The sequence below is a fragment of the Exiguobacterium sp. Leaf196 genome (genome assembly GCF_001423965.1).
Taxonomy (GTDB): domain Bacteria; phylum Bacillota; class Bacilli; order Exiguobacteriales; family Exiguobacteriaceae; genus Exiguobacterium_A.
On sequence record NZ_LMPV01000002.1, the window covers coordinates 1 to 41,586 of the forward strand.

The 41,586-nt window shown below is 47.7% G+C and carries 43 protein-coding genes and 2 tRNA genes; 44 read left to right on the plus strand and 1 reads right to left on the minus strand.

Features of this window, described 5'->3' with window-relative positions; genetic code table 11:
• Nucleotides 1-132: 132 nt before the first annotated feature.
• From ASG02_RS05800 to rsmI, 9 genes are read left to right on the plus strand one after another with little or no spacing between them, the layout of a single operon-like run.
• On the plus strand, nt 133-1,551 hold the full coding sequence (locus ASG02_RS05800) for an aminotransferase class I/II-fold pyridoxal phosphate-dependent enzyme (protein ID WP_056061976.1): 1,419 nt from the start codon (nt 133-135) through the stop codon (nt 1,549-1,551).
• A complete protein-coding gene (gene tmk / locus ASG02_RS05805) occupies nt 1,548-2,186 on the plus strand; it encodes a dTMP kinase (RefSeq protein ID WP_056061979.1) in 639 nt (212 codons plus the stop codon). The genes ASG02_RS05800 and tmk overlap by 4 nt, the downstream gene beginning before the upstream one ends.
• Nucleotides 2,183-2,512 (plus strand): cyclic-di-AMP receptor, encoded by a 330-nt coding sequence (locus ASG02_RS05810; RefSeq protein ID WP_023466519.1) that lies wholly within the window; start codon nt 2,183-2,185, stop codon nt 2,510-2,512. Before tmk ends, ASG02_RS05810 begins: the two co-directional genes overlap by 4 nt.
• The gene (locus ASG02_RS05815) at nt 2,512-3,504 is read left to right on the plus strand and encodes a DNA polymerase (RefSeq protein WP_035413204.1); all 993 of its coding nucleotides are present in this window, start codon (nt 2,512-2,514) and stop codon (nt 3,502-3,504) included. The genes ASG02_RS05810 and ASG02_RS05815 overlap by 1 nt, the downstream gene beginning before the upstream one ends.
• Before the next feature lie 6 nt (nt 3,505-3,510).
• Nucleotides 3,511-4,341, plus strand: coding sequence for a stage 0 sporulation family protein (locus ASG02_RS05820; RefSeq protein ID WP_029343044.1), 831 nt, complete (start codon nt 3,511-3,513; stop codon nt 4,339-4,341).
• Nucleotides 4,342-4,349: 8 nt separating this feature from the next.
• Nucleotides 4,350-4,700 carry a DNA replication initiation control protein YabA gene (gene yabA / locus ASG02_RS05825; protein ID WP_119182633.1) on the plus strand — a complete coding sequence of 117 codons (351 nt, stop codon included), beginning with the start codon at nt 4,350-4,352 and terminating at the stop codon, nt 4,698-4,700.
• A gap of 51 nt (nt 4,701-4,751) precedes the next feature.
• A complete protein-coding gene (locus tag ASG02_RS05830; protein WP_056061982.1) occupies nt 4,752-5,489 on the plus strand; it encodes a tRNA1(Val) (adenine(37)-N6)-methyltransferase in 738 nt (245 codons plus the stop codon).
• Nucleotides 5,482-5,736: a GIY-YIG nuclease family protein gene (locus ASG02_RS05835; RefSeq protein ID WP_035413209.1), complete on the plus strand. Its 255-nt coding sequence runs from the start codon at nt 5,482-5,484 to the stop codon at nt 5,734-5,736. The genes ASG02_RS05830 and ASG02_RS05835 overlap by 8 nt, the downstream gene beginning before the upstream one ends.
• Entirely contained in the window at nt 5,733-6,590 is an 858-nt protein-coding gene (rsmI, locus tag ASG02_RS05840; RefSeq protein ID WP_056061986.1) for a 16S rRNA (cytidine(1402)-2'-O)-methyltransferase, read from the plus strand. Before ASG02_RS05835 ends, rsmI begins: the two co-directional genes overlap by 4 nt.
• A 35-nt stretch (nt 6,591-6,625) precedes the next feature.
• Here the strand turns inward: rsmI and ASG02_RS05845 are convergent, their stop codons facing one another.
• Nucleotides 6,626-6,922 (minus strand): AbrB/MazE/SpoVT family DNA-binding domain-containing protein, encoded by a 297-nt coding sequence (locus tag ASG02_RS05845; protein ID WP_023466531.1) that lies wholly within the window; start codon nt 6,920-6,922, stop codon nt 6,626-6,628.
• 324 nt (nt 6,923-7,246) lie between these two features.
• On the opposite strand from ASG02_RS05845, the gene metG reads away from it, so the two are divergent.
• From metG to lysS, 35 genes are all read left to right on the plus strand, one after another.
• Nucleotides 7,247-9,226: a methionine--tRNA ligase gene (gene metG, locus ASG02_RS05850; protein ID WP_255344378.1), complete on the plus strand. Its 1,980-nt coding sequence runs from the start codon at nt 7,247-7,249 to the stop codon at nt 9,224-9,226.
• A 60-nt stretch (nt 9,227-9,286) separates the two neighbouring features.
• On the plus strand, nt 9,287-10,054 hold the full coding sequence (locus ASG02_RS05855; protein ID WP_035413217.1) for a TatD family hydrolase: 768 nt from the start codon (nt 9,287-9,289) through the stop codon (nt 10,052-10,054).
• Nucleotides 10,051-11,322, plus strand: coding sequence for a 3D domain-containing protein (locus ASG02_RS15920; protein ID WP_056061989.1), 1,272 nt, complete (start codon nt 10,051-10,053; stop codon nt 11,320-11,322). The genes ASG02_RS05855 and ASG02_RS15920 overlap by 4 nt, the downstream gene beginning before the upstream one ends.
• A 66-nt stretch (nt 11,323-11,388) precedes the next feature.
• Complete coding sequence (rnmV, locus tag ASG02_RS05865; RefSeq protein ID WP_035413223.1) at nt 11,389-11,946, plus strand: ribonuclease M5; 558 nt, start codon at nt 11,389-11,391, stop codon at nt 11,944-11,946.
• On the plus strand, nt 11,943-12,821 hold the full coding sequence (gene rsmA / locus ASG02_RS05870; RefSeq protein ID WP_035413227.1) for a 16S rRNA (adenine(1518)-N(6)/adenine(1519)-N(6))-dimethyltransferase RsmA: 879 nt from the start codon (nt 11,943-11,945) through the stop codon (nt 12,819-12,821). The genes rnmV and rsmA overlap by 4 nt, the downstream gene beginning before the upstream one ends.
• Before the next feature lie 84 nt (nt 12,822-12,905).
• A complete protein-coding gene (locus ASG02_RS05875; protein ID WP_012368950.1) occupies nt 12,906-13,145 on the plus strand; it encodes a Veg family protein in 240 nt (79 codons plus the stop codon).
• A 95-nt stretch (nt 13,146-13,240) separates the two neighbouring features.
• Nucleotides 13,241-14,101: a 4-(cytidine 5'-diphospho)-2-C-methyl-D-erythritol kinase gene (gene ispE, locus ASG02_RS05880; RefSeq protein WP_035413228.1), complete on the plus strand. Its 861-nt coding sequence runs from the start codon at nt 13,241-13,243 to the stop codon at nt 14,099-14,101.
• A 69-nt stretch (nt 14,102-14,170) separates the two neighbouring features.
• On the plus strand, nt 14,171-15,010 hold the full coding sequence (gene purR / locus ASG02_RS05885) for a pur operon repressor (protein ID WP_056061992.1): 840 nt from the start codon (nt 14,171-14,173) through the stop codon (nt 15,008-15,010).
• Nucleotides 15,011-15,168: 158 nt separating this feature from the next.
• Entirely contained in the window at nt 15,169-15,480 is a 312-nt protein-coding gene (gene spoVG, locus ASG02_RS05890) for a septation regulator SpoVG (protein ID WP_056061995.1), read from the plus strand.
• 167 nt (nt 15,481-15,647) lie between these two features.
• A complete protein-coding gene (gene glmU / locus ASG02_RS05895; protein WP_056061998.1) occupies nt 15,648-16,997 on the plus strand; it encodes a bifunctional UDP-N-acetylglucosamine diphosphorylase/glucosamine-1-phosphate N-acetyltransferase GlmU in 1,350 nt (449 codons plus the stop codon).
• A 55-nt stretch (nt 16,998-17,052) separates the two neighbouring features.
• Complete coding sequence (locus ASG02_RS05900; RefSeq protein ID WP_012368955.1) at nt 17,053-18,009, plus strand: ribose-phosphate diphosphokinase; 957 nt, start codon at nt 17,053-17,055, stop codon at nt 18,007-18,009.
• 87 nt (nt 18,010-18,096) lie between these two features.
• Nucleotides 18,097-18,654 carry an aminoacyl-tRNA hydrolase gene (gene pth / locus ASG02_RS05905; protein WP_035413235.1) on the plus strand — a complete coding sequence of 186 codons (558 nt, stop codon included), beginning with the start codon at nt 18,097-18,099 and terminating at the stop codon, nt 18,652-18,654.
• A gap of 57 nt (nt 18,655-18,711) precedes the next feature.
• The gene (gene mfd / locus ASG02_RS05910; RefSeq protein ID WP_056062001.1) at nt 18,712-22,227 is read left to right on the plus strand and encodes a transcription-repair coupling factor; all 3,516 of its coding nucleotides are present in this window, start codon (nt 18,712-18,714) and stop codon (nt 22,225-22,227) included.
• Nucleotides 22,224-23,771 carry a polysaccharide biosynthesis protein gene (locus tag ASG02_RS05915; RefSeq protein ID WP_056062004.1) on the plus strand — a complete coding sequence of 516 codons (1,548 nt, stop codon included), beginning with the start codon at nt 22,224-22,226 and terminating at the stop codon, nt 23,769-23,771. Before mfd ends, ASG02_RS05915 begins: the two co-directional genes overlap by 4 nt.
• Nucleotides 23,768-25,198: a nucleoside triphosphate pyrophosphohydrolase gene (mazG, locus tag ASG02_RS05920; protein WP_056062007.1), complete on the plus strand. Its 1,431-nt coding sequence runs from the start codon at nt 23,768-23,770 to the stop codon at nt 25,196-25,198. Before ASG02_RS05915 ends, mazG begins: the two co-directional genes overlap by 4 nt.
• On the plus strand, nt 25,195-25,467 hold the full coding sequence (locus ASG02_RS05925) for an RNA-binding S4 domain-containing protein (protein ID WP_023466556.1): 273 nt from the start codon (nt 25,195-25,197) through the stop codon (nt 25,465-25,467). Before mazG ends, ASG02_RS05925 begins: the two co-directional genes overlap by 4 nt.
• 66 nt (nt 25,468-25,533) lie before the next feature.
• Entirely contained in the window at nt 25,534-25,911 is a 378-nt protein-coding gene (locus ASG02_RS05930; protein WP_035413247.1) for a septum formation initiator family protein, read from the plus strand.
• 83 nt (nt 25,912-25,994) lie between these two features.
• Nucleotides 25,995-26,510, plus strand: coding sequence for a S1 domain-containing RNA-binding protein (locus tag ASG02_RS05935; RefSeq protein ID WP_035413250.1), 516 nt, complete (start codon nt 25,995-25,997; stop codon nt 26,508-26,510).
• Between the two features lie 153 nt (nt 26,511-26,663).
• A tRNA-Met gene (locus tag ASG02_RS05940) sits at nt 26,664-26,740 on the plus strand.
• An 11-nt stretch (nt 26,741-26,751) separates the two neighbouring features.
• A tRNA-Glu gene (locus ASG02_RS05945) sits at nt 26,752-26,823 on the plus strand.
• A gap of 71 nt (nt 26,824-26,894) precedes the next feature.
• Entirely contained in the window at nt 26,895-28,127 is a 1,233-nt protein-coding gene (gene tilS / locus ASG02_RS05950) for a tRNA lysidine(34) synthetase TilS (protein ID WP_056062010.1), read from the plus strand.
• Nucleotides 28,128-28,160: 33 nt separating this feature from the next.
• On the plus strand, nt 28,161-28,706 hold the full coding sequence (hpt, locus tag ASG02_RS05955; protein ID WP_035413256.1) for a hypoxanthine phosphoribosyltransferase: 546 nt from the start codon (nt 28,161-28,163) through the stop codon (nt 28,704-28,706).
• Nucleotides 28,707-28,826: 120 nt separating this feature from the next.
• On the plus strand, nt 28,827-30,830 hold the full coding sequence (ftsH, locus tag ASG02_RS05960) for an ATP-dependent zinc metalloprotease FtsH (protein ID WP_035413259.1): 2,004 nt from the start codon (nt 28,827-28,829) through the stop codon (nt 30,828-30,830).
• Nucleotides 30,831-31,012: 182 nt separating this feature from the next.
• Nucleotides 31,013-31,774 (plus strand): type III pantothenate kinase, encoded by a 762-nt coding sequence (locus ASG02_RS05965; protein ID WP_035413293.1) that lies wholly within the window; start codon nt 31,013-31,015, stop codon nt 31,772-31,774.
• A gap of 12 nt (nt 31,775-31,786) precedes the next feature.
• Nucleotides 31,787-32,710 (plus strand): Hsp33 family molecular chaperone HslO, encoded by a 924-nt coding sequence (gene hslO, locus ASG02_RS05970; protein WP_023466563.1) that lies wholly within the window; start codon nt 31,787-31,789, stop codon nt 32,708-32,710.
• Between the two features lie 12 nt (nt 32,711-32,722).
• A complete protein-coding gene (locus ASG02_RS05975; protein WP_035413262.1) occupies nt 32,723-33,034 on the plus strand; it encodes a hypothetical protein in 312 nt (103 codons plus the stop codon).
• Nucleotides 33,035-33,114: 80 nt separating this feature from the next.
• Nucleotides 33,115-34,059 carry a cysteine synthase A gene (cysK, locus tag ASG02_RS05980; RefSeq protein WP_056062013.1) on the plus strand — a complete coding sequence of 315 codons (945 nt, stop codon included), beginning with the start codon at nt 33,115-33,117 and terminating at the stop codon, nt 34,057-34,059.
• A gap of 87 nt (nt 34,060-34,146) precedes the next feature.
• Nucleotides 34,147-35,532: an anthranilate synthase component I family protein gene (locus ASG02_RS05985; RefSeq protein ID WP_056062015.1), complete on the plus strand. Its 1,386-nt coding sequence runs from the start codon at nt 34,147-34,149 to the stop codon at nt 35,530-35,532.
• On the plus strand, nt 35,529-36,110 hold the full coding sequence (locus ASG02_RS05990; protein WP_035413271.1) for an aminodeoxychorismate/anthranilate synthase component II: 582 nt from the start codon (nt 35,529-35,531) through the stop codon (nt 36,108-36,110). Before ASG02_RS05985 ends, ASG02_RS05990 begins: the two co-directional genes overlap by 4 nt.
• A complete protein-coding gene (locus tag ASG02_RS05995) occupies nt 36,094-36,933 on the plus strand; it encodes an aminotransferase class IV (protein ID WP_035413274.1) in 840 nt (279 codons plus the stop codon). Before ASG02_RS05990 ends, ASG02_RS05995 begins: the two co-directional genes overlap by 17 nt.
• Nucleotides 36,930-37,715 (plus strand): dihydropteroate synthase, encoded by a 786-nt coding sequence (gene folP / locus ASG02_RS06000; RefSeq protein WP_035413278.1) that lies wholly within the window; start codon nt 36,930-36,932, stop codon nt 37,713-37,715. Before ASG02_RS05995 ends, folP begins: the two co-directional genes overlap by 4 nt.
• A 2-nt stretch (nt 37,716-37,717) precedes the next feature.
• Nucleotides 37,718-38,089, plus strand: a complete 372-nt coding sequence (folB, locus tag ASG02_RS06005; protein WP_035413281.1) for a dihydroneopterin aldolase — start codon at nt 37,718-37,720, stop codon at nt 38,087-38,089.
• Nucleotides 38,086-38,601 (plus strand): 2-amino-4-hydroxy-6-hydroxymethyldihydropteridine diphosphokinase, encoded by a 516-nt coding sequence (folK, locus tag ASG02_RS06010; RefSeq protein ID WP_056062018.1) that lies wholly within the window; start codon nt 38,086-38,088, stop codon nt 38,599-38,601. Before folB ends, folK begins: the two co-directional genes overlap by 4 nt.
• Complete coding sequence (gene dusB / locus ASG02_RS06015; protein WP_035413287.1) at nt 38,601-39,593, plus strand: tRNA dihydrouridine synthase DusB; 993 nt, start codon at nt 38,601-38,603, stop codon at nt 39,591-39,593. The genes folK and dusB overlap by 1 nt, the downstream gene beginning before the upstream one ends.
• Nucleotides 39,594-39,754: 161 nt before the next feature.
• Nucleotides 39,755-41,236, plus strand: coding sequence for a lysine--tRNA ligase (gene lysS, locus ASG02_RS06020; protein WP_155960241.1), 1,482 nt, complete (start codon nt 39,755-39,757; stop codon nt 41,234-41,236).
• Nucleotides 41,237-41,586: the final 350 nt, after the last annotated feature.

Sequence of the window (41,586 nt, forward strand, 5' to 3'; positions counted from 1 at the left end):
TAAGCACTTGAACGCCGAAAGTAGTTGGGGGCTTCCCCCTGTGAGGATAGGACGTTGCCAGGCACTTGACCGATCTGCAGATTGCAGGTCGGTCTTTTTGTGTAATTATTTTAAAGGAAAAGGAGCTTTTTCATGAAACACGAACTTCCTATTGTACATGCACTTCAACGTCACTTAGATCGAACGCCCATCTCATGGCATGTTCCTGGACATAAGAATGGAACTCTGACACCTCTTCCTGACTTTTTTAAATGGGACGTCACAGAATTACCTGGTCTAGATGATTTTCATCATCCGGAAGAGGCTATTGCAGACGCAATAGCTTTGCTTCAAAAAGTCTACGATGCAAAAGCGAGTCATTTCCTTGTGAATGGTTCGACTGTTGGGAACTGGGCGATGCTTGCAGCTGTAGCAATAAGAGGAGAGCGTGTTTATGTACAGCGTAATTCGCATAAATCGGTATTTAATGCACTCGAATGGTTAGGAATCGAACCGATCTTTCTTGAACCAGATACCCATAAAGAAACGGGAATCAGTGGTCATGTTTCACGTGAAACATTAAAGGAAGCGTTTACGAAATATCCAGGAGGAGTTGGCGTGTTTATCACTTCACCGACATATTACGGAGAAGTGGCTGATATCACGTCACTCGTTCAGCTCACGACGTCGTACGGACTCCCTTTATTAGTGGATGAAGCACACGGTGCACACTTCGGTAAAGCATTTGGTGTTCGTTCTGCATTTGAATTAGGAGCAACCGCTGTTGTCCAGTCTGCCCATAAAACGCTTCCTGCACTGACGATGGGAGCATGGATGCACGAGCGATTTTCGGAAAAGATGAGAAGAAAGTTACAGCGAGCGCTCCAAGCGTTTCAAACCTCAAGTCCTTCGTATTTGTTACTGGCTTCATTAGACTATGCCCGTTCCTATCGTGAACAATGGACAGTTGAAGGTATGTCAGATATTCAGGTTAGTCACGATGCGTTTATCGAATCACTTCAACGGTTCGATCATATGACCGTCCTTCGCTTCGATGATTGGTCACGGATGACATTAACGTATGAGGGATATTCAGGAGATGCGTTGTTGCACGCGTTACGAGCTGTTCAACTCGATGCGGAATTTGCTCTAGGAGATCACGTCGTCTGTATTTTGCCACTTCGTCCGCTAGCAAAGTCTGAGCAGGATGACTGGGTTCATCGTGTCGAACGCGCTATTCAAATGATGAAATCAGAAGGAATTCCTTTGAAAAGGTATATCGAGCAACCAATTATGGGTAAAATACAGGTATCTGCTTTAGCTTGTGCTTATGAACAGTTAGAACAAGCAACAGGTACGTTCCGTCAGCTGGATGAGTGTATCGGTCATGTTTCACTCGAAACCATTATTCCGTACCCGCCAGGCATTCCGTTGATCGTCAGAGGCGAACGCATTACGGCGGAACAGGTACTACGTTTACGACATTATCAAACCGTAGCCGTTCATTTGCAAGGGGGCGAACAATTGCAACAAGGAGCGTTACGCGTCATAGAGGAAGGGTTTGAAAGATGAAAGGTACGTTCATTACTGTCGAAGGACCGGATGGTGCCGGGAAAACGACACAACTACAATTGCTTAATGATGTGTTAAAAGAAAAGGGCTATAATGTCACGATGACCCGTGAGCCAGGTGGCACACGCGTTGGGAACGAAATTCGTTCATTGATTTTAAATCCTGATTTTGAAGAAATGAAAGAGATGACGGAAATTCTGCTGTATGCAGCGTCTCGTGCCCAGCATGTCGAAGAATTGATTCGCCCGGCGTTAGAGGCAGGCACAATCATCTTATGTGACCGATTCGTTGATGCCTCACTTGCCTATCAAGGATATGGGCTTGGACATCCGATTGATCTCGTGCGTCATATTAATGATTCTGCGACAGGTGGATTAGCGCCAGACCGGACGTATTTATTTGATTTAACGGTAACGGATTCTAAAAAACGAATGATGGACCGGGGAGCACTTGATCGAATCGAGCAACGAGATGATGCGTTTCGTGCCCGTGTCTATGATGGTTTCAAACAGATTGCGGCATCGGACCCAGAACGGGTACAGATTGTACAAGCCAATCGATCGATTGAAGTGATTCATCAGGACTTAGTGGAAGATGTCATTACGTATTTAGAAGAAAAGGAGAGATTCTCGTGAAAATGGTCATTACGATTGTTCAAGATAAAGACAGCTTACGTTTGGCGGAAGCGCTTGTCGAGCATGATTTCCGAGCAACGAAACTAGCAACGACAGGTGGTTTTCTTAAAGAGGGAAACACGACGTTCATGATTGGTGTACAGAGTGAGCGTCTCGATGATCTGTTAAGATTGATCAAAAAGAATTGTTCGAGTCGTGAACAGATGGTCTCTCCAATCTCACCAATGGGTGGTCATGCCGATTCTTATATCCCGTACCCTGTTGAAGTCCAGGTAGGCGGGGCAACGGTCTTCGTCTTGCCAATCGAAGGGTTTCACCAATTCTAATGCAGACGTTTCATGAACTGGAACAGACACAATCGGTCATTTCGACGATTCTTCAAAATTCGTTACGAAACGATCGAATCAATCACGCTTATATCTTCACTGGAGACTATGAGCCGCTTCTACTTGAAGCGGCTCACTTGTTCGCGAAAAGCCTTTTTTGTGAGACCCCGGTCGATGTAGAGCCGTGTGGTGTCTGTCGTAGCTGTCGGCGGATGGAAAGTGGTAACTTGGTCGATTATTATGAAATCGAACCAGATGGCGCGACCATCAAAAAAGAACAGATTCAACAATTGATGCATGATCTCTCACTCCGAGGACTTGAAGGCGATCGTCAGATTTATGTCATTACACAGTCCCATAAGATGACTCCCCAAGCAGCGAACAGTTTGCTGAAGTTCTTTGAGGAACCAGGAGAAGGAAAAGTGGCCTTATTGTTGACGAATCAACCTCAACTCCTTTTACCGACGATTCGATCGCGGGGACAGTTATTAAGTTTTCGTCCAGCGGATCGTCAAATGATTGGCGAGGTTTTATCTGAAAAAACGGGACGGGACCACGAGTTGACGCAACTGGCAGCGCGTGTCTATCCAAAAGTCGAGGATGCAGAAGAAGCATTACTCGAAGACTGGTTTGTAAATGCGCGAGCGTCAGTGTTACAATTGATGGAGGAATTAGCGAATCGTCCGGCTGATTTACCACTGTTCGTACAAGAGAAATGGATGGGACAATTCAAGAACCGTCAGGATGTCCGAATTGGTCTTGAACTCGTCACTTGTTTCTTCGAGGATGTCTTACGCCTGAAACTGAATCCGGCGTGGGAAGGTATGACCTATACGAATAGTAAACCCCAACTTGAACAGATGGGGTCCAAGAGCCAGACGACGATCACCCGCTGGTTACAAGCTGTGCTTGCCGCAGTCCGACGGGTCGAAGCGAATGTTAATCCCCAATTAACAGTTGAGCGTCTCATGTTTGACTTACAGAAAGGGTAGAGCGACATGCTAGAAGTAGTAGGCGTTCGCTTTAAAGAAGCGGGCAAAATTTATTATTTTGCACCTGGACAAGAGTCATTATCACGAGGACAAGCAGTCATCGTTGAGACGGTACGGGGCATTGAATATGGCGAAGTGGTCATCGCCGATAAACAAATGGACGAAGAAGATGTGGTGTTGCCACTGAAATCCATTCTTCGAATTGCTGACGATAAAGATGCAATGATCGTCCGCGAAAATAAAGTCGCAGCGCTTGATGCGCATGCGGTATGTGTCGAAAAAATCCGTGAACATAAACTCGATATGAAATTGGTCGATGTCGAGTACACGTTTGACCGCAATAAGGTCATCTTCTACTTCACGGCAGAAGGACGTGTTGACTTCCGTGAGCTCGTCAAAGATTTAGCGGCTGTTTTCCGGACACGCATCGAACTCCGTCAAATCGGTGTTCGAGATGAAGCGAAGTTACTTGGAGGCATTGGTCCATGTGGTCGTGTCTTATGTTGTTCATCTTTCCTTGGTGAGTTCGAACCGGTCTCGATCAAGATGGCAAAAGATCAAAACCTGTCGTTGAATCCGACGAAGATTTCAGGGGTGTGTGGTCGTTTAATGTGCTGTCTAAAATATGAGAACGATACGTATGAAGAGATGCGCCGTGACTTGCCGGACTATGGAAAACGTTTGACGGTACCTGAAGGCGAAGGACGCGTCGTTGGCTTGAACATCCTCGATCAAGTCGTTCAAATTGAACTGAAGGATCGTTCCCGCGTCTTGACGTATTCGATGGAAGAACTATTATCCGTTGGTGCCGTAAAACCAAAACGACCAAAAGAATAACGGGGTGCATACGCGTGGAGAGAGTCGATAAAAAAGAAATCATTACGCGTGTCGATGCGATTGAGCAACAGATTCATTTGCTAACTGAGCATCTGAGCGTGTTAAAGGATCAGCTGGCTTACATGATGGAAGAGAACCAACATCTGTATCTGGAGAATCATCATCTTCGGGAAAAAGTCGAACGCGATGAACAACAGCCGGTCACGGAAGCGGAAGAAGCGGAAGCAGGCGTTGGTGCGGGCTATGACAATCTCGGACGATTGTACCAGGAAGGGTTCCACATCTGTAACTTGCATTATGGACAAGTGCGAAAAGACGGCGATTGTCTCTTCTGCTTATCCATGTTAACGAAACATTGAGAGGCTGACTTCTACATGAGTCAGTCTTTTTTTCGGAAAGGAAGGCACGACATGTTTGAACTATTACCAGACGAACGACTTGATTATCTCTTAGGACAAGAAGGGAAAATCATTCAAAGTCCATCCGTCTTCTCCTATTCACTCGATGCGGCATTGCTCGCACGATTTGCATGGGTTCCAATTCAACAGGGGCGGATTGCCGATCTTTGCTCTGGGAACGGTGCGATCCCACTCTTTTTATCCTACCGGACGAAAGGGCAGATCACGGGTCTTGAAATTCAGCCGCGACTAGCGGAGATGGCGCGACGTAGCATTAACTTGAATGAACTGAACGACCAGATTGAGATGATTGATGGTGACGTCAAAGAGGCGGGGGCACGTCTTGGATACGGCATCTATGATGCTGTCACCTGTAATCCGCCTTATTTTTTAGCCAACGAGACATCAAACCAAAACCAAAGTGAACATTATACGATCGCAAGGCATGAAGTCCTCTGTACACTTGAAGACTGTATTCGTGGTGCATCTGATTTGTTAAAACAAGGCGGAAAGGCAGCGTTCGTCCATCGACCGGAACGACTGCTCGATATCGTCACTTTGATGCGAACATACCGCTTGGAACCGAAACGGATGCAGTTGATTTATCCGAAGGCAGGGAAGGAAGCGAACATGCTTTTGATCGAGGGGATCAAGGATGCAAAACCTGGACTGAAGGTTCTTTCCCCGTTCATCGTCTATGAAGCGGACAACTCGTATGCGGCTCAGATGAAGGAACTGTTCGATGTCTGAGCATGCAGTCTATATCGTTCGTTGCCAAGATGATACGTATTATACGGGTTACGCAGTAGACGTCACGCAACGCATCGCAACACATAATGCAGGCAAGGGGGCGAAGTATACACGTGCCCGTCTGCCGGTCGTCCTCGTTCATGAGGAAATTTTCGCGACAAAATCAGAAGCGATGAAGCGGGAATACGCGATTAAACAATTGACACGTTCACAGAAAGAGCGTTTGATTCAAGGAGGAACCTCATGAAAGCGACAAGTAGCTATCAACAGCAAGGAGTCGGTCTCTATATTGTCCCGACACCAATCGGCAATTTAGAAGACATGACGTATCGAGCTGTCCGGATCTTACAGGAATCTGATATCGTCGCAGCAGAAGATACCCGGCAGACGATGAAACTGTTTCGGCATTTTTCGATTGAGACGAAGCTGGTCAGTTACCACGAACACAATAAACAAACAAGTGGCGAACGACTACTCGCTGATTTAGAGGCGGGAAAGCAAATTGCCCTCGTCTCCGACGCCGGGATGCCCGGTATTTCGGACCCGGGAAGCGATTTGATCCGCCAAGCGATCGCAGCAGATATTCCTGTCATCGTTCTTCCGGGTGCGAACGCTGCATTGACAGCCCTTGTCGCGTCCGGTCTGTCGACAGAACGCTTTTTGTATTATGGTTTTTTGCCACGAAAGAAAAAAGAACGCCGCGAAGCGTTAGAGCAATTGAAATACGAATCAGGAACACTCATCTTTTATGAAGCACCGCATCGATTGAAAGAGATGTTGCAAGGGATCGAAGAAGTACTTGGTGATCGCCAGGTGACGTTAGCCCGAGAACTAACGAAACGGTATGAAGAGTATATTCGTGGAAGTGTGAGTGAATTACGCGCTTGGGCAGCAGAAGACGTTCGAGGTGAGTTCGTCGTCCTTGTCGAAGGATCAAACGAAGAACGACCGGATACCGTCATTCAAGACAGTGATCCGCTCGAGCAAATCCGTCGGTATATCGAAGAGGGCGAAAAGCCGAATGCAGCGTTGAAGCGTGTCGCAAAAGAACGAGGACTGGATCGTCAGGAACTGTACCTCGCGTTTCACGAAGCAGATTAAAAAAAGAAGCCCCGTTAAGGAGCTTCCTTTTTTGTTTATTCGTTGCTTGCGTAATGACGATCGAGGAAATCTTTTAATTCAACGAGAACGCGTTGTGCGCCATCTGGTGAAAGAATCAATTTACCATCAGCCAATTTGAAGTTATCTTCTGATACTTCACCTGTCACTTGGCAAGTCATGTTTGGTTTATATTTTTTAAGGATGATCTGTTCGTTGTCGACATAGATCTCGAGGGCATCCTTTTCTGCGATTTGAAGTGTACGGCGTAATTCGATTGGAATTACGACACGACCGAGCTCGTCTACTTTACGTACAATACCTGTTGATTTCATTTTGTTGTTCCTCCTTTGATGTCATGGATCTCTTTTTCTTTTGAAAAATCGTCAAAATTCGACATCGTTTCTATAGAATGTAGAATACTAGACTTTCCAAAAGTAGTCAACCAATCTGAATAGCTTGAAATCAAAATGTCATTTATTTCTCAAAAAACCCATATTTGAAACGATTTATTAATATATTTTCCCTTTTTAAAGGAAATGAAACTATAGAGTGTGTTTTTTTGTAATTTGATGTCTGATGTCAAAAAATGTTTCGATTCGACAAAAAGTGAATTTCGACATCAGTCCCGTAACAGCGTATAATAGCCTATAATGAAGATGGAAATAAGAGAACGGAGGAATAACATGGCAAAGACATTTTATATCACGACCCCGATTTATTATCCAAGTGCAAAACTACATATCGGTCACGCGTATACGACGGTGGCTGGAGATGCAATGGCACGGTACAAACGACTTCAAGGATTCGACGTCCGGTATTTGACAGGTAGCGATGAGCACGGTCAAAAGATCCAGGAAAAAGCAGCAGAAGCAGGTATCTCGGAACAGGCATTCGTCGATGGTGTCGTCGAGCAGATTAAAGTCTTATGGGATCGTCTCGACATCTCGTACGATGATTATATCCGGACGACAGAACCACGTCACAAGAAAGTCGTCGAAAAAGTGTTCGAGACACTTCTTGAATCAGGCGATATCTACCTAGGTGAATACGAAGGTTGGTATTCGATTCCGGATGAGACGTACTATACGGAATCACAACTCGTCGACGGAAAGAGCCCCGATAGTGGACACCCAGTCGAACTCGTTCGCGAAGAATGTTACTTCTTCCGGATCAGCAAGTACGCGGACCGTCTGCTTGAGTATTTTGAAGCGAATCCGTCATTTATCTTGCCAGAATCACGTAAACACGAAATGATCAATAACTTCATTAAACCGGGTCTCCAAGACTTAGCGGTCTCACGGACGACATTCAACTGGGGTGTACAAGTCCCATCGAATCCGAAGCACGTCGTCTACGTCTGGATCGATGCGTTGACGAACTATATCTCGTCACTCGGTTATGGTACGGACGATCATGGTAATTTCGATAAGTACTGGCCAGCAGATGTTCATCTCGTCGGAAAAGAAATCGTTCGTTTCCACACGATCATTTGGCCGGCACTCTTGATGGCACTTGATCTCCCATTACCGAAGAAAGTCTTCGCACACGGTTGGTTGTTGATGAAAGACGGAAAAATGTCGAAATCAAAAGGGAACGTCGTTGATCCGATCCCATTGACGGATCGTTACGGTCTTGACGCCCTTCGTTATTACTTGTTACGCGAAGTTCCATTCGGTTCAGATGGTATGTTCACACCTGAAGCATTCGTTGAGCGGATGAACTACGATTTAGCAAACGACCTTGGGAACTTACTCAACCGAACGATCGCGATGGTCACGAAATACTTTGACGGTGAGATCCCAGCCTATACAGGCAATGTGACACCGTTTGATGCGACACTCTCGGATCTTGCAAAAGAAACGGTCACGAAAGTCGAAGCATCGATGGAACACATGGAATTCTCTGTCGTGCTATCGAACATTTGGCAATTAATCAGCCGTGCCAATAAATACATCGATGAGACACAACCGTGGGTTCTTGCAAAAGACGAATCCAAAACGGCGGAACTCGGTTCGGTCATGGTGCATCTCGTCGGCGTCTTACGTCACGTGGCGATCATGTTGCAACCGTTCATGACGCGTTCACCAAAAGAGATCTTCGCGCAACTTGGTCTCTCCGGACAAGCGATGGACTGGGCAGCGCTCGAGAAATTCGCAGACATCACACCAGGAACAAAAGTTGGTACAGCGACACCGATTTTCCCACGTCTCGATGTCAAAGAAGAGGTCGAAGCAATCGTCGACATGATGCATCAAGCTTCTGCAGCACGTGTGGAGGAAGAGGAAGTCGAAGAGGCTGATGAAGACATTCGTCCGGAAACGACGATCGATGTCTTTGATCAGATCGAGTTACGTGTCGGTGAAGTCGTGACGGCTGAAAAGATCAAGAAGGCGAAAAAACTACTGAAGTTACAAGTCGATATGGGCAAAGAAACACGCCAAATCGTCTCTGGTATCGCGCAGTGGTATGAGCCGGAAGATTTAGTCGGACGTAAGGTCATCGTCGTAGCGAACTTAAAACCGGTCACGTTACGTGGCGAACTCTCCCAAGGAATGGTCCTTGCTGCTGAGAAAGCAGGAAAACTTGAACTCGCGACGGTCCCATCAACGATGGCAAACGGCGCAAGCGTAAAATAAAACCGATGCCTGTGGACTTCATGTCACAGGCATTTTTTTAAAGAAGGAGTCGAATAAGATATGTTAATCGATACACACACTCACTTGAATGCAGACCAATTCGCGGAAGACGTTCATGAAACGATCGAGCGGGCACGTGCAAACGGCGTTTCACCGATGATCGTCGTCGGATTTGATCATAAGACAATCGACCGCGCGATGGAACTCGTCGAAGCGTACGATGATCTTTATGCGGTCATCGGATGGCATCCCGTCGACTCGATTGATTTTGATGAGGAAGCCTATCAAAAGGTCGAACGATTGATGGATCATGAAAAAGTCGTTGCGCTTGGAGAAATCGGACTCGACTACCACTGGGATACGTCACCGAAAGACGTCCAACAGGAAGCTTTCCGCAAACAGATCCGTCTCGCGAAGCAGAAGAAAAAACCGATCGTCATCCATAACCGGGAAGCGACAGAAGATACGTTACGAATCCTCGAAGAAGAGGATGCAAAAGAAGTCGGTGGTATTTTGCATAGCTACAGTATGAGTGCTGAATTGTTACCGCGTTGCCTAGCGATGAACTTCTATATTTCACTTGGTGGACCTGTTACGTTCAAAAACGCGAAAATGCCAAAACGTGTTGCACAGGAAGTACCGCTCGATCGTTTACTCGTTGAGACGGACTGTCCGTATCTGACACCAACACCACACCGCGGTAAACGCAACGAGCCGGCTTACGTTCGGTTCGTCGCTGAAGAAATTGCGCAGCTCCGTGGCATGATGTATGCCGATGTGGAAGCAGCAACGACGGAAAATGCAAAACGGGTCTTCCGTTTGCCATGATGCGTTCGTTGACGTTCATTACAATCGGATGCAGCCTGCTACTTGCGGCTGCACTCGTCTATGGGATGATGGATCATCCACGAACCGTGACAGTTTTGATTGATGGACAAGAGCAGCAGGTGAAGACAACGGCTGATTCTGTTTATGGCGTTCTCAAAGAAGCCGGCATTACGACGCGTGACAATGATGTGATTGAACCGGCTCTTAGTGCCGACCTGCCGAAAAAACGATTAATCGTCATTCAGCGGGCAAAAGAAATCACATTGATCATGGGCTACGGTGAGTCCCGTCGCGTCCGGACGCAGGCGCGTCAAGTAAAGGATCTACTTGCAGAGCGCGGTATCAAGAAAGCCGACACGGATGATATCTATCCGTCTTCTGACGCTGTATTGACGAGTGGTATGACGGTGCGGTACCGCGAAGCTTTTCCCGTTGATCTCGTCGTCGGGGGAAAAGCCCGACAACTCTACACGTATGAAACGACGGTCCGCGAATTGTTAGAACGGGAAGGAATCCGTCTTCAAAAGGAAGATCGGGTCGCTCCAAATCCCGATACCCGCGTGACGGAAGGGACGTTGATTACGGTCAACACGACACGTCGTGCGATGTTGACACAGGATCAACTCGTTCCGTTTGAGATCGAAGAAGTCGAGGATCCGACCTTACCGGAAGGCGAGCAACTGGTGACGACATCAGGTCGTCCGGGTGTCCGAACGAAAAAGTATCAATTGACGTTAGCTGACGGTCTTAGTAAAGAGAAAAAACTGATTGATGACCAAGTGACACGGACGCCGATCAAACAAGTCGTCAAAGTCGGGACAAAACCGATTGAGACACCAATCGAAGCGCCCGTCTTCAACGAAAAACAAGCGACCAATCCGCTAACTGAAACACCGAAAGCCGATGCGGATCTTGATTTTGAGAGTGCGAAGAGCTTGATGGTCGAAGCGACAGCGTATACGAACGACCCAGCTTCGAACGGCAGTCGTTTGTACAATGGTCGTGCCTTGACAGCGACCGGGTATGACGTGACCGATACGATCACCTATCAAGGTTTGCCGATCATCGCGGTTGATCCGAAGGTCATTCCGCTTGGCACGAAGGTCTACGTCGAAGGGGTTGGTCTTGCGATCGCTCTCGATACAGGTGGTGCCATTAAAGGCAATAAGATTGATATTTTAGTCGATGGTGAACAAAAAGCAAAGACGTTCGGTCGAAAACAACTGCAAGTCTGGGTCATTCCTAGTGCAACGGAAGCGGACACGTGACGCTTCCTTGTTTTTTTCGTGGAAACAGGTACAATTACGAGAGTGTTTGAAGAAGGTGGAGAGATCATGCGGAAACGCTTAAAAGAAGTCATCGTCGTCGAAGGACGAGATGATACGACACGATTACAAGAAGTCTTTGATGTCGATACAATTGAAACGAACGGTTCAGCCGTTAATGAACAGACGATGCAACGCATTGAGAAGGCCCTCGAACGACGCGGTGTCATCATTTTCACGGATCCTGATTTTCCAGGAGATCGTATCCGTGCCCGAATCAATGAACGTGTACCAGGCTGTAAACATGCCTATCTTCCGCGTGCTCAAGCAAAAGATAAGCGCGGTAAAATTGGTGTTGAACATGCCTCACCTGCCGCAATCGAAGAGGCGCTCGCTGCTGTCTATGAGACGGAAGAAGCACCGGTTGCCGAAGTGACACGTGAGATGATTTTGGCAGCTGATTTGATTGGTGGACCAGCAGCCTCGATCCGTCGTCGTCGTCTCGGTCAGATTCTTGCGATTGGTGAACCGAATGCAAAACAACTCGTCAAACGTGTCGCATCGATCCGGATCACGCTGGCGGAATGGGAAGCAGCGTTGAAACAACTAGAGGAGGAAGAAGTTTGAAAGACATTGCTACATTGCACCGGACGAAAGAAATTTTAGCGAAACATGGCTTTTCGTTTAAAAAATCGTTAGGGCAAAACTTTTTAATCGATTTAAATGTATTAGGAAACATCGTCGGAGCAGCTGGATTAACGCCTGAGAGTGGTGTACTCGAGATCGGACCAGGAATCGGCTCATTGACGGAACAATCGGCGAAACAGGCGAAAAAAGTCGTTGCTCTTGAAATCGATCAACGATTGTTACCGATTCTTGATGATACACTTGCACCATATCCCCATACGAAGGTCATTCACGGTGATGCTCTTGAACTCGATCTTTCGACGATCGTTGCTGAAGAGTTCACGCAAGAAGGCATCACCGACATTGCCGTCGTCGCGAACCTCCCGTATTATGTCACGACACCGATTATCATGCGGATCCTTGAAGCGAAAGCACCGTTTCGGACGCTCGTCATGATGATTCAAAAGGAAGTCGCTGAACGAATCGGTGCAAAACCAGGCACGAAAGCATATGGATCTCTATCGATCGCGATTCAATACTATGCGGAAGCTGAAGTCTGCTTCACGGTCCCAAAACAAGTCTTCATTCCAGCACCAAACGTCGATTCAGCAGTCATCCGCTTGAACATTCGAAAAGAGCCGGCGGTACAGACACAGGATGAGGCACTCTTCTTTGAAATCGTCCGAGCAAGTTTTGCACAACGTCGGAAAACGATTTTAAACAACTTGACGACACACTTCGGGAAAACGGAAAAAGCAGCGGTCGAAGCGGCGTTGTTAGAAGCTGGGGTTGAACCACGTCGTCGCGGAGAAACGCTCAGCCTGCAGGAATTCGCACAGTTAGCAGATGCACTTTTGCCAATTAAAAAACGTTGACGGATACGATTAGAACAGATATAATATTTCCCCTTTCTAATATTTATTTAATATGCTATAATAAATATTAGTGAGGTGAAGCGTATGCCAAAGACGTTGAACGAAATCAGACATGTTTTCGAAACACATGTTGGTGAAAGACTGACGCTAAAAGCAAGCGGCGGTCGTAAAAAGGTCGTAACCCGAATCGGAACGCTCGTTGAGACGTATCCTTCGGTGTTTGTAGTCAAGCTAGACGCAGAGCGCCACAATGTCGAGCGAGTTTCTTATAGCTACGCCGACGTGCTAACAGACTCCGTACAAATCGAATTTGCGAATTCGTAAACTTACCTTCCGAAGCGGACAAAATGTTCGCTTCTTTTTTTGTGGAAAGGTTGATACAATTCCTACAGGAAACGAACTAGAGGAGGAACGGCACGATGACGATTATTGTAAAGGCTCCGGCCAAGATCAACCTAGTCCTGGATGCGACGGCAAAGCGCCCGGACGGCTATCACGATGTACATATGGTGATGACGACAGTCGATTTGGCAGACCGTCTAGAATTGACGGAGCTGCCGTCAGGAGAAATTCGAATGAATGCCCAGCATGCTTACGTTCCGAACGACGAACGTAATCTTGCTTATAAAGCAGCAGCGATCTTAAAAGAAAAATACGACGTCAAGACAGGAGTAGAGATCTTCTTAGAGAAACACATTCCAGTTGCAGCCGGACTCGCTGGTGGATCCAGTGACGCGGCAGCGACGTTACGCGGATTAAATGAGTTGTGGCAACTCGGTTTGACGCTTGAAGAGTTGGCGGAAGTCGGCGCAGCAGTGGGCTCTGACGTCCCGTTTTGTGTCATGGGTGGAACAGCGATTGCAACGGGTCGCGGAGAGAAGCTAGAAAAACTTGTCTCACCACCCCCATGCTGGGTTGTTCTTGCTAAACCGACGATCGGTGTTTCAACAGCTGACGTCTATGGTGCCCTCGACTTGAACACGGCAAAACGTCCGAACGTCGAAGCAATGATTGATGCGGTGAAGGCGCAAGATTTCCAAGCCATCTGCCAATCACTCGGTAATGTTCTCGAAGCGGTCACGTTGCCGATGCACCCAGAAGTCGAGCAAATCAAGGAATTCATGGCAAGTTGTGGCGCAGAAGGCGTCTTGATGAGCGGAAGTGGTCCGACGGTCTTTGCTCTAACGGAGCATGAAAATCGGGCACAACGTCTCTATAATGGATTACGCGGCTTTTGTAACGAAGTCTACGTCGTTCGTCTTTTAGGCGAAAACCATTGATAATATCCGTATGAAAATGATATATTCACTATTGAATATTCGGAATTACGGAGAGGTGGAACGAAACAAATGAAAATTCGGAGAAGTGGTCGATTGGTCGACATGACGCGGTACTTGCTTGACCATCCCCATCATCTCGTCTCATTGACGATTTTTGCAGAACGTTATAAATCGGCGAAATCGTCGATCAGTGAAGATTTAGATATCGTCAGCGAGATGTTAGAACATGAGGGAACAGGTCGTCTCGTTACAGTACCAGGTGCTGCGGGTGGCGTCATGTTCATTCCGACGTGGAGCAGTAAGAAGGCGTTACCGTTCATCGATGATCTATGTGAACGTGTCGCTCGTCCAGACCGACTGTTACCGGGGGGATACCTTTATTTGACGGACTTACTTGGAGATCCGAAGATGGTCAAACAAATGGGACAAGTGTTTGCATCTGTCTTTAGCCAAAAGAAAGTCGATGTCGTCATGACGATCGCAACGAAGGGGATTCCACTTGCTTATGCAGTCGCTGAGCAACTTGGTGTACCGTTCGTCATCGTGCGTTCAGATAGTCGTGTTACGGAAGGATCAACAGTCAGCATCAACTATGTCTCGGGTTCTTCAAAAGCGATCCGGACGATGGCACTCGCGCGTCGAAGCTTACCACGTGGAGCGAATGTCTTATTGATTGATGACTTCATGAAAGCCGGCGGAACGATTCGCGGAATGATGAGTCTCTTAAGCGAGTTTGAAGCAAAGGTCGCAGGTGTTGGTGTTTTGATCGAGGCAGAAGGTGCTGAGAAGAAGATGGTCAACGAATACGTCAGCTTAATGAAATTAGCGGACGTCGACGTCGACCATGGTCAAATCCAAGTCAAGCGTGGAAACGTCGACCACTATTTCTCAGAAGCTGAGACTACCTGAAATTGACAGCCGCATGGATTGTAACTATACTGTAATTATCAAACTTTTGGAAATTATGCGTAAAAAGATTGGGAAAGACTAAACCTTTGTTTGTTTTAAGCCGTAAGTAGAAGTAGACAACGAAGAGTTGTGACAACGGTTAAAGGGGTGCGGACAAAATGAACGTTACGGACGTTAAAATTCGTCGCGTCGTAGCAGAGGGTCGAATGAAAGCACTTGCCTCTATTACGCTCGACCACGAATTCGTGGTACATGATTTGCGTGTCATCGAAGGGAACAGTGGTCTCTTCGTCGCCATGCCAAGCAAACGAACGCAAGAAGGTATCTTCCGGGATGTCGCTCATCCAATCAATGCATTAATGCGAAAAAAGGTCGAAGATTCAGTACTCGAAGCCTATGCGGCACGTGAGGATCAAGAAGAAGGCATCGGTTACGAAGTCTCTTCTGCCCAAACGGCAGATCAAGCATAAGAAAAAGACAGGTTTTCTCTTCTTGGGAAAACCTGTCTTTTTTCTCGTTTTTTCATCGATTCCGCTTCGTCCCATCATTGAATAACGATGCCATTTTCGTTATAGTTGGAACGAGTGTACTATTTCAGAACGAAATCAACACTAATTTACGTGGAGGAGCGACAAGGATGAATCATTTCGCGGTAATTCTAGCAGCGGGTAAAGGAACTCGGATGAAATCTAAGCTTTACAAAGTACTTCACCCAGTCGCTGGGAAACCTATGGTACAGCACGTCGTCGATCAATTAGCGACGCTCGGCGTCAAGCGACAGGTCGTCATCGTCGGTCACGGTGCGGAATCCGTCAAAGAAGTGCTTGGCACATCGGTGGAATACGCACTTCAAAGTGAGCAGCTTGGCACAGGACATGCTGTTCAAATGGCAGAACCCGTACTCGGGAACGAACAGGGAGCAACGCTCGTCGTCTGTGGCGATACACCACTCTTGACGAGTGACACACTGGCTTCATTGTTACAACATCATGCGGAGACAAACGCAAAAGTGACCGTCTTGACGGCACTCGCTGACGATCCGACAGGTTACGGACGTATCGTGCGTGGCGGAGACGGAAACGTCTCGAAAATCGTCGAGCATAAGGATGCGAATGCAGAAGAGCTCGCGATTCGTGAAATCAATACCGGTACGTATGTATTCGATAATGAGATGTTGTTCGCGACGCTGAAGCAAGTTAAGAACGATAATGCGCAAGGTGAGTATTACTTACCAGACGTGATTGAGATTGCAAAGGCAGCAGGCGAGACGATCGCAGCGTATGCGGCACCTACGTTCGAAGAGACGATCGGTGTCAATGACCGCGTCGCACTTGCACAAGCAGAAACGTCGATGCGCAAGCGAACGAATGAGTACTGGATGCGTCAAGGTGTCACGTTCGTTGATCCGTCTTCGACGTACATCGGACCAGACGTCACGATTGGTTCAGATACTGTTCTCTATCCTGGTACGCAGTTGCTCGGTCAGACGGTCATTGGTTCAGAATGTACGATTGGTCCGAACTCGGATATCCGTAACAGTGAAGTGGCAGATGGCGCCATTGTTCGTCAATCCGTCGTCACGGATAGCAAGATTGGTCAAGCGGCACAAGTCGGTCCATTTGCGCATTTACGTCAGCAAGCGGTTCTCGGTGCGAACACACGCGTCGGAAACTTCGTTGAGATCAAGAAATCAACATTTGGCGAAGGTAGCAAATCAGCCCACTTGAGCTATGTCGGAGATGCAACAATCGGAGAGAACGTCAACCTCGGTTGTGGATCGATCACGGTCAACTATGATGGAAAAAATAAATTCCAGACGATCATTGAGGACGATGCCTTCATCGGCTGTAACGTCAACTTGATTGCACCGGTCACGGTCGGCAAGAATGCCCTCGTTGCTGCCGGATCAACCGTCACAGACGATGTGCCGGAAAACGGTCTCGCGATCGCAAGGGAACGTCAAACGACGAAACCCGATTATCGTTAATTCATTACTTGTCGCTCTACTCGTCTAAACCCAAACAAATGGAGGCCACCTACACATGTCTACTGTCTTAGAACATGAAATTCGTATTTTCGCACTCAACTCGAACAAACCACTGGCAGAGGAAATCGCTAAAGTCATCGGAATCCCGGTGAGCGAAAGTTCAGTCAAACACTTCAGTGATGGCGAAATTTCGATGAACATCGAAGAAAGTGTCCGGGGGGATGATATTTACATCATTCAATCGACAAGCCAACCAGTCAACGAAAACCTGATGGAACTTCTCATCATGATCGATGCACTGAAACGGGCGTCTGCACGGACGATCAACGTCGTCATTCCGTATTACGGTTATGCGCGTCAAGATCGCAAAGCACGTTCACGTGAGCCAATCACGGCGAAACTCGTTGCGAACTTGCTTGAAGTAGCAGGGGCGACACGTGTCGTGACGATGGATCTCCATGCAGCACAAATCCAAGGGTTCTTCGATATTCCAGTAGATCAATTGATGGGTGTACCGCTTCTCGCTTCATACTTCGAGAAAAAGAACATCGATCCAAACGAACTCGTCATCGTTTCTCCAGACCATGGCGGTGTCACACGGGCACGTAAATTAGCAGAACAATTAAAAGCACCAATCGCGATCATCGACAAACGCCGTCCGAAACCGAACGTCGCAGAAGTCATGAACATCGTTGGTCAAGTCGATGGCAAGATTGCCATCATCATCGATGACATCATCGATACAGCGGGTACGATCACACTTGCAGCGAACGCTTTGATCGAAAACGGAGCGAAACAAGTCTATGCATGTTGTACACACCCTGTTCTTTCAGGTCCGGCAATGGAGCGAATTGAGAACTCAGCGATCGAAGAACTCGTCGTCTTGAACACGATCGATTTAACACAACGCGAATGTGCAAGCAAAATCAAACAAATCTCTGTGGCACGCTTGCTTGCAGAAGCAATCATCCGTGTACACGAACAGAAATCAATCAGCCCGCTCTTCAGCTGATTGCTTATGCATACGAACGATGTGGTCCGGTTTATTGAAATCGGACCCTTGTTCGTTTACTTTTTTAAACAGAAATGAGGAATCGATATGAAATGTATCGTCGGATTAGGGAATCCTGGCGCGAAGTATGCGAATACGCGCCACAACATCGGTTTTCTTGCGATCGATGCCTTAGCGGAGAAACACGGGATCACGCTTTCAGAATCGAAGTTTAAAGCCCTCTTCGGAACGGGAATGATAAACGGAGAACGTGTCGTGCTCGTCAAGCCATTGACGTATATGAATTTATCAGGTGAAGCGGTGCGACCGTTACTTGATTTCTACAAGATCGCGGTCGAGGATGTGCTCGTCATCTATGATGATCTGGATTTACCACTTGAGAAATTGCGCTTGCGTTCGAAAGGCAGTGCAGGCGGTCATAACGGCGTCAAGTCGTTGATCCAGCACCTCGGTACGCAGGAAATCAAGCGTCTTAAACTCGGTGTTGGTCGACCACCGGCACCAATCCAAGTCATCGACTGGGTGTTAATGAATTTTTCGAAGGCGGAACAAGGAAGTCTGCAACACGTACTCAATGCGTCTGTCGATGTAGCGACGGACTTTATAGACACACCGTTTCTCGCTTTGATGAATCGGTATAACTGAACGCAACGCTTTGGGGGTTCCAAAGCGTTTTTGCTGTCGTGTTTTAGGAGGAAGAAGATGAAACAATTACAAGAACTCTTATTAGCGATTCCTGAAATCAAGACGGTTCGGGAACGCTTCCGGGACGGTGTCAACGCTCAGTTGATTACTGGTCTGATGAATAGTGGAAAGGCATTGTTCGTCGCCGGGATTTATCAGGAGACGAAACGTCGATTCGTACTCGTGACACATAATATGTTCCAAGCGCAAAAGTTGTACGATGATTTGATTGAACTCGTGCCGGAAGAAGACGTCATGCTCTATCCGGTCGATGAGACATTAGCCGCGGAACTCTCCTATGGGGCGAGTCCGGAACTGCGGGCAACACGGATCGAAACCCGTCATCGTTTATTGACGACGGACGACGGGATCCTAATCATTCCGCTCGTTGGCTTACGCCGATATGTTCCGGGTGCAGAGACGTTCTTGTCGCACGTCAAACAGGTGAAGCCAGGCGATATCTTGTCGATTCCAGACTTCGTCCAGGATTTAGTTGATGCGGGGTATGAGCGGACAGCGACCGTGACGACACCAGGTGAGTTTGCCGTTCGCGGGAGTATCATCGATATTTATCCGCTCACGGTTGAACGCCCGTACCGGCTCGATCTATTCGACGAGGAAATCGACTCGATCTATACATTCGATGCGGAGACTCAACGTTCGCTCGGTGTTGTCGCAGAAGCATGTTTGATGCCAGCAGCCGAACACTTCGCGACCAAGGATCAGTTAAAGGAGGCTGGCGAAAAAGTCCGTCGTCTTTATGAGGCGACGAAAGAGCGCGTCCAAAGTACGGAAGTCCTCGCGGCACTCGAAGAGGGGATTGCTTACGACGTCGAGTTGTTAGAAAACGGCGATCGTCCGAAACAGTTCGCGAAGTATGCACCAATCCTCTACACGTCGACGTTACGTCAAGACGTGACAGGCAGCGTCTTGATCGTCGATGAAGTCGCGCGGGTTGAAGAAGCGGCAGAAGTCCAGGATGCAGAGGAAGCAGAATGGATGGCGTCGCTCATTGAACGCGGACAAAGCGTCAGTGATTACGTCCTGTCCGTTCCGATGACACATGTCTTTGAAGGACAACCATTGTTGTACCTCTCGCTCCTTCCGACTCGTCGGAGCGGTGTACCGGAAAGTGCGGCAATCCATTTCAGCATCAAACCGATTGCGCCGTTCCATGGTCAGATGGAACGCCTGAAGCAAGAAGTCGAGCGATATCGTCGCGCTGACATGTGGATGGTCTTCTTAGCGAGTAACCGAGAACGTGCCGAGCGGATGCGCCAGACGTTATCCGATTATGGGGTTGAAGCCTCGATCGTAACGAAAGAGGGCATCACTCGTGGTCAACCAGCGATCTTGATTGGCGGAATCCATGGTGGATTCGAGATGACGAATGCGCGCCTCGTCGTCATCACAGAAGAAGAAGTCTTCAAGCAACCGGCGCGTCGCCGGAAGCAGACGACGAAGCTGACGAACGCTGAACGGATCAAGAGTTACCAAGAATTGAAGACAGGTGATTACGTCGTTCATATTCATCATGGAATTGGGCGGTACCATGGCATCAAGACGATTGATGTAGCCGGTAATCATCAGGATTATCTCCATCTCGTCTACGCAGGAGAGGACTCGTTGTATGTTCCTGTCGATCAGATCGACTTGATTCAAAAGTACGTTGGGGCTGAAGGGAAAGAGCCGAAAATCTATAAACTCGGTGGAACGGAATGGAAAAAGGTCAAAGCGAAGGTTCAAAAATCGGTCGAGGATATCGCTGATGAATTGATCAAGCTCTATGCAGCTCGTGAAGCTGCCGTCGGTTTTGCTTTCCCAGAGGATGACGATAACATGCAAGCGTTCGAGGCTTCCTTCCCATATGAGGAAACGGTCGATCAATTGCGATCAATTGCCGAGATCAAGAAAGATATGGAACGTCCGCGTCCGATGGATCGTCTATTATGTGGTGACGTCGGGTACGGGAAAACGGAAGTGGCGATTCGTGCAGCCTTTAAAGCAGTCATGTCTGGAAAACAAGTCGCGTTGCTCGTACCGACGACCGTCCTTGCGCAACAACACTACGAAACAATGCTTGAGCGATTCAGTGAATGGCCGATTCGAGTGTCGGTCATGAGCCGGTTCCGTTCGCCAGCAGAATTGAAGGCAACGAAACAAGGGTTAAAAGAGGGAACGATCGATGTCGTCGTTGGGACACACCGTGTGCTGTCGAAAGACGTCCAATTCGCTGATATCGGATTGTTGATCATTGATGAAGAGCAACGATTCGGTGTTAAACACAAAGAACGTCTGAAACAGTTGAAGACAAACGTCGATGTCTTGACGTTGACAGCGACACCGATTCCGCGGACATTGCACATGTCGATGATCGGAATCCGTGATCTCTCTGTCCTTGAGACACCACCGGAAAACCGTTATCCAGTCCAGACATACGTCATGGAATACGACGGAATCGTCATGCGGGAAGCACTCGAACGGGAACTCGGACGTGGTGGACAAGCATTCTTCCTCTACAACCGTGTCGAGGGCATCGAGCGAAAGGCAGAAGAGATTCGCGCCCTCGTACCGGAAGCACGAATTGTCACGGCTCACGGTCGAATGACGGAAACCGAACTCGAAAGTCAGCTAATCGCCTTCTTCGAAGGAGATGCCGACGTCCTTGTCAGTACGACGATCATTGAGACGGGGATTGATATCCCGAACGTCAATACGTTGATCGTTCATGACGCCGATCAAATGGGCTTATCACAGCTTTATCAATTACGTGGTCGTGTCGGTCGTTCAAGTCGCGTCGCCTACTCGTACTTTACGTACCGTCCGCAAAAACGATTGACGGAAGTGGCAGAAAGTCGTCTGCAGGCGATCAAGGAGTTCACGGAGCTCGGTAGCGGTTTTAAAATCGCAATGCGTGACCTGTCGATTCGCGGTGCCGGGAACTTACTCGGTTCGCAACAATCTGGATTCATCGATTCTGTTGGTTTCGATCTCTATTCGCAGATGCTTGCAGAAGCAGTCGAGGAGCGGAAAGAACGGATGAAAGGTAAAAAACGCATCCAGAAATTCGTTCCTGAGTTCACATTCAGCCTTGATGCCTATATTCCATCGCACTACATGACAGACTCCGAGCTGAAAATCGAGTTCTACAAACGTTTGAAATATGTTGATACCGTCGATAGTCTCGAACAACTCGAAACGGAAATGCTTGAACGATTCGGTGAGTTTCCGGATGAGGTCGCGCGTTTGATCCAGTTGACACGGATGCGCATTTTCGCGGAACGGGCGCGTGTCGAGCGTGTTAAACAAACCGATCCGAAAATTGAGATCGTCTTATCGCTCCAATCGACACAACAACTCGATGTGGCGGACTTCGTTAAATGGACTGTCCCACTGGGACGTGGTCTTGGAATGGGACAACAAGAGCAGAAACTCGTCTTAACCCTCAACCGCAACAAACAGTCGACGCAACAGATGACGATGCAGGCAGAACAATTATTGGCGGAACTTGATCGCCGGCTCGTCGGGCGATGAATAGACGAACGATTGCGCAAGGCGCAGCACTGCTTGCGATCTCTAGTTATATCTCAAAATTGCTCAGCTTCTTTTACCGGATTCCGTATCAGAACCTCGCTGGTGATTTCGGATTGTACGTCTATCAGACCGTCTATCCATTATTTGCGATTGCGGCAGCGCTCGGCATTTATGCGCTGCCTGTCATCGTGGCGAAGTTGACGCTTCACCACCCGGATGAGAAACGAGAAGTTCTCTGGTCGATTTTTTATGTCTTACTTGCCATGACCGTCTTTTTCGGTCTGCTCGGATGGTGGATCGCCCCGACGCTCGCTGGGTGGTTCGGGGATGCAAAACTGGTTGTGCCCCTGCGTGCGGTAACATGTACGTTTTATTTACTACCCGTGATTGCTGTTCTACGAGGAATGTTCCAAGCAGATCTTGAGATGCGACCGACGGCTGTATCCCAAGTCTCTGAAAATGCCGTCCGTGTCGGACTATTGTTGCTCGTGACGTATATCGGTGTCTCGATGCAGGCGGACCCCTACTGGATTGGTGCGAGCGCTCATTTAACGGCGATTGGCGGCAGCATCGTTTCGTTATTCGTCCTGTTACGCTTTGCGAAAGGGAAAATCGGTCGTCCGGTATTTTCGAGTATTCATATAAGACGTGTCGGAAAAGTGCTGGTGACAAGCGGTGTAGCAGTTAGTATCGCGTCACTTGCCTTGTTGCTGATGCAATTGATTGATGGATTAACGTTCGTCAATCTACTTGGCAATACGACGGAAACAAAAATCGAAAAAGGAATACTCGACCGTGGGTATCCGTTACTGCAATTTGCGATTCTGTTTGCGACGTCGATGAGCCTTGCGAGTGTGCCAGCCTTGTCGACTGCATACCGGAAACACGATCCACAGATGATGCGTCAACAACTCGAGACATTACTCCGTTCCGGTTTATTGATTGCCGCTGCAGCGACGATCGGGCTAATGGGTGTGATGCGTCCGCTCAATATTGCGTTATATCAAAATGATCAAGGAACAGCGGGATTGATTTGGCTCGCAGCGACGGCATTTGCCGCATCGATCGCGATGATGATCGTCTCTTGTCTCCAGTCGGTTGATGCCGAGAAATATGCGCTTGTTGGTGTTCTTATCGGATTAGGGGCGAAGCTTACTCTGAACCTCTATTTCATTCCCCGATATGGTATGATCGGGGCGGGTATGGCGACATTTGGAGGTTTTGCCGTCATGGCGGCAGCGCAATGGATTTTATTGAACCGGAAGTTCGGTCGTGTATCTGCGGGAACTGTTTTTTATCGAAGACTGGTCTTACCTGTGCTTACCATGGGTGTGTTTCTGTATCTGATCGAGACGTTTTTCCAGCTGTTTGAGCTTGAGACACGAATCGGTGCGGCACTCGAAGTCGGCGTTCTTGTCGTCGGTGGTGCCATCATTTATGGCAGTATGGCGTTACGCTTTCGTGCCTTATCAGAACAAGAGTGGGCGTTATTGCCTTTAGGAGATAAGTTATATCAGATGTACCAACGTAGGAGGAGCATATGACACACCGAATTACGATCGTCGGCCTTGGCGTCGGCGAACTCGAACAATTGCCGTTTGGCATCTATCGATTATTAAAAAACACGACACAACCTGTCTATTTGCGGACAGTGGATCATCCAGTCGTTTCAGAACTTGCAGCAGAGGGAATGAACTTTACATCATTTGACTCAGTTTATGAACGACATAGTCGGTTTGAAGACGTATATACAGAAATCGTCGAGGAATTGCTTCGTCTTTCTGAAACGACGGACATCATCTATGCCGTTCCAGGACATCCATTAGTCGCTGAGAGTACCGTGCAACAGTTGTTGCAACGGACAGACAATGTCGATGTCGTAGGGGGACAAAGTTTTCTCGATCCGATGTTCGCTGCACTTGGTGTGGATCCGATTGAAGGATTCCAGTTACTTGATGCAACGGCATTTGCTGTCGATGAAGCACAGATTCGTCAACATCTACTGATTGGGCAAGTCTATGACGCGCTCGTCGCTGGCGACTTAAAAGTCCAGTTGATGGAACGTTATCCGGACGAACATCTCGTCACTCTTGTCACAGCAGCAGGTACGAGCCAGCAAACCGTTCAAAACGTACCGTTATATGAACTCGATCATGTGACGACGCTCAGTAACTTAACGACGGTCTATGTACCACCGGTTACGGATGAGCAGACGTTGAATCGTGACTTCGCGACTTTAAAAGAGATTATCGCGCGATTACGCGGTGAAGGTGGTTGTCCATGGGATCAAGAGCAGACGCATGAGTCCTTAAAACGACATTTAATCGAAGAATCTTACGAATTACTGGAAGCAATCGACCTTCAGGACGATAACTTAATGATAGAAGAACTAGGAGACGTCCTCTTACAGGTTATGCTCCACGCACAAATTGGTCTAGATGAAGGGTATTTTGATATTCGAGACGTCATCGGAAGCGTCAGCGATAAGATGATTCGTCGCCATCCCCATGTCTTCGGGGAAACGACTGTTGATTCTTCAGCAGACGTTGTGTCGAACTGGCAAGACATCAAAGCACAAGAAAAACCGGAGCGGACTTCTTTACTTGATGGTGTGACAAAAGGAGCACCTGCTTTGATGCGCGCAGAAGACATTCAAAAGAAAGTGGCGAAAGTCGGTTTCGAGTGGGAAGACGTCGAGGGGGCACTTGAAAAAGTGATCGAAGAGTTACATGAATTGAAAGAAGCAGCCCCAGAAGAACGACTCGGAGAATTTGGAGACGTCCTGTTCTCGATAACACTCGTCGGAAAATACCTCGGTCTATCGGCAGAAGAAGGATTACAACGAACGAATGATAAATTTATTCGCCGTTTTACACGGATGGAACAACTAGCGGATCGACCGCTCGTTGAGATGACGCTTGAAGAGCAAGATTCACTCTGGCATCAAGCGAAGCAGGAGGAACAGTCATGAGACTTGATAAATTTTTAAAAGTATCGCGTCTGATCAAACGACGGACGCTTGCGAAAGAAGTTGCTGATCAAGGTCGGATTACGATCAATGGTAATGTAGCGAAAGCAAGTAGCACGGTAGCAGCAGGTGATGAGATGACGATTCGGTTCGGAAATAAGATCGTGACAGTTGCGATTTCAAGCATTAAAGAACATGCGAAAAAAGAAGAAGCATCTGATATGTATGAAATCATCCGTGAAGAAAAGGTGAATTCCGAAGAATCGATGTAATTTACCGGAAAAAGGAAGTATACTAAAGAGTGTCAGGGATGACCACTCAGAAAGAGGAGGGATGATATGCCAACACCGCTCGAATCAGGGCGTCAAACGCCAAAGATCAAGCCGCTCAATGACCGTAAGAAGCAATTGAGTCAGAATGCTATTGAAAACCGTCGACGTCTCAAAAATCGCTTTTTCTTGTGTCTGACCGTCTTTTTGCTCATCTTTTCCCTCATGGGGTGGTCATACATGGAAAAACGGCAATTGATCGCAGAACAAAAGCAGTCATTTCAAGTAGCTGAACAGGAGCAGACGAAAGCAAAAAAAGAGACTGCTCGTCTGAAAGAAGAAATCAATCGTCTCAATGATAAAGAATATGTGGCGAACTTAGCCCGGAGTGAGTTGCTCTATTCGAAAAAAGGAGAAACGATCTTCTACTTTTCACCTGAAGACTAATTGAAGGTTGCCGATTGATTGAAAAAAGAATGAATCACTCGTATAATAAGAAACGAATCAACTAAAAAGGAGCAATACAATTTATGTCGATTGAAGTAGGCAGCAAAGTGCAAGGGAAAGTAACAGGCATCACGAATTTCGGAGCGTTCGTTGAGTTACCAACAGGGAAAACTGGTCTTGTTCACATTAGTGAAGTGGCAGATTCTTATGTTAAGGACATCAATGATGTATTAACGGTTGGTCAAGAAATCACCGTTAAAGTCTTAAGTGTTGAAAACGATGGTAAGATTGGTCTTTCCATTAAAAAAGCCGTCGATCGTCCAGAAGGTGAACGCCCACGTCCAGCACGTCAGTTCGATCGTGGACCACGTCCAGCAGGACAAGATCGCGGACCACGTTCGTTCGATAACAAAGGACCGCGTGGAGGCGGTAATCGTGGAGGCTTCAACAAAGGTGGCCGTAATACACCACCACCGCGCAAAGAACAATCGTTCGATACGTTGATGTCTAGTTTCCTGAAAGATAGTGAAGATCGTCTTGCTACATTGAAACGTCAAACGGATTCAAAACGTGGCGGGCGCGGCGCAAAACGTCAATAACTTGCTGACCTGTTCTTTATAAGAATAGAGATGGAATGACGCCGTTCATTCCATCTTTTATTTTTTTAAAATTATTTTTATAAAAAGCGTTGACTTTCATTTGACCTGCCCGTATTATAGAAAATGTGCTTAAGACGCACGAGTTAAAAATATGGCGGTGTAGCTCAGCTGGCTAGAGCGTACGGTTCATACCCGTGAGGTCGTGGGTTCGACTCCCTCCGCCGCTACCATATTTTTTTTTGGCCCGTTGGTCAAGCGGTTAAGACACCGCCCTTTCACGGCGGTAACACGGGTTCGAATCCCGTACGGGTCATTCTCAAAAAGCTATCTCTATTATATAGAGATAGCTTTTTTTAGGTTTTAACGGAAAGGGGTGAAGTCGTAATGGAAGGTGTGCCGTTTGAACCGCTCCTAGTCGGAGTGTCTGGAGGATGTGACTCGATGGTACTCGTCGATCGGTTGTATCGAGAAGGGTATGACATTGCAATTGCACATGTGCATCACGGATTACGAGCAGCATCCGACGAAGAAGCACATTTTATCGAAGACTGGGCAGCAACTCGAAAGATTTTGTTTTTCATGACGCGTTTAGACTGGGCAGGACGTACGAGCTCTCAAGCAGCATGTCGTGAGGAACGGTATGCATTTTTTGAGCGCATCATGGAAGAGACCGGACGCTCGCGTCTTGTTCTCGCCCATCATCAAGATGATCAAATCGAGACGTTGCTCATTCAGCTCGTTCGAGGAGAAGCACAAGTTGATGGGATTCCTGTCATTCGTCCGTTTGGTAACGGCTGGTTACATCGACCGTTACTACATGAATCGAAGCAAGCATTACTCGATTATGCATGGCAACATGAGGTACCGTGGCGAGAGGATGCATCAAATGCAGAAACGACCTATTTACGAAATCAAATTCGGCATAAGATTCTTCCGCCACTACGAGACATTCGTCCTGGTTTTGAACAGGCAACAGCAGCAGCAGCACATGCGCGACAGCAAATCATGCGTGAGCAGGCAACATTCGTCGCGACCTATCTCGACCGGTGTAAGGAAACAAACGGAATTCCGGTCGCACGTATTTTAGAATTGCCGACGGATTTACAACGGCTCGTCTTGCCGACGTTAACGGGCGATACGTTTTCTTCCGAAACGATTCGTCACTTTGTTACATGGCTTCGGGTGGATAAGGGCTCGGACGAAGTGTATTATGGAAACTGGAGGATGCGACGTGCATATGGCTTTTTGATGCAAGATCGTGTGATACGGTCAATGAATGACGATTTACCGTTTCAAGTAGGGGAGAATTTGGGAACGTATCATTATGGTGAACAAATGCTTCGCTTCTCAATTGGAACGCACGGGATCCCACTGGACGCGATTACGTTTCCGTTGACGGTACGTCCGCCACGTCCGGGAGATCGGATTCAACTTGCTGTTGGTTCGAAAAAAGTCAGTCGAATTCTGATTGATGCGAAGGTTCCACGTTATCTCCGGGAACAAGTGCCGGTCGTCGTCGATGCAAATGGAGTGATTTTAGCCGTCATTGGACATCGAATTGCAATATTCGGGTCATTTGAACTCCTCGCAAAATCTTATTTAATGATAGAATGGTAATGTAGTGTTTATTATGGAGGAGGAATACCTAGCATGACCTTGATGAACGATATGGAAAAAGTATTGATTTCAGAAGAAGAGATCCAAAATAAAGTGGGCGAACTCGCCGGCGATTTGACAGCGGATTATCACGATCGTTTTCCGTTGCTTGTGTGTGTCTTAAAAGGCGCAATGCCTTTCATGTCCGATCTTGTCAAAAAGATGGATATGCACCTTGAAATGGACTTCATGGACGTTTCGACGTATCACGGTGGGACAACATCAACCGGTGAAGTCAAGATTGAAAAAGATTTGAACACATCGGTAGAAGGACGCGACATCTTGATTGTCGAAGATATCATCGACAGCGGATTGACGCTTGGTTACCTCGTAGACCTCTTCAAGTACCGGAAAGCGAAGTCCGTTAAAATCGTGACATTGCTCGACAAACCGACAGGACGGAAAAATGACTTGCATGCAGATTACAGCGGCTTCGTCATTCCACACGAATTTGTCGTCGGGTATGGTCTGGATTACGAAGAGAAATACCGTAACCTTCCGTATGTAGGTGTCTTGAAACCTGCAGTCTACGGTGGCTAATTATTTTTAATCTCGTCTGTCCCATGATAAGATGAAACCAATTACAAAGCGCGCCCTGTCGCGCCAGGATTCGTATTCATCCATTAGAAAAACGAGATGGATGCGGAGAGGAGGCATAAGATGAACCGAGCAGTGAAGAATACCCTCGTGTTTGGGGTCATTTTTCTAGCTTTGATCTTGTTTCTGCAATACTTGCAGAGTCCAGTGAACAAAAGCAAAGAAATCAATTACACACAGTTTGTCGAGTCTGTTGAAAAAGGTGAAATCAAGACGGCTACCTTCCAGTATGAAGGCCAGACGTATAATGTGACAGGAGATTTGCGTGCAAAAGATTCGACGTATGAAACAGTCGTACCGGCTGTTGATACGGAACTAACGGATCTCTACACGCAATTGAAAAGCCAAGGAGTCAAGATGGACTTCAAGGCAGCAGAAACGAATGGTGGTTGGATCGCGTTACTAACGACGATCGTTCCATTCATCATCATCTTCATCCTCTTCTTCTTCTTAATTAATCAAGCACAAGGTGGCGGTGGTGGCGGTCGCGTCATGAACTTCGGGAAATCGAAGGCACGCCTCTACGATACAGAGAAGAAAAAGATTACGTTTGATGATGTAGCCGGCGCAGACGAAGAGAAACAAGAACTCGTCGAAGTCGTCGAATTCTTAAAAGATCCGCGTAAATTCGCGAAGCTCGGTGCCCGTATTCCGAAAGGGGTTCTCCTCGTGGGTCCTCCAGGTACAGGTAAAACGTTGCTCGCGCGTGCTGCAGCTGGTGAAGCTGGCGTACCATTCTTCTCGATTTCAGGTTCTGACTTCGTTGAGATGTTCGTTGGTGTCGGGGCATCACGTGTTCGTGACTTGTTCGAAAACGCGAAGAAAAACGCACCATGTATCATCTTCATCGATGAAATCGATGCTGTCGGTCGTCAACGGGGCGCAGGTCTCGGTGGTGGACATGATGAGCGTGAGCAGACATTGAACCAACTTCTCGTCGAGATGGATGGATTCAGTGAAAACGAAGGCATCATCATGATCGCAGCAACGAACCGTGCTGATATTCTTGACCCTGCGTTACTCCGTCCAGGTCGTTTTGACCGTCAAATCACGGTTGATCGTCCAGATGTCGTCGGTCGTGAAGCAGTCTTGAAAGTACACGCGCGGAACAAACCGCTTGATTCAACGGTTGATTTAAAAGCCATCGCACAACGGACGCCTGGATTCTCGGGTGCGGATCTTGAAAACCTTCTAAACGAAGCAGCACTTGTTGCCGCTCGGGCAGATCGTGATAAGGTCTCGATCGTTGATCTCGAAGAAGCGATTGACCGTGTTATCGCTGGACCAGCGAAGAAGAGCCGGATCATCTCGCCGAAAGAGAAAAAGATCGTCGCATGGCATGAAGCTGGACATACGATCATCGGTGTCACGCTCGACGATGCGGACGAAGTACACAAAGTAACAATCGTTCCTCGTGGTAACGCGGGCGGATACGTCGTCATGTTGCCAAAAGAAGATCGTTACTTCATGACGAAGCCGGAACTCGAAGATAAGATTACTGGATTGCTCGGTGGTCGCGTTGCAGAGGACATCGTCTTCGGAGAAGTCTCGACTGGAGCAAGCAATGACTTCCAGCGTGCGACAGGTCTTGCACGGAAAATGGTCATGGAGTTCGGAATGAGTGAAAAACTCGGACCGCTTCAATTCGGATCAGGTCAAAGCGGTAACGTCTTCCTCGGCCGTGATTTCCAAAACGAACAGAATTACTCGGATGCGATTGCACACGAGATCGATACGGAAATCCAAGCGATCATCAACCGCTGTTACCAAAAAGCGAAAGATATCTTGACTGAGAAACGCGATCAGCTCGACTTGATTGCAACGACGTTGCTTGAAGTCGAAACACTTGATCAAAAACAAATTCACCATCTCTTAGAGACAGGCGAATACAAAAAACATGAACCAGAAGCAACGACTCCAAAAGCAGAAGAGAAAGCACCGGAATCGACAGATGCAACCGTCGATCAACCGACAGAGTCTCCAACGCAAATGGGTTCAGTCGTTGACGAAGGACAAAATGTAGATACGGATACACCAGATACGCCGCGTCGCGACGATCAAGTGTAAACGGATGGAACGGATTCGATCTCGCATCGAATCCGTTCTTTTTTGTTACAGACCGAGCGAATACACATCGGTAGGTGTGACCATACGAGCATGGTATAATCACAACGTATATCATTCCGAGCGTAAAACAACGGAATATAAAAAGAAGCATGAAAATCGAGAAGAAGCGGGGAAATAAGCAAATGATTTTAGTCATCGATGTCGGAAATACGAATATCGTCTTAGGTGTCTATCAAGGACAAGAGTTGATCGAGCATTGGCGGATTGCGACAGACCGGACACGGACGACGGACGAATACGGTATGCTCGTCAAAGCGTTGTTTCGTGACGCAGAGCTAAACGTGGAAGAAATCGAGGGAATCGTGTTATCATCTGTCGTACCCCCCGTCGTGTTTCCACTAGAAAATATGTGTGTGCGTTACTTTAAACGCCGTCCGTTTTTGATTGGACCAGGAATCAAGACAGGACTCGATTTAAAAGTCGATAATCCACGGGAAGTGGGAGCCGATCGAATCGTCAATGCAGTAGCGGCGACGGCGAAATACGAGGGACCGATGATCATCGTCGATTTTGGAACAGCGACGACGTACTGTTACATCGATGCACAAAAACGGTATTACGGTGGCATCATCTCACCGGGTGTGATGGTTGCGACCGAGGCACTCTATAATAAGGCAGCAAAATTGCCGCGAATTGAAATTGCGAAACCGCAGTCAACCATCGGTCGAAATACGATCCATGCGATGCAATCGGGTACGTATTTCGGATATGTGGCGCAGGTGGACGGACTCGTTCACCGGATGAAAGAAGAAATGGGTGAAGCGAAGGTCATTGCGACCGGTGGTTTAGCCCGACTAATCAGCGAGGAATCCACGATGATTGAGATCGTCGATCCATTCTTGACGTTAGATGGATTACGGATTATCTACGAACGAAATAAGTGAGGGATTAATAAGATGAAACGGGAAGAATTATTAGCACAATTAAAAGATGACTATTTAGTACGGGCGTTAGGCTTCAACGGAGAAGTTCGTGCATTTGCGATCCGTTCGACAAAAACGGTCTATGAAGCACAACTTCGTCACCAGACGACACCGGTCGTCACGGCAGCGCTCGGTCGGACACTAACAATCGGCGCGATGATGGGTACGATGCAAAAAGGCGATACACGTGTCACATTGAAAGTCGAAGGCGATGGACCAATCGGAAAAATCATCGTCGATGCCGATGCAAAAGGGGTCGTTCGTGGATATGTCAGTCGTCCCCGCGTCGAGATGGATACGTACGTCAATGCAGACGGTCTGACGAAATTAAAAGTCGGTGAAGCGGTCGGTCGCGGAAACATCTCTGTCATCAAGGATCTCGGGTTGCGTGACTTTGTCGGTGGTCAATCTCCGATTCAAACCGGTGAGATCAGCGAAGACTTCACGTATTACTTCGCTGTATCGGAACAAAGTCCATCAGTCGTTGGAGCTGGCGTTCTCGTTTACCCAGAAGACGAATCGGTCATTGCAGCAGGTGGGTTGATCGTTCAATTGATGCCGGGTGCATCGGAAGAGACGATCGCAGCGCTTGAAAAACGTGTCGGAGCTCTTAAACCAATCTCCATTCTCGTCGGTGAGGAAAAAACACCCGAAGAAATGTTAGAACTCGTTCTCGGTGACTACGAACATCTTGATACGATTCCGGTGTCATTCGAATGTACGTGTGACCGCGACAAATTAGCAACAGCGATTATTGCCCTTGGACCAGATGAGATTCAAGCGATGATTGATGAAGATGGTGGCGCGGAAGCTGTTTGTCACTTCTGTTCAGAGCATTATCACTATGATGTTCCAGAATTAGAGGAACTTCGCGAAAAATCACTCGAAAGAGCATAAGAGGGATCCGATATGGGGAATGTACAACCTAAGTACTTGTGGATGTTGATCTTCATCTTATTGTTGACGAATTTCATGACCGGCGCTTATGCCTTCATGGGTGAGCTCCCTAAGGTCGATTCTCCTAAAATCGTTCAGGACAGTATTGGTGGTCCGCTTGAGGATGTCATCGCCGAAGTCGGTGATGAAAAAATCACCCGAGCAATGGTCTATCAGACGATGCGAACGGAACAAGAGAAGCAGACAATCGATCGTTTGATTCAAGAAGCGGTCGAGCGCCAGACAAAGGATGGAAAAAAGCCGGAAGTTAAACGCTTTGATTGACAGATTTCATCCAGTCCGCTGATAATTAATCTATCGGATTACTTGGAATTCAAGCGGTTCACTAATGAGGAGGAATGGTCATGCGTATTGCGAATTCAGTATTAGATTTAGTCGGTCGGACACCGATCGTCAAGTTACATCATCTAACGGGTCCTGAGGATGCAGATGTATATCTGAAACTGGAGTACATGAACCCTGGATCGAGCGTAAAAGACCGGATCGCGTTATCAATGATTGAAGCGGCAGAAGAAGCAGGTCAACTTAAAGAGGGAGATACGATCATCGAGCCGACGAGTGGGAACACGGGTATCGGACTAGCGATGGTCGCTTCGGCGAAGGGATACCGTTCCATCCTCGTCATGCCGGAAACAATGAGCATGGAACGTCGGACGTTGCTTCGCGCCTATGGTGCGGAATTGATTTTGACGCCAGGTCCTGAAGGGATGAAGGGTGCGATCGCTCGCGCGACAGCGGAAGCGGAAGAGCACGGTTACTTCATGCCGCAACAATTCAATAACGGTGCCAATCCAGTCGTTCATGAAAAAACGACAGGTCCTGAAATCGTCGAAGCGTTCGAAGGCATGCAACTCGATGCGTTCATCGCGGGAATCGGAACCGGTGGAACGATCACGGGTGCTGGTAAAGTGTTGCGCGATGCTTTCCAAGGCATTGAAATCATTGCTGTTGAACCGACGGATTCACCGGTCTTATCAGGTGGTAAACCGGGGCCGCATAAACTGCAAGGTATCGGTGCTGGATTCGTACCGTCGATTCTCGATACAGATATTTATGATGGTGTCGAGCAAATCACGACGGAAGAAGCATTTGATCACGCACGCCGAGCAGCGAAGACGAACGGTGTCTTAGGCGGTATCTCGTCAGGTGCTGCGATTGCAGCGGCACTGAAGACGGCAAAACGTCTCGGTAAAGGAAAAAATGTTCTCGCGATCATTCCTTCGAACGGTGAGCGGTACTTAAGTACACCGCTGTATCAAGTCGAGGAAGAAGCAGATCAATCGAAGTAATCCATCATACGTACACGGAAGTCATTCGGCTTCCGTGTACTTTTTTGCGTATAATGAGAGCAGAATAGTGTGAAGTGGGGGACGCGTATGCGACAGACGAAATATAAAGCAATACCATGGACGAAAGAACAATTCTACAATCGGTATGTCGAACAGACGATTGGAACAACAGGACACGTCTGGCTCGAAAGCGGTCGAATCGGACGATATACGATGGCGGCGACTCGTCCTGTCGGATACGTCCGGACAAAGGACGGGATGACGACGATTGAGACAGATGGAAAAGTCGAGACGTCGACGGCAAACCCGTTTGATCTACTCGAACGACTCCGCGTCGAACGTGAATCCATCCGACCGGATGGAATGCCGCCATTCTTTGGTGGATTTGCCGGATATGTCAGTTATGATGCTGTCCGTTATTTAGAAAAGCTACCGGAGCAAGCGATGGATGATCTACAAACACCTGATCTATCGTTCTACTGGTACGATGAAGTTGCCGTGTTTGATGAGGAAACGAAACAATTGTTCATTGCCGTGACGCGAGACACAGCAGAGGAAGCAACACAGATTCTTGAAGAAGAAGTCGCGCGTTGGTGCGTCAAGACAAATAGACCGCAGTTTACAACAACCGGTTCATCCGGCGAACGAGAACGAGCTTTCGGACAGGAAGCGTTCATGACAGCGGCACACCGGATTAAATCGTATATTGAGGATGGTGACGTCTTCCAAGTCAATTTGTCCGTCCGTCAACAAGAACCGCTTGGGACGACAGCGGAACATCTGTATGATGTATTACGACAAATTAATCCTTCTCCATACATGTGTTACTTCGCAGATGAGGATTTAACACTTGTGTCAGCCTCACCTGAGTTGCTCGTCGAAAAAATAGGTGATGCGTTAGCAACGCGTCCGATTGCGGGAACACGGCCACGCGGGAAGGATGAAGCGGAGGATCTACGACTCGCGAAAACCTTACTCGATAACGAAAAAGAACGGGCAGAGCATGTGATGCTCGTTGATTTAGAGCGTAATGATTTAGGGCGCGTTAGTCGTTATGGTACGGTCCATGTCGATGAGCTGATGGTGATCGAGAAATACTCCCACGTGCAACATATCGTCTCAAATGTCAGAGGCGAAGTGGCTCCGGAACACTCCGGGAGTCAAGTGCTCGCCGCAATGTTCCCAGGTGGGACGATCACCGGCGCGCCAAAAATCCGGACGATGGAAATCATTGAAGAACTGGAACCGGTCCGGCGTGGCATCTACACTGGATCGCTTGGCTTCATCAGTTGGGCGGATGATGTCATTTTCAACATCTTGATTCGGACACTCGTTGCAAAAGATGGGATGGCATATGTCCAAGCAGGTGCTGGAGTCGTCACGGACTCGGACGCAGCACGTGAATACGAAGAGTCACTTAGTAAAGCCAAAGCGTTATGGGTGACAAAAGAAACGGCGGAGGGAACACGATGATTGTATTGATTGATAACTATGATTCCTTTACGTATAACTTAGTCCAGTATTTCGGCGAACTTGGACAAGACATCCGGGTATTTCGCAACGACGCGATTACGCTTGCAGAAATCGAAGCGTTGCAGCCTGATCATCTCGTCATCTCGCCGGGTCCCTGTACACCGAATGAAGCGGGGATCAGTTTAGAGGCGATTGCTTACTTTGCGGGGAAGGTACCGATCCTAGGAGTTTGCTTGGGTCATCAAGCGATTGGGCAAGTATTCGGTGGTAAAGTCGTCCGAGCGAAGGAATTGATGCACGGAAAAGTCTCGCCACTGACGCATGACGGACAAGGGATCTTTGAACGGATCCCACAAGCGACACCGGTGACGCGTTACCATTCACTTGTCGTTGAACGTAAGACATTCCCGGAAGTACTCGAAGTGACAGCGGAAGCCGGCGGAGAGATCATGGCACTCCGTCACCGGACGTTACCGATTTTAGGTGTCCAGTTCCACCCGGAAGCGATTTTGACACGAGACGGTAAACAGATGTTAAAAAATTTCTTGGAGTTGACGCATTATGTATCTCTGGCATGACGGAATCATCAAACGAGAAGAAGAGATAAGAATCTCCCCACTTGATCATGGATTCGTCTACGGGATGGGTATATTCGAGACGTTTCGGACGTATAACGGACATCCGTTTTTGTTCGATGATCATATCGAACGTATGCGGATGAGTTGTGTCGCACTCGGGATACAGTTAGCGTATGACCGGGAAGCCTTACGGCAAGCAATCCAAGATTTATATGAAGCATATGAGGCGAACGATCTCTATATCCGGTTGAATGTTTCGGCTGGTCCGCGTGAGATTGGGTTATCAATTGACCCTTACGATACGCCAACCGTGTTGATCTATGCGAAACCAATCGCTCCGCGAAAACGGGCGGAACGTGCACTCGAGACGATTCGTTTGCCGCGCAGTACGCCGGAAACGACATATCGCTTAAAGTCACATCATTACATGAACAATCTAGTCGCGAAACGTCAATTGTTCAATCCAGAAGCAGAAGGGCTGTTCTTGACGAAGGAAGGTCATGTCTGTGAAGGCATTACGTCAAATATCTTTTGGCGTTACGGAAGTACATGGTATACGTCGCCCCTTGAGACCGGTGCATTGAATGGGATTACCCGTCAGTTCCTCATGCAACATTTACCGGTCGAAGAACGTCTGGCATATTTACCACAGCTCGAAGAGTCAGATGAGATCATCTATACGAATTCCGTTCAGGAAGCGGTCGCCATTTCGTCACTTGACGGACGCCCTTTCCCCGGAATAAACGGAACAGGGTATGCGGAGATTATGAAACTCTTCGATCAATCTGTCGAACATGTGACAACAAGGAGGGAACAACCATGACCTACATCATGGGTATTTTGAACGTGACACCGGACTCTTTTTCGGACGGTGGACAATATGTTGATATCGAGCAAGCGATGCGGCAAGCGCGTCAGCTTGTCGCGGATGGAGCAGATGCGATCGATATCGGTGGAGAATCGACGCGACCGGGTGCGGCGTTCGTGTCAGTTGAAGAAGAACTCGCTCGTGTTTTACCGATTATTAAACGCATTAAACGAGAGCTGAACGTCCTCGTGTCGATCGATACGTATAAACCGGTCGTCGCAGAAGCTGCTATTCAAGCAGGAGCGGACATCATCAATGACGTCTGGGGTTCGAAGTGGGGCGATCGTTCAATGGTCAAGGTCGCTGCGCAGTATGAAGTACCAATCATTTTAATGCATAACCGGGAAACGGCGCATGGAACAGATATGCTTGCGGAAGTCCGGGCTGACCTTGAGGAATCGATCCGGTTAGCGAAACAGGCAGGCGTGGCGGAAGAACACATTTGGCTCGACCCAGGGATTGGATTTATGAAAACGCAGGAAGAGAACTTGTACTTGATGCGTTACCTGTCCATCGTCACGGACTTCGGGTATCCGGTTTTACTTGGAACGTCCCGTAAATCGATGATTGGTCTCGCGCTTGGATTGCCAACGGAAGAACGACTTGAAGGAACGATTGCTACGGTTTGCTACGGGATTCAACAAGGATGTGACTGGGTGCGTGTGCATGACGTCAAAGAAGTCAAACGGGCAGCGCAGATGATGGACATCATGTTAGCTGCGACGAAAGGGGAATGACGGTGGATCGAATTCATGTAACAGGAATGCGGTTTTATGGGTATCACGGTGTATTTGCAGAAGAGACGAAACTCGGTCAACGCTTCAATGTCGACTTATCGATCGGACTTGCATTGGCAGAAGCCGGTCGGACGGATGATTTGACGAAAAGTGTCAATTACGCTGAATTGTATGAAGCGACAAAACGTGTCGTCGAAGGAGAACCGCTCCAACTCGTCGAAGCCTTGGCGGATCGTATTGCAAAAGAAGTCTTTGCGTTAGACGGGCGGATTGAAGAAGCATCGATCAAAGTTATCAAACCGGATCCGCCGATTGCTGGTCATTATGAACATGTGGCAGTCGAGATCAATCGACTCCGGGGGGACTATGCATGAAGGAAGCTTACATTGCACTCGGTTCAAACATTGGTGATAAAGCGGCTCACTTAAGAGCAGCGATCGCTCGCCTGAGAGCCTTATCGTCTGTTCATGATGTAAAGGTCTCTTCCATTTATGAGACTGTACCTGTCGGGTATCTCGATCAGGATTTATTTTATAATATGGTCGTCGGGATTCAAACGACGGACGAGGCAGATGTCTTACTTGAGCGACTGCAGGAAATCGAACAGCTAGAAGGACGCGAGCGTCTGTTCAAAAATGGACCGCGGACGCTTGATTTAGATATTTTGTTATATGGGGGAGAACGTATTGACCTTGAAGGATTAACCGTTCCGCATCCGCGGATGCAAGAGCGGGCATTCGTCCTCGCGCCATTACGGGAACTAGCAGCAACATGCGTCATACCTGGTCTTGGGCAAAGTGTCGAGCAATTGTACCAGCAGTTACCAGAGACAGAACGAAACGGTGTGCGACGCTTAGGTGGTCTTTTAGAAGCGGAGGAACAATAATGGAATTTAACATTGGTGATGTCAAATTGAAGAATCAAGTCATCTTGGCACCGATGGCAGGCGTCTGTAATCCCGCGTTTCGGTTGATCGCAAAAGAATTCGGCGCGGGACTCGTCTGTGCGGAGATGGTCAGCGATAAAGGGATCTTGTACGAGAACGAACGGACGCTACAGATGCTGTACGTGGATGAGCGGGAAAAACCGCTCAGTCTTCAAATCTATGGTGGTTCAAAGGAGACACTCGTTCAAGCAGCGCGATATGTCGAAGCGAACACGAATGCCGACATCATTGATATCAATATGGGGTGTCCGGTCCCGAAAGTCACGAAAAGTGATGCTGGAGCGAAATGGTTGCTTGATCCGGATAAGGTCTATGAGATGGTCCATGCGGTGACACAAGCGATCGATAAACCGGTGACGGTCAAAATGCGGACCGGCTGGGACAGTCATCACATCTATTGTGTCGATAATGTCAAAGCGGCAGAAGCAGGTGGCGCGAAGGCTGTTGCCATTCACGGACGGACACGTTCACAAAAATATGAAGGTGTCGCAGACTGGAACATCATCGGTGAAGCAAAAAAAGCGGTTAATATTCCAATCATCGGAAACGGGGATGTTCAAACCCCACAAGATGCTAAACGAATGATTGATGAGATTGGTGTCGACGGTGTCATGATCGGACGGGCCGCTCTCGGAAACCCATGGATGTTGTATCAGACAATCCAGTATCTCGAATCAGGAACGCTTCCGGCAGAACCGACGGCGCGCGAGAAGATTGATATTTGTCTCTTGCACGCTACACGACTGGTCGCGCTAAAAGGAGAAGAACTCGCCGTGCGCGAAATGCGGACACATGTCGCCTGGTACTTGAAAGGAATGAAGGGGAACGGTCGCGTTCGCAATGCGTTATTTAACATCGACACGCATACGGGACTCGTTGAACTGTTACAGCAGTACTTGCAGACACTCGAAGAAGACGTAGCGTATGCCTAACAGGTAAAGTATAGTCGGACAGAGTCGTTTTGTGGTACGCTAGTTGCATTGAAGATGAGCGTATCGGTTTTCTAAAGGGCTGTCGGTCATTCCGGCAGCTTTTTATTCGAGAGAATCGTCGTGAACCATTATTAAAAGGAGTGAAGACAGTGAGTCAGGATATGGAAATGAACGATCAAATGCAGGTGCGTCTCAGTAAGATGAACGCCATGCGTGAACAAGGTCTCGATCCATTCGGCGCACGTTTTGAACGTTCGACGGATACTGCGAGCATTCGTGCATCATTTGGTGAACATACAAAAGAAGAATTGGCTGAACTGAAACCGGAAGTTGCCATCGCAGGTCGTGTCATGACGACACGTCGTAAAGGGAAGGTTGGCTTTACGAATGTTCAGGATGTACAAGGTCAAATTCAGTTGTATGTTCGTAAAGATGACGTCGGTGAAGAGGCGTATGAGATCTATAAGACATGTGACTTAGGTGACATCGTCGGGATCCAAGGATACGTGTTCAAGACGAATGTTGGTGAACTCTCTGTTCACGTCACAGCATTTACGTTATTGACAAAAGCGTTACGTCCGCTTCCGGATAAATATCATGGATTAAAGGATATCGAGCAACGCTACCGTCAGCGCTATCTCGACCTTATTACGAACCAAGAATCACGTGAGACATTCATCGCGCGGAGTAAAGTCATTCGTGGGATCCGTCAATATCTTGATAACCTCGGATACTTGGAAGTCGAAACACCAATGTTGCATACGATCGCGGGTGGAGCATCGGCGCGTCCGTTCATCACGCATCATAATGCACTCGACATGACGCTTTACATGCGGATTGCGATTGAGCTTCATTTGAAACGTTTGATCGTCGGTGGACTTGAGAAAGTATACGAAATCGGTCGTGTATTCCGTAATGAAGGAATCTCAACACGTCATAACCCAGAGTTTACGATGATCGAACTCTATGAAGCGTATGCGGATTATAAAGACATCATGAACTTAACAGAGAACCTGATTGCTCACGTCGCACAAGAAGTACTCGGTACGACACAAGTCACTTACGGAGAAGACGTCATCGATTTATCTGTCGGTTGGAAACGAGCGCACATGGTAGATCTCGTTAAAGAAGCAACAGGTGTCGACTTCTTCGAACAGATTTCGAACGAACGTGCCCTTGAACTCGCGCATGAACACGGTGTTGAAGTCCAGTCGCACATGACGACGGGACATATCTTGAATGAGTTCTTCGAACAAAAAGTAGAAGAAACACTCGTTCAACCAACATTCGTCTATGGTCATCCTGTTGAAGTATCACCACTTGCGAAGAAAAATCCAGAAGATCCACGCTTTACGGATCGCTTTGAATTATTCATCGTCCGTCGTGAGCATGCGAATGCCTTCACGGAATTGAACGATCCAATCGATCAACGTGAACGTTTCGAAGCACAACTCGTCGAAAAAGAAGCAGGAAACGACGAAGCACATGAAATGGATACAGACTTCATTGAAGCACTCGAGTACGGTATGCCGCCAACGGGTGGTCTTGGAATCGGGATCGATCGTCTCGTCATGTTGTTGACGAATGCGCCATCGATTCGTGATGTATTACTCTTCCCAACGATGCGTCACCAACAAAATTAATAAGTAGAGCTCTGTTCTTTCTATACTGTATAGAAGGAACGGAGCGTTCTTTTTGGAATCAACACAGGAATAAACAAGTCAAAAAACGGGTAAACAAAAGTTTTTAAATGTTTTTCTAATAAAATGCTTGTACGATTCAAAAAGCCATGGTATATTACTTCTTGTGCCGCGAATGGTCGTGACACACAAAAATAAATATCAAAAAAAGTTGTTGACAATCGGGTTGATAACTTGTTAAGATATTAAAGTCGCTGAAAACGACACGACGAACTTTGAAAACTGAACGATGAGGCAAAAATCGTATTCTACGGAATACAAAAACGAATGAAGCGCAAGCTTCGTCAATCGTG

Coding starts and splice junctions, on each gene's coding strand:
- ASG02_RS05855 (WP_035413217.1), top strand. CDS start 9,287: ATGTTAATCGATACACACACTCACTTGAATGCAGACCAATTCGCGGAA.
- purR (WP_056061992.1), top strand. CDS start 14,171: ATGAAAATTCGGAGAAGTGGTCGATTGGTCGACATGACGCGGTACTTG.
- ASG02_RS05925 (WP_023466556.1), top strand. CDS start 25,195: ATGAGACTTGATAAATTTTTAAAAGTATCGCGTCTGATCAAACGACGG.
- ispE (WP_035413228.1), top strand. CDS start 13,241: ATGACGATTATTGTAAAGGCTCCGGCCAAGATCAACCTAGTCCTGGAT.
- ftsH (WP_035413259.1), top strand. CDS start 28,827: ATGAACCGAGCAGTGAAGAATACCCTCGTGTTTGGGGTCATTTTTCTA.
- ASG02_RS05965 (WP_035413293.1), top strand. CDS start 31,013: ATGATTTTAGTCATCGATGTCGGAAATACGAATATCGTCTTAGGTGTC.
- cysK (WP_056062013.1), top strand. CDS start 33,115: ATGCGTATTGCGAATTCAGTATTAGATTTAGTCGGTCGGACACCGATC.
- ASG02_RS05900 (WP_012368955.1), top strand. CDS start 17,053: ATGTCTACTGTCTTAGAACATGAAATTCGTATTTTCGCACTCAACTCG.
- ASG02_RS05830 (WP_056061982.1), top strand. CDS start 4,752: ATGTTTGAACTATTACCAGACGAACGACTTGATTATCTCTTAGGACAA.
- ASG02_RS05935 (WP_035413250.1), top strand. CDS start 25,995: ATGTCGATTGAAGTAGGCAGCAAAGTGCAAGGGAAAGTAACAGGCATC.
- ASG02_RS05990 (WP_035413271.1), top strand. CDS start 35,529: ATGATTGTATTGATTGATAACTATGATTCCTTTACGTATAACTTAGTC.
- ASG02_RS05835 (WP_035413209.1), top strand. CDS start 5,482: ATGTCTGAGCATGCAGTCTATATCGTTCGTTGCCAAGATGATACGTAT.
- ASG02_RS05985 (WP_056062015.1), top strand. CDS start 34,147: ATGCGACAGACGAAATATAAAGCAATACCATGGACGAAAGAACAATTC.
- dusB (WP_035413287.1), top strand. CDS start 38,601: ATGGAATTTAACATTGGTGATGTCAAATTGAAGAATCAAGTCATCTTG.
- tilS (WP_056062010.1), top strand. CDS start 26,895: ATGGAAGGTGTGCCGTTTGAACCGCTCCTAGTCGGAGTGTCTGGAGGA.
- rnmV (WP_035413223.1), top strand. CDS start 11,389: ATGCGGAAACGCTTAAAAGAAGTCATCGTCGTCGAAGGACGAGATGAT.
- ASG02_RS05875 (WP_012368950.1), top strand. CDS start 12,906: ATGCCAAAGACGTTGAACGAAATCAGACATGTTTTCGAAACACATGTT.
- rsmI (WP_056061986.1), top strand. CDS start 5,733: ATGAAAGCGACAAGTAGCTATCAACAGCAAGGAGTCGGTCTCTATATT.
- mazG (WP_056062007.1), top strand. CDS start 23,768: ATGACACACCGAATTACGATCGTCGGCCTTGGCGTCGGCGAACTCGAA.
- folP (WP_035413278.1), top strand. CDS start 36,930: ATGACCTACATCATGGGTATTTTGAACGTGACACCGGACTCTTTTTCG.
- ASG02_RS05815 (WP_035413204.1), top strand. CDS start 2,512: ATGCAGACGTTTCATGAACTGGAACAGACACAATCGGTCATTTCGACG.
- ASG02_RS15920 (WP_056061989.1), top strand. CDS start 10,051: ATGATGCGTTCGTTGACGTTCATTACAATCGGATGCAGCCTGCTACTT.
- glmU (WP_056061998.1), top strand. CDS start 15,648: ATGAATCATTTCGCGGTAATTCTAGCAGCGGGTAAAGGAACTCGGATG.
- pth (WP_035413235.1), top strand. CDS start 18,097: ATGAAATGTATCGTCGGATTAGGGAATCCTGGCGCGAAGTATGCGAAT.
- hpt (WP_035413256.1), top strand. CDS start 28,161: ATGACCTTGATGAACGATATGGAAAAAGTATTGATTTCAGAAGAAGAG.
- hslO (WP_023466563.1), top strand. CDS start 31,787: ATGAAACGGGAAGAATTATTAGCACAATTAAAAGATGACTATTTAGTA.
- ASG02_RS05800 (WP_056061976.1), top strand. CDS start 133: ATGAAACACGAACTTCCTATTGTACATGCACTTCAACGTCACTTAGAT.
- spoVG (WP_056061995.1), top strand. CDS start 15,169: ATGAACGTTACGGACGTTAAAATTCGTCGCGTCGTAGCAGAGGGTCGA.
- ASG02_RS05820 (WP_029343044.1), top strand. CDS start 3,511: ATGCTAGAAGTAGTAGGCGTTCGCTTTAAAGAAGCGGGCAAAATTTAT.
- ASG02_RS05995 (WP_035413274.1), top strand. CDS start 36,094: ATGTATCTCTGGCATGACGGAATCATCAAACGAGAAGAAGAGATAAGA.
- ASG02_RS05975 (WP_035413262.1), top strand. CDS start 32,723: ATGGGGAATGTACAACCTAAGTACTTGTGGATGTTGATCTTCATCTTA.
- metG (WP_255344378.1), top strand. CDS start 7,247: ATGGAAATAAGAGAACGGAGGAATAACATGGCAAAGACATTTTATATC.
- ASG02_RS05930 (WP_035413247.1), top strand. CDS start 25,534: ATGCCAACACCGCTCGAATCAGGGCGTCAAACGCCAAAGATCAAGCCG.
- ASG02_RS05915 (WP_056062004.1), top strand. CDS start 22,224: ATGAATAGACGAACGATTGCGCAAGGCGCAGCACTGCTTGCGATCTCT.
- ASG02_RS05845 (WP_023466531.1), bottom strand. CDS start 6,922: ATGAAATCAACAGGTATTGTACGTAAAGTAGACGAGCTCGGTCGTGTC.
- tmk (WP_056061979.1), top strand. CDS start 1,548: ATGAAAGGTACGTTCATTACTGTCGAAGGACCGGATGGTGCCGGGAAA.
- mfd (WP_056062001.1), top strand. CDS start 18,712: ATGAAACAATTACAAGAACTCTTATTAGCGATTCCTGAAATCAAGACG.
- lysS (WP_155960241.1), top strand. CDS start 39,755: ATGGAAATGAACGATCAAATGCAGGTGCGTCTCAGTAAGATGAACGCC.
- folK (WP_056062018.1), top strand. CDS start 38,086: ATGAAGGAAGCTTACATTGCACTCGGTTCAAACATTGGTGATAAAGCG.